This is a genomic window from Flavobacterium amniphilum, assembly GCF_023634845.1.
In the GTDB taxonomy this organism is placed as follows: Bacteria; Bacteroidota; Bacteroidia; order Flavobacteriales; family Flavobacteriaceae; genus Flavobacterium; species Flavobacterium amniphilum.
In genome coordinates this window covers 57,672-115,342 of the sequence record NZ_JAMLJL010000009.1, presented here as the reverse complement: position 1 = coordinate 115,342, position 57,671 = coordinate 57,672, and the positions used below count along the sequence as shown (strand labels likewise).

Genomic DNA, 57,671 nt, shown 5'->3' with positions numbered 1-57,671 from the left:
AAGAGCGTGCAATTTGGTTAGCATGCTCTTTTTGGTTTATAAGAATTCCTGAAATTATTCCATAGATGGCCCTTCGCTACCGCGCGAATCCCTTCGCGTGGTTCAATAATTTAAATTTTCTGCTAAAACCGGACATTATTGCCTTCGCTACCGCGCGAATCCCTTCGCGTGGCTTCAATAATTCAAACTTTTCATTTATTTTCTGCTAAAACCGGACATTATTGCGTACCACTAAATAAACTACTGTTCCGGCAAAAAGCAAGCTTATAAAATACCCTGTCCAAGCATTCCTGCTTTCATATCCGTCAGCTAACTGATCAATCAGTTTTCCCTTAAATCCTTTTAAAACCCAAAAGAAAAAACCGCCTGTCCAAATACAAGTCAGTTTTACTGCAAAAGGTTCTTTAGCCATTTTTATTTTTTTTCCTGTGCAACAATACTTTTAATAACAACTTAACCAGAATAATGCAAAAGAAAAAAATAACTGCCTCGCTACCGCGCGAATCCCTTCGCGTGGCTTCAATAATTCAAACTTTTCATTTATTTTCTGCTAAAACCGGACATTATTGCGTACCACTAAATAAACTACTGTTCCGGCAAAAAGCAAGCTTATAAAATACCCGGTCTAGGCATTCCTGCTTTCATGTTCTTCTGCAAACTGATGAGTCAGTTTTCCCTTAAATCCTTTTAAAATCCAGAAGAAAAAACCGCCTGTCCAAATACAAGTGAGCTTTACTGCAAAAGGTTCTTTAGCCATTTTTATTTTTTTTACTCTGTAACAAATCTGATGGCGCGGAGTTACTTCGTCAGTTCGCTGCGCTCGAGTGTAATCCGTGCCAAAACAAATCTAATGAAAAAGGATAAACAATCCCAAAACTGTCTTAATTCATCTTCAACCCTTCCTCTTTCCGTTCAATATACCACCTCTATAAGTTAGGGTTGACCCATACTTAACCCATACTTAACCCATACCAAAGCCATACCAAAGCCATACCAAAGCCATACCAAAGCCATACTAAAGCCATACTAAAGCCATACTAAAGCCATACTAAAGCCATACTAAAGCCATATCAAAGTAGTATCAAAGTAAGGGTTGACCCGTACTTGACCCGTATCAAAGTGCTATATAAGTGTTGTGTAAGTATGATGCAAGTATAATCAGATGGTCAGATCATTTGATTGTTCGATTATTAGACTTCCAGGAGATTTAAGCCCCATCCCAACGAACTTTCAAACATTCAACATACTAACTTTATAAACTTCTTTCATTCTTTCAACTCATAACTCATAACTCATAATTCTTTAACTTTATAACATTCCAACTTTATAACATCACAACATGACACTATCCATCGAAACCCCGGCCCTGCTGTTCTCTGCCACTTCGCTCATTTTACTGGCGTACACCAACCGCTTTCTCACCATTGCCCAAATCATCCGTAGTCTCAAAAAGAACTACCAGGAAGCACACAACAAGTCCATCCTTCTGGAAATCCACAACCTCAACAAAAGGCTTACTCTCATTCGCTTCATGCAGCTCATGGGCGTTTTATGCCTGTTCCTGTCGGTATTCGCCATGCTGCTCATGTTCATCAACCTGCAAAACATCGCCATTTACCTCTTTGGGCTCAGCATGTTCTGCCTGCTGATTTCATTGGCCATCTCCTTCTGGGAAATAAGCATCTCCGTCAACGCTTTAAGAGTCCACTTAAGTGACCTCGAAGAATACACTAAGAACGATTGATTGTTTGCTTAGATAATTGGATTGTCCGATTATTCAATTATTGGAATTTCCCTCCCGTCAAAGACATACGATAGCCCCAACTCCGACCTCATAGCATAATCCGTAAAAAACAACGAAGGATATAGCGGCAACAACCCGCGTAGCCGAGGAGGCACGACGAGCGGTTCGGGTTGTGGAGCGGAATCCTGAGGTAGTTTTTAGGATTGTGATATGCAGTCTTGATCTTTTGTTTCTTTTGCATCAAGGCAAAAGAAAAGAAAGTAGCCGTATCCCGTTGCAAACGGGATGTAGGTAAAAAAACAAAAACGAATTAAACCATTTCCCACAACTCAAGTCTTACTATCAAATCAAAAAAATAAAACCATGAAAAAGTATCTCGCCTCTCTACTGGTTGTCTTTGGAACAACAGTAACCTTAGCCCAGGACAATGACGCACCTGAATATTCAGGAGATGACTTCAGCCTTGAAGGAGCCGTTGCCCTGTTCAAAAAAGCCAATACACTGGAACAATTTGAGGAAGCCCTCAATAATGAAAACAACGACGTTAACAATTTAGACCTCAACAACGACGGTGACATCGATTACATCACGGTGGAGGACGTCATTGAAAACGACAAACACATCATAGTACTCACGGCTCTTCTGGGTGATAACGACAAGCAGGATATAGCCACCATTGCCATTGAAAAGACAGGTAAAGAGGAAGCCCAACTCCAAATCATCGGTGATGAGGACCTATACCCCGATAACACCATCGCCGAACCTTTCGACACTAATGACACTATGGATAAAACCCAAAAAGGCCCTGCCATGCCCGAAATCATGACTACACGCATTGTTGTAAATGTATGGGGATGGCCTACCGTTCGTTTTATCTACGCTCCAGGCTACAGGGTATGGGTGTCCCCGGTTCGCTGGAGAGTATACCCACGCTGGTGGAGACCTTGGAGACCCATGCGTCACACCATCTTCGTTAGCCGTTGCCATGTACACAAAGTATACGTTCACCGCACTCCTGTCCGTAGGGTAACTGTTCACAAAACCTATGGCCCACGCAGACATTCATCCACTATGGTTGTAAAAGGTAAAAGAGGGACTACCGTTGTACACAAAGGAAGAAGAGGAAATGTAAAAGCCGTAAGAGTCAGAAGAAGATAAATCGATTGTCAGATTATTAGACCTTTTAGATTTTTTAGATTTTTTAGATTTTTTAGATTTTTTAGAACCTTAAATCCTTTAATTCTGTCAATTAACTATCTCTAACGGAGGCTGAGGCTCTCGAAGCCACAATCTTTTAATCTAACTTTACAAACCTTCAAACTGATTACTAGTTATTCTTTATTGTTCTAACTCAATTTTTAAGTAGAGGCCACTAAGGACTAATCACTAGTCACTAATCACTCATCACTATGAACAAGTCGTCCCTTTGGTCATTGCGCCTGGGTTTTTCAAATGAACAATCCGCCGCTATAGAAAACATGGGTTTGGAAAAATTCCTGGCCCAGTCTTTCAGTACTCCTGTTGACAATAGCATTCCTTCGTTTCTGGAGGAAAGCCCAAAGTCAATCAAGGAATTAAAAGGCATGCGCAAGAACCTCAAAGAATCAGATCCTGAAGCGGCAAAGAAACTCCTCAACCAGGAGATTAAGGTTTCAGTGACCATGAAGTCCTGGTGGCTTGAGAAGATGAGTGGTGAGCAATTTCCCTTACGAGAGAAGATGACCTGCTTCTGGCACAACCATTATGTATCTACGTTCCAGAAAGTGAAAGTCAACCATTGGGTATTCCAACACAATCAGTTATTACGGAAGAACGCCTTTGGTAATTTCAGGGAGTTAACCAAAGAAGTAATTAAAACAAACGCCATGGTGCGCTACCTGGACAATGTCGATAACAGAAGTAACAAAATCAATGAGAACCTCAGCCGGGAATTACTTGAACTGTTCACGCTGGGCATTGGCAATTACACCGAAGCTGATATCCAAAACGGTGCAAAAGCACTGGCCGGTTTAGGTATTGGGGAAGACAATGCCATGTACCGCCCTGTTTTCGAGAACAATGAAACTATTACCTACCTCGGCCAAAACGGTAAGTTCAAAGCCGATGACCTGGTAGACATTATTTTCAAACAGAAGAACGTTCCTTATTTCCTTACGCGTAAAATCCTGCAGTGGTTCATCTATGACAATCCGCCAAAGGAATTGGTTACCTACTATGGTGATTATTTCCGTCAGGTAGACTTCGAAATCAAACCTTTACTGACAAAAATCTTCACCGAAGAATATGCTAAAGACAATGCCGGCTCTAAAATCAAAAACCCACTGGAATACAGCTTGCATCTTATCGCTGAACTCAATATCAAATTGCCCAACTATCAGGTACTGTCCTTTTTCCTGAAAGAACAGGGCATGGATTTGTTCAACCAGCCCAATGTAAAGGGCTGGGAAGGAGGTAAGGCATGGCTCACGTCCCAAATCTACCTGCAGCGCAACAATGTATCCGACTTGTTCTGCAACGGTAAAACCATCAACCGCAGAATCCTGAAGGGTGATGCTGAAGCTAATAATGCCATGGTACAAAATATCCCCATCCAACTTGACTGGAAAGGTAAAACCAACAAGGAGATCATTAAAAACCTCACGGACAGGCTGCTTTTTGAAGTAGACGACAACACACAGAAGGATTTTGAAACCATTCTGAAATATGACTTCAATCCCGATGAAGCGAATGCCAATCAGGCTGTATTAAGACTTTTCAATGCCATTACCAAAACACCCGAATTCCAGTTAATCTAAAACATACCGCCATGAACAGAAGAAGTTTTTTATCGTTAACAGGAACCCTCACAGGAGGTGCTTTGCTCCTCCCCGATTTCCTGTTGGCTTACGGCTCACAGTCGAATCTTGTCATTGGGGAACAATGCTTGGTTTTTATCCAACTCAACGGTGGCAACGACGGACTTAATACGCTTGTGCCCATAGAAGATGCTGCCTATTTTTATAACCGTCCAAAGATTGCCTTGTCCAAAGATGAGGTCATCGGCAAGAACAAAGGCATGGCTTTTCATCCGGCCTTAAAAAGCTTTGCACAGATACAACAAAACGGGCATTTAACGGTCATACAAAATGTAGGCTACCCGGAACCGAACCGCTCCCACTTCAGAAGCCAGGAAATCTGGCAAACGGCATCGGCTTCTAACCAATATACCAACAATGGCTGGTTAGGCCGCTATTTGGATTTCCAATGCAATGAACACAACCCTACCGCCGGTATTAACATTGACAACATTGATAACTTAGCCCTCAAAGGAGAAGAACCCAATGCCATAACGGTTAAAGACCCTAACCGATTCAAGGTAAAACAGTCTGACGATGACCGGATCAAACTCTCTGACAATCCCCAACTGGATTTTGTCCGTAAAATAGCCGGCTCGGTTACAGAAGGTGCTGAAGAAATACAAAAGGCTTTATCCCAATCCAAACAGGAATTGTCGTACCCTAAAACAGGATTGTCCAAAAACCTGGAATGGATTGCCCGCTTAATCAAAGGGAACCTGAACTCAAAGGTATATTACACTTCGCTTGGTGGTTTTGATACCCATGACAACCAATTGGCCATCCATAAAAACAAACTCACCGAACTGAATGATGCCGTATTTTCCTTTTACTCCGATTTAAAAACAGCCAATGCACTCCAAAATGTAACCATTGTCATATTCTCAGAATTCGGAAGAAGGGTCAAAGACAACGGCAACGGTACTGATCACGGTACTGCAGCTCCGATGTTCATTATTGGCGGTAACGGTACTGGCAAAATCATCGGTAACAATCCGGACCTGAACAATCTGGATAGCGGAGACTTACGATTCGAAACCGATTTCCGTAGCGTTTACGCCAGTTTACTTCAGGATAAACTGCAATTTGATTACCGGAAAATAGGCATTACAAACCAGCCGTTGAAAGGCCTGTTTTAAAAAAACTGCCATAATTTGCCTTAAAACTCATAACTATAGACTATATTTGCCGGCTTTTTAAAAATGAAAAAATGACAAATAATAGTATGTTAAAAGGAGTTTTCCTTGTGGGATTAGGTGCAACGAGTTATGGTATGTTAGCTACTTTTGTAAAGCTGGCATATGGGGAAAATTTCACTACTGCTGAGGTAACTTCATCACAATTTATATTAGGGATTTTAGGCATGTTGATCATCAACGGCCTACAGAAATTCAAAAAGAAAGAAGCGGTTGTAAAAGCTACTCCCAAAAACATTTTCCATTTAATGTTAGCCGGTACTTCTTTGGGAATGACCAGTGTTTTTTATTACCTGGCCGTAAAATACATTCCGGTTTCAATCGGTATCGTATTATTAATGCAAACCGTTTGGATGGGTGTATTATTGGAATGGTTCCTGGATAAGAAAGCACCTTCCATGCAGAAAATCATTTCGGTATTGATTGTATTGGTTGGTACGGCTTTGGCTACTAATTTATTGAACAGTTCTATTGAATTGGATTGGAGAGGTGTCATGTGGGGACTATTGGCAGCTTCATCATTCACGACAACCATGTTTACCGCTAACCGTATTGCATTGGGCATTTCATCGGCACAACGCAGTTTATATATGCTTTTGGGTGGTGCCGTTATTGTGTTCGGTTTTTCAATCGCTACACAGGTAACGCCTTTCAACATGGAAATCTTCAGCAAATGGGGAATTATTCTGGCTTTATTTGGCACAATCATTCCTCCTATTTTGATGAACGCCGGTTTCCCTTACACAGGCATCGGATTGGGAAGTATCGTCTCTTCACTGGAATTACCGGTTTCGGTAATGATGGCATTCATGATCTTGAATGAAACGGTTATTTTCTCACAATGGGTAGGTATCTTTTTAATTATCCTTGCCATTATCATCATGAATATTCAGTTCAGAAAAAGATAATAAATCTTCTTTATACAATTTTTTTTAGGTAAATTCGTAAGAAATATCTTCCCTTATGAGTTTACCTTTGCATTTATATGGAATGGCTCTGCTTTACATTATAGCAGGTTTTAACCATTTCAGAAGTCCGAAAGTCTACCTCAAAATAATCCCTCCTTATTTTTCAAACCCTAAGGCAATAAACACCATCAGCGGTCTTGCCGAAATTATTTTAGGGGTCGGGCTATGCATTCCCTCTCTGTCAAAATACGCAGCCTGGGGAATAATCATATTACTCATAGCCATTTTTCCGGCTAATCTATACATGTTCCAAAACGACAAAGCCAGCCTGGGAGTTCCAAAATGGCTTCGGCTAATACGGCTGCCTTTACAGGTAGCTCTTATCTTTTGGGCCTATTTATATACCTGATAACCACTAAACTTTTTAATATGAAAAATTTATTAGCAGAATTTTTTGGAACCTTCTGGTTAGTATTTTGTGGATGCGGAAGCGCATTATTCGCAGCAGGAATCCCTGACCTCGGAATTGGTTTCGCCGGCGTATCACTCGCTTTCGGTTTAACAGTATTAACCATGGCTTACGCAGTTGGCCATATTTCCGGAGGACATTTCAATCCGGCCGTTTCATTAGGTCTTTGGGCAGGCGGAAGATTCGACGCAAAAGACTTACTGCCATACATTGTCGCTCAATGTATTGGTGCAATAGCAGCTGCCGGTATTTTATATCTGATTTTATCAGGAAAAGAAGGTTTCGCAATCGACAACACAAAAGCCGGCGCATTTGCCTCAAACGGGTATGGTACCTTTTCACCCGATGGTTACTCACTTGTTTCTGCCTTTATCACCGAATTTGTACTGACATTATTTTTCCTTCTTATTATTTTAGGCTCAACTGACCGCTTCGCAAATGCTAAATTTGCCGGTGTGGCCATTGGTTTGGGACTAACCCTGATCCATTTGGTAAGTATCCCGATCACTAATACTTCCGTAAATCCGGCCCGCTCTTTATCACAGGCTATTTTTGCCGGAGGGGAACCACTAATGCAGGTTTGGCTGTTCTGGGTAGCTCCCATAACAGGAGCTATAGTGGCAGGCTTTATCTACAAAACCACATTCGAAACAAAAGCGGAATAAATAAAAGTATACAGCAAAGCGATGGATTCCATCGCTTTGTTTATTTTTGAACCATGAGCTTATTCCCCGAAGAAAATATCATATTCAACCTGCCTGATGCAGAGATTGTATATTATCCTGCATTTCTGGACTTGGCTGTTGCCAATGATTTGTTCCAAAAAATACTGCAGGAAACACCTTGGCAGCAGGATGACATAACGGTTTTTGGCAAAACACATCCGCAACCACGTCTTACCTGTTTATACGGTAACGAAGGAAAGCCCTATGGTTATTCAAATATTGTGATGCAACCCCATCAATGGACACCCACCATTATGTACATCAAAGAAGAGGTGGAAAAAATCATCCCGGATAATTTCACTACAGTATTAGCTAATTTATACCGCAACGGTCAGGACAGCAACGGATGGCATTCGGACAATGAAAAGGAACTGGGCAGAAATCCTGTCATTGCTTCGGTAAGTTTAGGCGCCGAAAGGATGTTCCAACTCAAACACAACACATTGGAAACCAAACAAAATATTACTTTAGAACACGGAAGTCTGCTGATAATGAAAGGAACAACCCAGCATTTCTGGAAACATCAAATCCCTAAAACAAAATCAAATGTTGGCCCCAGAATCAATCTGACTTTTAGGATAATCAAATAGTTTTTTTAGTACATTTGGGAAAACGACCCAAATTATGATTAACGAAATTATCAATTATTTCCAAACCATACCTTCATCGCACCGCAGCGCAATATTGATTGGCGGTATTGCTTTATTCTGGTTTATTGAAAGTGGTATTCCACTATTTAAATTCAAATACCATAAATGGAACCATGCACTCATTAACTTCTTTTTTACAGCCACGACTATTGTAATCAATTTCTCATTGGCTATTTTACTGTTTAAAAGTGCCGAATGGGCTGCAGATCATCAATTCGGACTGATTTACTGGCTGCATCTTGATAATTTGTGGCTACAGGCTATTATCGGATTATTATTTATGGACCTGATTGGTGCCTACACAGCACATTTGGTACAGCATAAAACCAAACCGTTATGGCGTTATCATTTAATTCACCATACCGATACCTGGATCGATACAACAACTGCTAACCGTCATCATCCGGGCGAAAGTGTTATCCGTTTTATCTTTACTGTATTGGCAATTTTAATTGTGGGCGCACCTATATGGCTTTTCTTTTTATACCAATCGCTTTCAGTATTCTTATCCCAGTTTAACCATGCCAATATGAGAATGCCCAAAAAACTGGACAAATGGATCAGCTACCTGATTGTATCACCTGATATGCATAAAATACACCATCATTACCAACTTCCGTATACCGACAGCAATTATGGAAACATTTTCTCAATATGGGATCGTTTATTCGGTACGTTTATGGTAATGCCGAGAGAAAAATTAATCTATGGTGTTGATACTCACATGAAACAGGAAGAAAATAACAAGTTAAGCAATTTATTAAGAATTCCCTTTCAGAAATATCGTAATCCGGAAGCATAAAAATTTTTTTTCCTGATCATTTTTTAGTAATATTGGTATAAGTATTGCACAGGTTTATTTGAATTAACGTTTTATAAATGAGAAAAAGTAAAATAGCTGATTTAGACAGAGAAACTTTAGAAAGACTAGTCAGTGTGGCACAGGAAGAACGAAAACCCTTTGAAGTAATTAAGGAAGAATTTGGTATTACTGAAAACGAGGTAACTGAGTTGATGCGGAAACGCTTACCCAAAGACAAATTTGAACTTTGGAAAAAGAAGGTCACGGCTTCAAAACCAAAACCAAAACAAGTCAACATTGATGACTTTGATGAAGACCTGGATGGAAAATATTATTTAAAGAATAAATTTGATTAAATGTTAAACTCCTGCTAAAATCAGGAGTTTTTTTGTAACAAAAAACAAAAAACAACTACAAATACTCAATTAACAATCATAAAGATGAAAAAGATACTTATTGTAGCTTCATTTGCTTTCTTTGCAATAAGCTCTATGACAGCACAAAGCAAAGCAAAAAACAATGCTACCGCTGAAGTTCAGGTAAATATTGATTTAAACAAAATCAATGATGATAAACTAATGGTAACCGTAACACCTACAAAAGTAAGTGAAAACGAGATTACATTTAATATCCCTAAAACAGTTCCGGGAACTTATTCAACCGATAATTACGGAAAATACATTGAAAACCTGAAAGCTTACGACGCTAAAGGGAATGCTTTGGAAGTAGCTAAATTGGACGACAACACTTGGCGTATCAGTAAAGCTAAAAAATTAAGCAAAGTAACTTACTGGGTTAACGACACTTACGACCAGGAAACACAAGGTGGTCTTGGCGGTAAAGATGTGTTTTCACCGGCCGGAACAAATATTGACCCTAATTGCTTCATGATTAATACGCACGGTTTCGTAGGGTATTTCTCAGATAAAAAAGAGGTTCCTTATACCCTTAATATATCACACTCAGGTGAATTATTCGGTGCGACTGCTTTAGTTGATACAGATGCAAGTAATACAACAGACACATTCAAAGCATCGCGTTATGCCGAATTGGTTGACCACCCAATCATGTATACCAAACCGGATTACACTACTTTTAAAGTAGAAGATATGGACATCATCATCAGTGTATATTCTCCAAACGGGAAATTCAAAGCTGCTGACATCACTCCGAACATGGAAAAAATGATGAAAGCACAAAAGAAATTCCTTGGTCCGATCAACAACACCAAGAAGTATGCAGTTCTTATTTACCTTTCTGACGTACAAAAAAATGATGCCAAAGGTTTTGGAGCTTTAGAACACACTACTTCAACAACTGTAGTAATGCCTGAAATGATGCCGGCAGAACAAATGGATGAGCAATTGAAAGATATCGTTTCACATGAATTCTTTCACATCGTAACACCTCTTGGTATCCATGCTAATGAAATTCACTATTTCGATTTCAATGCACCTAAAATGTCAAAACACTTATGGATGTATGAAGGAGTTACTGAATATTTTGCCAACTTATTCCAGGTTAATCAAGGCTTAATCACTGAAGATCAGTTTTTCGACAGAATGTCTGATAAAATAAGAACGGCTTCTACCATGAACGATACTATGCCATTCACGCAAATGAGTGCAAATGTTTTGGAACAACCTTACAAAGACCAATATTTAAATGTATACCAAAAGGGTGCCTTAATCGGAATGTGTGTTGACATGATTATCCGTGAGGAAAGCAATGGTCAAAGAGGTATTTTGGACTTAATGCAGAAATTGAACAACGAATACGGCATCAAAAAACCATTCAACGATGAAGAGTTGTTTGCAAAAATCGTTTCGTTGACGTATCCTAAAGTCGGTGAGTTCTTCAAAACGTATGTTGAAGGACCAACACCAATTCCTTATGACCAGTTCTTCAAAAGAATGGGTGTAACTTCAGCTAAAACAAAAGTTCCAGGAAATCCATTCTACAAAGCACAGGCTCCTTACATTACAGTAAACCCGCAAACTAAAGAAATCGTGGTAATCCCTGGAATTGAACTTCCTGACTTCTACCCTAATTTAGGAATAAAACCTGGTGACATCATCACAACAGTAAATGGCAAAGCTTACAATCTTGACAACATTTACGATATGATTATGGAAAGTCAAAACTGGAAAGAAGACGACGCTATCGCCATCAAAATCAAACGTGACGGAAAAGAACAGGAATTAAAAGGAAAAGTAAAACTTCCTTATGAAGAAATGGAAGGTTACAAATCAACCGATGATTCTAAAAAGACACTACGTGATGCTTGGTTAAAAGGATAAGTCATTTGCAAAAGCTTTCTTTTAAAAGAAAGAAATAACCATATAAATCCTCAGTTTAAAATTTAAATTGAGGATTTTTTTATTATTTTGCGCCAAATTTAAAAACTATGCACAAATTATTAATTGCCGTACTATCGCTGACACTTTTGGTTTCATGTGGAGAGGAGAAAACAGAAGGAAATCTTGAAATTACCGGAATCATCAAAGGCTTTAAAAAAGGAAAACTATATATTCAAAAAGTTGAAGACACAACATTGGTAACTTTAGACACAATCGTTTTAAACGGTACTTCAAACTTTGAAAGTCACCTCAACCTTGAATCTCCGGAGATGCTTTATTTATTTGTAGACCGCGGTGTAACAAATTCGGTTGATAACAACCTTCTTTTCTTTGCTGAACCCGGAAAAATCAATATTGAAACTGATTTGGATTTCTTCTTATCCAATGCTAAAATCACAGGATCAAAAAACCATGAGTTATATGATCAGTATAAAGGCATTATTTCGAAATTTAATGACCAACAGTTATTATTATTGAAAGAGCAACTGATGGGAACAAAAGGAAATAAAAACTATTCGGCTGAAGAAAACCAAAAGAAACAGGATGCTTTATTGAAGAAAAGATATTTGTATGCCGGAAATTTTGCACTTACAAATGCCAATAAAGAAGTCGCTCCTTATATTGTTTTAAGTGATATTTATGACATGCAGCCAAAGTTTCTGGATACAATTTACAAGTCCATGACTCCTGAAGTTGCCAAATCTAAATATGGTAAAAAATTCACCGAATACTTAAAAGAAGTAAAAAAAGTAAAAGACACAACTCAATAGATACTAAACAAAAATCCCGCCTGATTCAGACGGGATTTTTTATTTCAAACAAGAAATTTCTTTTAAATAAAAGAATTGCAACTTAAATTATGGACAATATTGAGTTCCACTTACCCAAAGTGTACATACAAGTACACCGCTGGCATTATAATCCCACTCACAACATCTTCTAAGTGGTCTTGCCCCAATAATTGTTTTTTGTTCAGCCGTGCTTAGTTCCTGCGCACCTGACAGATTTGAAAGATTTTTAATCATTTTTTTGGTTTTTTGGTTAATAAAAATTTTCTTACATAAAATTAACTAAACCACTGAAAATCAGTTACGGTTTTTCCTCAAAAAAACTTAAAAATAAAAAAACCCGTCACTTGACGGGTTTCATCTATAATAACAAATCTTTACTTCACAGGAATATTACCTAAGATTTCCAATAAAAATTTCCAGAATTTTTGTGAGGATTTAATCGAAGCTCTTTCATCCGGGCTATGTGCACCATGAATCGTTGGTCCGAAAGAAATCATATCCATTCCAGGGTAATTGGTTCCAAGAATTCCACATTCTAAACCGGCGTGACAGGCAACAACTTTTGGTTTTTCATTGTTTTGCTTCTCATAGATACCCACTAAAACGTCTAATATCTCAGACTTCACATTGGGTGTCCAACCCGGGTAAGATCCGCTGAAAGTCACTTCACATCCAAACAATTCATAAGCAGAACGTAAAGCATTAGCCAAATCAAATTTGGAAGACTCAACTGACGATCGTGTTAAATTCTGAATTGAAATCTCACCATCTTTTACAATTACTCTTGCAATGTTATTTGATGTTTCCACTAAATCGTCCATATCGGCACTCATTCTGTAAACACCATTGTGAGCTGCATAAATTGAACGTAACAAACCTTCCTGAACTCCTAAATCCATTACTTTAACCGGTAAATCCGATTTTTCAATCGTAATTTGAAGGTTTGGTTCCATTGTTTTGAATTCGGCCTTGATATCACCAATGATTTCCTGCATGTCAAACACAAAAGCTTCATCATACATCCCGGCAATAATCACTTTGGCAACACTTTCCCTCGGAATGGCATTACGTAAACTACCACCTGAAATTTCGGCAATCTGTAAACCGAAATTCTCAAAACCGTCAAATAACAAACGGTTCATTATTTTATTGGCATTACCCAGCCCTTTGTGGATATCCATTCCGGAGTGACCTCCGCTCAATCCTTTTACGGTAATAACATACCCTACCGATCCTTCCGGTGTTTCTTCCTCGTTATATTCTCGGACAGCGGTTACATCAACACCGCCGGCACATCCGATATCAATTTCATCATCTTCTTCAGTATCCAGATTTAAAAGAATTTCCCCTTTCAGAATCCCTCCTTTTAAATTTAATGCACCAGTCATCCCTGTTTCTTCATCGATAGTGAACAAAGCATCAATAGCAGGATGCGGAATATCTTTACTTTCCAAAATAGCCATAATTGCAGCTACTCCTAAACCGTTATCAGCTCCTAGAGTTGTTCCTTTGGCACGAACCCAGTCACCGTCAACATACATATCAATTCCTTGTTTGTCAAAATCGAAAACCGTATCATTGTTTTTTTGGTGAACCATATCCAAATGCCCTTGCATTACGATGGTTTTACGGTTTTCCATTCCTGGAGTTGCCGGTTTACGGATAATTACATTTCTGATTTCATCTTCAAAAGTCTCTAAACCCAAACTTTCACCGAAATTTTTCATGAACTCGATCACTCGCTCTTCTTTTTTAGAAGGGCGTGGAACTGCATTTAAATCGGCAAACTTGTTCCAAAGCACTTTTGGCTCTAAATTTCTTATTTCCTGACTCATTTTAGTTAGTTTAATTCATTCCCTCTGCCTTTTAAGCTTAGGTCTGGTTACAAAGCTTCAAAGTTACAAAGTTTAACCACTTATTCTATTATCAGGAATGTTTATATTTACCTTTTAAAAACATTTTTTGTGAACCGAAAGTACCTTTTACCCATTTTACTGATTGTCCAGTTCATCGGACTAAAATTACTGGCTTTCTTTCCTGAATTTATCGAAACCTTTTACAGCAACGGACTTTATCAATACATATCTCATTTTTCAAGAACGGTATTCGGGTGGATACCTTTTTCGGTTGGTGATATACTCTACGGAATTCTGATACTTTGGATTATTTTCTGGCTAAAAAAACATTGGAAAATAACGTCAATGAAAGAAAAAACATTTTTGGCTTTAAATCTTTTATCTGTTGTATATTTTTTATTTCATTTTTTATGGGCCTTGAACTACTATCGTTTACCGCTTTTCGAAAAAATGGATTTAAAAACAGAATATTCACATGAACAATTACTCACTTTTACTAAAAAACTAATTTTAAAAACGAACGAAATACAATTTCAAATCACTCAGGACACGGCACAAAAAGTTGTGACTCCTTTTTCACGTCAGGAGATTTTTAAAAATTCAATTATTGGTTATCAAAGTTTAGGAAAAAAGCATCCTTACTTCAAATACGAAATACCAAGTCAAAAGGAATCATTAATGAGTTACCCGTTAACCTATATGGGGTTTGGTGGCTATCTGAATCCGTTTACCAATGAAGCACAGGTTAACAATAAAATCCCAATGTATAATTTCCCGGTAACCACCTGTCATGAAATGGCACATCAGTTAGGCTACGGAAGTGAAAGCGAATGCAACTTCATTGGTTTTTTAGCGGCTATACAAAACGAAGAATTATATTTTAAATATTCGGGTTATACCTTTGCTTTACGCTATTGTTTAGTTAATATCGGTTTGAAAAACGAAGCTGAGTTTGAAGATTTACTTGCAACCATCAACCCGGGCGTTTTGAAGAACTTCAAGGAGAGTGAAGAATACCGAAAAAAATACAAAACTTTTATAGATGATACTTTTGAAGTCATCTATGACAATTTTCTAAAAATGAACCAGCAGAAAGACGGCATGGAAAGCTACAGCAAATTTGTGGATTTGCTGATCAACTACTACGAAAAAGAAGCCTTATAAATTAGCGGGGATTCTATTTCATTTCCGTTACTATAACCGTAAAAGCGGCCTCACCAATATTGGTTGTTTTATGTTTTACGGCTGGAAGAGAAACAGCTTCCCCTGCTTTTACTTCAACTGTAGCCGGTTCTTTCCCTTTTACTTCTGCTTTCATTTTTACATCGGTTACTGCATAAACGGAATGCGCCTTATGAGAATGCCAGTCGGCAACTGCTCCCGGCGCAAAGGTTACTTGGGTAACAGTCATCTTATCGCTCTCGGCTAACACTTTGGCAGTTACCCCCGGCCATGGCTCTTTCATTTCCTGTGCATTGACTGCATTAAAAAATACTGACAGCATAAAAACCAACAGTATCATCTGAATTGATTTTTTCATTTGTATTTAATTTGAAGTTTTGCCTACTCTGTAACGTTTTCGGCTTCCCATAATAACAGCTTGGGTTTAGCTCAGGGAAATTCAGTTCATTATGTAAAAAGTACTTTAAAATTACGAAAAATATGTCTAAAATCCTTTTAATAATAAAGAAAGAGGACGGAATATTTACCATTCCGTCCTCCAGACAAACAAAAATTAAAACCGAGAAAATTTTTCTTCCAATTTCCTCAACCACTTTTCTCTTTTCTGATGATCAACCATTTTGACTCTGTTATAACTGATCCATTTCCTGTTTTTGTAACCTAATTTCCAAAATGTCCCCCTTATAAGCGCCCTTTGGATGGCATTCCCGAAAAACCAACGGTAAATAAAGCCCGGAGTATTCATGGTTGTGATAACAGTGACTCCCTTAATATTTTCCAAAAGAGGTCTCATCCGTGTATTACTTGAATTAGCATAATCATAAGCCAGTCCCGGAAATATGACTTTATCCACAAATCCTTTCATCAAAGCAGGCATTAATTCCCACCATATTGGAAAAATAAAAATAAGATGATCAGCATTTTTTAATCTTTCCTGATAACCAATAACCTGATTATCTACCGGCTTTTTATCCCGGAATGCCTTTAAATCCTGAGCAGTCATAACAGGATTAAATCCTTCTTTATCCAAGTGGATTAAATCGATGGAATGAGCAGCAAGCCTGAGTCCGTTTTGTACTGCATTCAGCAGGGAATTGCAGTAGCTCCCTTCATAAGGGTGGTTAAAAACAATTAAAACGTTCATATATTTGGGGTTTAACGGGTTAATTTGAATGAATCTTTTCCAGATAACTATTTATCTGGTTAAGAATCTCATCATATTGATTTACATTTCCGGTATTGAAAATGAATTTATCAGGCCTTATAATCACAAAATCAACTTTATGCCGGTTCATCCATCCGATAAAAAATTCAGATTGAATCCTATTGAAAAATTTAGAAGGATTTGAATCTACACCGATAAATTTCAGGAGACTGAATGAACTATACGGAATCATCTTTGAATCAGCCCGATATAAAACCACCCAATTAAAACCACAAACTTCATCAAAATAAAGCTCTCCATTCACACTAATGACTTTCGGTTGCGGGATTCTTTTCCCAACCAAAGAATGTTTAAGTTTTGAAAAATTATCGATTTCGATACCATAGAGGTGCTTGTTAATCAAAGCATCAATGGGTTTATTGGGCAACACATTAAACATCTTAAGCAAACCGTTTCTGAAAGGTGACAAAACCGGATTGGAGTACTGGATAAATCCGCCCAGAATAGCTGCCAGTTTAATGATTTTTTTAACTTGTGGTGCGCGTTCAGCTTGGTATGAATCCAATAAATTCTCAGTTGATGAATTATTATTACGGCAAGCGAGAGCCAGTTTCCAAGATAAATTTTTAGCATCTTTTATACCGGAACACATACCCTGGCCTAAAAAAGGTGGCATTTGATGGGCTGCATCACCGGCAAGGAAAATATTTCCGGAACGCCAACTGTTTGCCAATAATGTATAAAACGTATATTTTTTCTTCCGTATAATTTCAAAATCATCGATTGGAAAAAGAGCATTCAATTTCGGAATCATTTTAACAGCAAGCATTTCATCGGAAAGGTTACTGTCTTTTTCTGAAACCATAAATTCCCAACGGAAGTGTTTATCAACACCGTTTACATAAGTGATAGGCTGTTTCGGATCACAAAACTGTTTGTGGTCTTCTGAGAAAATTTCATCACCATGGTAATTTGTGTCAATTACAAACCATTCTTTTTTAAAACCAAAATCATATACTGAAATATTTAATTTTTTCCGTATTGGGCTTTTACCACCGTCACAGGCAATCAAAAATTTCGATTTAACCCTTACTTCTTCATTCTTGTTATTCTTAAGTACTAAAGAAACACGGTCTGAAGTCTGCGATAATTTGATCCAAGATGTTTCCTTCATAAAAGTTACATTGGAGTATTTAGCAAATCCATTCCGCAAATGTTTCTCGATCCCAGGTTGCAAAATCCAATTACAATCCGGAATATTTTCGGAAACACTCGAGTCCGGCTGAAATTGAAAAAGTGTTTTATCCCTTTTTGAAACCAAAGCATAATTTTCGAATGGTTTAATCGCATCTTCCAACATACTTCCATACAATCCCAATTCCTGAAAAATACGTATTACATCTTCGTCTATATGGACAGCCCTTGGATATTCTACAATATCAGGTTCGATATCAAAAACCAGAACCTTCAAGTTATATTTCCCTAAATAATTAGCAAATGTGGCCCCGGTAGGACCACAACCTGCTATTATTACATCATATATTTCTTCCATTGAAATTATAATTTTTCAACCAATAAAGAAGTTGCTGTTAAACCCGGTCCGAAAGCCATAGCCACAACTTTTGTTCCGGATGGAATAGTCGGATCATTAATAATTTCATTAAAAATATGCGGAATGGTTGCCGAAGACATATTTCCCTGACGACGCAAGACTTCATATGACCAACAAGCCTGTTCTTTAAAAATTCCGATTTCATCTACCACATAATCGATGATTTTTGGGCCGCCCGGATGAATTGCAAAATGCATTTTATACTTTTCCTCTTCCAGGTTTACACCAGCTTTTTCACAAAGTATGGTCAGGAATGATTTAATGTTTTTGCGGATAAAAACCGGTACACGCTTTGACAGAGTCATCAGGAAATTATATTCTCCAAGATCCCAAGACATATCCTCAAGAGAATCCGGTATGATTACTTCGTGCGAAGCCAGAATACGCAAGCCTTTTTTCTCCTGAATATTCTCATCCTGCATAAAAGTTTCCTCTTCATACAAAGAATAACCAATGAAACCGTCAGCAAAAAGAGAACAAATCATGGTGTTGGCGTTAGAAAATTCAGTCAGGTTTAAATGCGCAGACAGAAGTTCTGTATGAATTACATCCACTCTTCCATTTGTTGCACTGGCACTAACAAGACTACTTGCCGTACGGATGGCCGGAAAAGCGCCATAACAACCCATCTGATACGAATGAGTAACTTGGGTTGTCTCCCAATTTCTTGTAATAACAGCTTCCTGGGCTACACTTGGAGAAGCATAACCTGAACACGTTACGTGAACCAAATTTTCCGGATTTGTTTTGTTTTTAGCGTAGAATTCATCAAAAACACGAGTCATTTTTTCTTTAAACCATACCATTCGGTCACCAATTTTTGGCCCATATAAGTCACCCGGTTTAGTAATAAAACTTTTAGGTAATTTATACTCCGATGGCAAAGTCAGATGCATTTTGTTTTCGATAAACTCATCAACTTCTTCAAAAATTAAAATCTGTCTTTTATTGATATTTTCGGGGGAAACTGAATACTTGTCAACCTGATCTGAAATAAATTCAATACTTATTGACACATCATCTAGTTCGTCATCTCCAGTTACAGCTAAAGTAGGTTGGTTTTGAAAGTGATAATACAAAAACTTTGTGTATTGGTTCAGCTTTTTCTGGTCAGTTAGCTTGCCAACTAAAATGGGGTGAAAATTTGAAAGAATGACATTTTTTTTCATTTTTTATAAAAGTTTAGATTTGACGCAAATTTTAGCCAAATTCCTTTTATAAAAATTAACATTTGTTAATTAAATTCTTACAATAAATCTATTAACTGTTTAGCAACATTTTTTTTACTTTCAAAATGTCATTTCATGGTTTTCCTTGCCCTTATCCTACTCAGCGATACAGTGGTAATTCCTAAGTATGAAGCAATATACTGTAACGGAACACGCTGCAGGATATGTGATTTATTTTTGATTAAATTCAGGTAGCGTTCCTCAGGTTTTTCCTGTATATACGAAAGAAAATGATGTATATAATTGATGAACCTATCCGAAGTAAATTCAACAAATAATTCTTTGAAGGCAGGGTTTTCATCCAAAATGGTTCTCCAGTTTTCTTTTTTAATAACCAACAACCTGCACTCCTCAATGGTTTCTATACTGAAAGCACTTGGTGTGTTTTTAAAATAACTCTCAAAAGAAGAAACAAATTCATTTTCGAAAAAAAATTGAATCGTTATTTCCTTCCCATTGTAGTTATTAGATAAACGTATACATCCTTTGACTATAAAATACAACGTATTCGACACATCACCTTCATTTAAAAGTGTATGCTTTGCCGGTAAATATTCCTCATACCAGAAATTCTGGTATTTTTCAACAATATTTTTAAGTTTTGGAAAGGCTTTGAATAAATTAGTCAACATTTCGTTTCATTTAAATTAATCACAAAATCAGTTAACATGGTTTTTATATTTGGGCAGAATCAAAATCCTTTCATCAATCAGACTTAAATCCAAAAGATAATCAGTTCGTTATCTCTTCTGCAAGATACGAACATAAACAAAAACGAAAAAACAAATTGTAAGTAATTTCTTTAAATTTGATTATACTTCATCCGAAGTAAAAGTCGTAAAACTTTTCTTTTTATAAGGACGGATGATTAACCTTCCTTCTCGGTCGAAACGAATATAATTGTAAACCCAGTTCAAGAAAACAACTGCCTTATTTTTAAACCCGATTAACGAAAACAAATGTACAAACATCCAGACAAACCAAGCAAAAACCCCATTGAAATGATATTTTGGCAAATCGACTACCGCTTTATTACGGCCAATAGTTGCCATTGATCCCTTATCATTGTACTGGAAAGGTGTCATTGGTAAATTCTGAATGAATTTGATTAAGTTATCTCCTAACAAATCACCTTGCTGTAATGCCGGCTGAGCCATCATGGGATGACCTTGCGGATAAGCTTCTGAAACCATTGAAGCGATGTCACCAATTGCAAAAATGTTATCATACCCTTTGACCTGATTGAATTCGTTTACACGGATACGTTCAACTTTTTCAACCAAAGCCTCAGAATTTAAACCATGAACTGCTGCACCCTGAACTCCGGCAGTCCAAATCACGGTTGCCGTTTCAAAACTTAATTCTGAATTTGTTGTAATGGTTCTTCCGTCATAATTAGTTACCCTCACGTTTTTCCAGATTTTTACACCAAGGCTTTCCAGAAATGATTCGGAAGCGTTTGATGACTCAACACTCATTGTATTAAGTATCCGGTCACCACTCTGAATGAGGTTAATCTGCATTTTCTTTATATCAAGATCCGGATAATCTTTCTGAAGAATAGCTTTTTTCATTTCTGCCAAAGCACCGGCAAGTTCAACACCTGTTGGTCCTCCACCTACAAGCACAAAATTCATCAAAGCATTTCTATCCGCTTCCTCCTTGGTTAGAACGGCCTGTTCAAAATTCTCAAGAATTAGACTTCGTATATTCAGTGATTGCGGAATAGTTTTCATCGACATCGAATTCCGTTCAATTTCCTTATTCCCGAAATAATTCGTTTTGGAACCCGTGGCAATCACTAAAAAATCATAATGTAAATCGCCAATTTCAGAAAGTATTTTCTGATTTTGGGTATCTATTTCCTTCACACTTGTCAAACGGAAATAAAAATCATTACAGCCTTGGATTACTTTACGGATCGGGTACGCAATTGATCCCGCTTCCAAACCGCCTGTTGCTACTTGGTACAGCAAAGGCTGAAAAGTGTGGTAATTATGTTTATCCAGTAAAACAACCTGAAGATTTTTATTTTTAAGTTTTTTAGCCAGGGAAATTCCGGCAAAACCACCACCAATAATGACGACTCTTTTTTTATCCGATTGAGGTATATTCATTCTGTAGAATTTCAATATCCCAAAGATACAAAGTTTGGCAGGAATTTAAAAAGTCGTTTAACAACTAAAAAAACACATTTTCCATACACTGTTAAAAATAGTATATCCTTTTATTTTTTTTAATTTGTAACAGATTCCGGCAAAACACTACTAATTGTAATATGAGTAATGCACTAGAGCAATCATTTGTCACGCAACTAAAAGAAAATCAGAACATTGTTCACAAGATTTGTCGGCTATATACTCAAAATGAAGACGAGCACAATGATTTGTTTCAGGAAATCACTATTCAATTATGGAAGGCTTTTCCTAAATTCAGGGGTGACAGTAAATTTTCCACTTGGGCTTACCGCGTAGCATTAAATACCGCCATCACTTTATACCGTAAAAACACCAAATCAGTCAATACCATTGAGTTTGAAACGGGAAGGCATTTTGTACTGCAGGAAGATTACAATTACGAAGAAGAAGAGCACATCAAGCTTTTATACAAAGCTGTCCAACAATTAAACGACATTGAAAAAGCATTGGTTTTTATGTATCTGGAAGATAAAGACTATGTTGAGATTGCTGAAACTTTAGGGATCAGTGAAGTAAATGCACGTGTAAAAATGAACAGAATCAAAACAAAATTAAAACAAATTATTAATCCGTAACGATATAAGATATAGAATGGAAGAGCTGGATTTATTAAAAAAATCATGGAATAAAAAGGAGAATTTCCCTGAAGTAACAGAGGAGAAAATCTATGGTATGTTGCATAAAAACTCATCTTCAACCATAAAATGGATATTCCTGATCAGCATTATTGAGTTTTTATTTGGCTTACTTTTGAACGTAGGAATGCAGTTTACCAAAAGTCATGAAGACACGATTGATTTATTGAAGAAAGCCGGGGTTTTTACATTTTACCAAATTGGCTCCGGAATCATATGGGTAGTAGCATTATACTTTATTTACAGATTTTATACTATTTATAAAAAAGTATCAACTACGGATAGTGTAAAAAAATTGATGGAAACTATCATCAATGCCCGAAAAACAGTACGAAACTATATTATTTTTAATTTATCGGCGGGAGCTGTATTTTTATTTACGGTTTACTCATTTGTTTTAAATCAGATGTTGGAATCAATCTCAATAGAGCAACATAAAGAAATAACTACTGGCTTTTATTTAGGCGCTTTTGCAGCAATGATAATCGTGACAGCTGTATTCATCGGGTTATTTTGGCTATTCTACAGATTGATTTACGGATTCCTTTTAAAACGTTTAAAGAAGAACTATAACGAACTCGAAAAAATTGATTATTAAAAACATAAACAAAAAACCTGCTTTTAGCAGGTTTTTTTTAATCTATATTCCATTTCCGGTATCGGTCCAATTCTTCCTGTTCCTGAATTTCTTCAATTGAAAGTACTTTTAAGAAAGAGGGATGTTGCTCAATTGCATATTCAATTTTCTCAACAATTTCCTCGATTGACTCATTGTCATAATCAATTTGCAATGGTTCCTTGATTATAAAAGACTGCAAAATTCCTTTTTTCTTTGGTCTTAACCCTTTTTTATCAAAAGAGCGTCTGAAACCATCTATCACAATCGGAACCACAATAGGCTTATGGTTTTTAATAATGTGTGCTGTTCCCTTTCTTACAGGTTTAAACGACTTTGTTGTACCTTGTGGAAAAGTAATTACCCATCCGTCATCCAACGCAACACCAATATTTTCCGTATCATTCATGTTGACTTCCTTCTGCTCATGCTTTTGCAAATCTTTTCCGTCTGAACGCCATGTTCTTTCGACAGTAATAGCACCAACATATGCTAATATTCTTGGCAACAAACCGGCCCTCATGGTTTCTTTGGCTGCCACATAATAAATATTCAATTTAGGTTTCCACAAATACCCAACATTTTTGATATTATCTTCACGGCCTTTCAAGCTTGCGTTGAATACATGGAACATGGCAACAACATCGGCGAAATAAGTTTGATGATTTGAAATAAACAACACATTTGTATCCGGTAAAGCACGAATAATCTCTGAACCGTCAATATGCAACGAGTTAAAACCACGGTATCTCCGGTGTGTCAATGTTCCGAAAACTAAAATTAACCATCGTTTTATAAAAAGTATATGTCCGAAAGGATTTCTTTTAAACAATCCCATAAGTGTAATTTTTTAAGGCTGCGAATTTATAAAAAAATATTTTTATATGATTTTTTTAAAAATCTCTTTTAGTTCGCTCATCATCATCGCCGTAGCACCCCAGACTAAATGTTCATTAATTTGAAAGGCAGGCACACTAATATTTGAGGCGTATGAGGTAGACATGTTTACATTAACCACCAGACTATCATCCAGAAAATCCCCCAAAGGCAGTTCAATGATTCCTGACACTTCTTCAGGATTCAGATTAAAGGAAAGTTCTTTTTCGGAAAAACCCAAAAAAGGCGAAACCAAGTAGTTACTGGGGGGTATATATACTTCACTGAATGCTTTGACAAGGCTGATCATATCTGACGGAATTCCAATTTCTTCATGTGTTTCACGTAAAGCAGTTTGCGACAAATCTGCATCAAATACTTCAACTTTTCCACCGGGAAAAGCAATTTGTGAAGCATGTATGCCCGGATATGAATTTCTGACAATAAGTGCCAGATGTGTTTCTTTTTTTTTAGGATACAAAAGCATTAAAACCGCAGCCCTTTTTGGCACCAAATCGGCAAAAGAATGAGTCCGCAAAAATTCAATTCTTTCAGGAGGGATCATTTTTGCGTGTGCATCAGACGCCGGAAGCGATTCTTTTGTTATTTTTGGCACATATTTTAAAAATTCTGAAAACTCCATTTTTTAGCTAAGTTTTAACAACAGTTATCTAATCCGTTTTAAACGGACCGAAACATAAAGATAGCCCAAAAAAACGAATTTAACAATTTATAAAGCCTGTTTCTCATGTATAGTAAAGAAGAAAGCCTTCGGATCAAAAAAGAATTTTGGACACAATTTGCCGAAGCATATCCCCGTAAATGGCTGTTATACAACACTAAAATTAAAGATGTTACCTTCAAATTTTATGTTGACAATAAAAAAGCACAGGTATTATTCGATATTGAACCAAAAGATGAAGAAAAGCGTAAAATATATTTTGAAAAAATAGAATCGCTTAAAACTATTTTGCTGGAAGATTTTCTTGAAGATGCCATTCTTGAGCGCAATTTTTACCTTGAAAACGGAAAAATCATAAGCCGGATCTGGGTTGAATTAACAGGTATCAGCCTTAACAACAAAGCTACATGGGAAACGATATATGATTTCTTTTATGAAAAAATGGATGCTTTCGAACGTTTCTTTTACGAAAACGAAGACTACATCAAAGATCTTGAAATTAATACATAAAAAAATGCCTTAGTTGGGGGACCAAGGCATTTTTAAAAATCAAATAAAAAACAAACTAATAAACTAATCTTATTTTTTCATAAATAGGTTCGTATAAAATTTCTTTCCATCTGCGTTTGTGCGGATTGCAATACCGAAGTGTGTAAAATCCCCTTCGATATTTGCTTTGTGTCCTGCGCTGTTTAACCAAGCGCTAAAAACACCTTGTGGAGTTGAATAGTTATAAGCTAAATTTTCACTTACGTTAACTGCTCCTAAATTTCTAACCAATGCTTCATATCTGTCTTGGAAATAATCATGTGAAATTCCTCCTTTAGAAATCATGTAGTTATCATGCTCTTCTGATTTAGCTGATATATAATCCACTTTATCAAGACGGTTTTTACCGATACTTACTCTATAATCATTTATGATATTCATCAATTCCAACTCTTCTTGTGAGTATGTGAATGTTACATTTACAGGTGTATTGTCATTTTGATCTGAGGCAATTTCTTCCTTTGAGCAAGAAACTAATGAAATTGACAATAAAGCTAACAGTAAGATTGGGGACAAAAGTTTTTTAATCATAATTTAATGTTTTTTAGAATGTGTTACTTTTTTGATTGTCAAATGATTACCACCTCATATTGACATGACAACATTACAAATAAAATCGATAAACTACAAAATAAAATCGATGAAATGCGCAAAAAAAAATCTTTTGAAAAAAAATTCTTACATAAAATAAATTATTTCAAATATTTGATTTATAGATACTTATGAAAAAATCATTTTTTTTTGTAACAATTTAATATGATCCGTATCCAAAAGAAAAAACTAAAAACAACAATTATGAAAAAGACACTTTTATTTGCGATCGTATTATTATTCAGTGCATTTAGTCATGCACAAAACCAATCATTTGAAGTTAAGATAACAGGAAAAGGAAAACCGGTTATTTTAATCCCGGGTTATTCATGTTCAGGTGACGTTTGGAATGAAACCGTAGAACATCTGAAAAAAAATTATGAACTTCATGTTATAACAATTGCCGGTTTTGGTGGTGTGAAACCAATTGAAAACGATGAAATCCTAAAAACAGTACGAAACGAAATCATCAGCTACGTAAAAGTTAAAAATTTAAAGAAGCCAATGTTAATCGGACATAGTTTAGGAGCATTCATGACTTTATGGATACAAAGCACAGAGCCTGACTTATTTGGTAAAAGTATCTGTGTTGACGGTTTGCCATTTATTTCTGCAATCGGAAAACCTGAAACTACTGCAGAATCCTTAAAAAACAACCCACAATATAACAAAGAAGCAACTATAGCTAATTTCAAAGCTATTCCTTCTGAGAACTACGTTAAAAACAACACTAAAGCCATGATGTACCAGGTAAGCGACAGCATCCACGCGAAACAAATAGCTGAATGGAGTTTTAAAAGTGACAGAACAACTCTTGGAAGTACAATAATCGAAATGTCAACAACCGATTTAAGACAGGAAATTGCAAAAATTAAAGTTCCGATATTAGTTTTGGCCAGTCTTTGGGGAAATAAAGAAGCCAGCGAAAAAGAATACGGAACACAATATGCCTTATTGAAAAACAAAACCATCAAGGTTGCCAATGCAAAACACTTCATTATGTATGACACTCCCGAATGGTTTTATAATGAAATTGACTTATTTTTAAACTCTAAATCATAATCAGAATTGTGAGTTCTACAGAAAATCAATTTAAAGACATCTACTCCAAATATTCCCAAAAAGTACACCGATTGTGTTTGGGATATACCGGAGACGCAATGCAAGCAGATGATTTACTCCAGGAAGTATTCATCAAAGTTTGGGAAAATCTCGAAAAATTCAGGGGAGAATCGCAAATGAGCACCTGGATTTACAGAATTGCAGTTAACACCTGCCTATTACATTTACGCTCCAATAAAAAACAAACGAAAGTGAATGTTGAAGACTTAAGCTCAAAAATAAGTGATGAAACCAACGAAATGGAAGCTCAGGTTCAACTTCTATACAAATGCATCAGTGAACTAAATGAAACAGACAGACTCATCATCACATTATTATTGGAAGAAGTTCCTTATCCCGAAATAGCAGAAGTGACTTCAATTTCAGAAGGAAATCTAAGGGTAAAAATTCACCGCATCAAACAACAATTAAGTACAATTTATTCAAAATATGAAAGACTTTGATAATTTAAAAGATTTATGGAAAACACAGGCAGATGTAAAACTACCTGATGTTTCCGAAATACTGAAAAAAGTAAAAAGAGAAAAACTCACCTATACCAATAAAATCCTTTTTCAGGTGGCAATTTTAATCGCAACCATATTTGCACTAATCTGGATTGGTTCATTAATAGATTTTAAGATGATGACAACTTATATTGGTTTAGGCATCATGTTGTTGTGTGTTGCAGGATTTTCAGCAATAAGGTTATATCAGATGATAACCTTAAAGAAAATTGATTTGACCGAGAAACCATCAGTTACCCTGAACAAATTGGAAAACTATTATAATTTCCAACAGCTTGTAGGAGCCAAAATCACTCCGGCTTACTTCATTTTACTAAACATGGCTTTTGTTTTCTATTTTATAGAAGTTATGCAACCGATGTCTACGAGTTTAAAAACAATTTGTCTGACGGTTTATATTGCTTGGATGTCTTTTGCTTACTTTTATTTAGGCAAAAAACAGAAGAAAAAAGAAAATGACAGAATCAACTCCATCATTGATTCCATAAAAGAAATGGAAAGCAATTATGAGAAATAAAAAAAGGTCTTCGTATGAAGACCTTTTTTTATTGTAACCAATACGGTTTATCTTAATCATTTTCAGATTGTACCTTTCAAACAATAACCATACAAAAAAGAAAAGGTCTTCATACGAAGACCTTTTCTGGAGCCGATGGAGGGACTCGAACCCACGACCTGCTGATTACAAATCAGCTGCTCTAGCCAGCTGAGCTACACCGGCAAAGTGTATTATACAGTATTTTTAAAATTTGAGCCGATGGAGGGACTCGAACCCACGACCTGCTGATTACAAATCAGCTGCTCTAGCCAGCTGAGCTACACCGGCGACTCATTTCGGGTGCAAATATAATGGAGTTTTTTAAACTTCCAAAGACTTACACCCTAAATTTTATCTGTTTTTTCTACTATAATACGTTGATTTTTTCAACTAATTGGTTAGCAGCATTTTCTAAATCTTTATTTACTTGCTTTAAGTGAGCCTTTCTGTTCTCAACTTTTTTATCATTTACTTTTTTGATCAATCCGTCAAATGTAACGATAGCTTCTTCGATAATTCCGTTTGTAGCTTCAGTTGGTCTACCAGTTGTAGTCATTTCATATAAATAAACTGCTTCAATGATGTCACCAATTACATAGTTGATGTCTTTTTTTAAGTTTTTTACACTTGCCATAGTTTCCTATTTAATTTTTTTTTTGCAAAGGTATCATTTATCTTGATATTTCCTACTAAGAAATAAATATTTCCAACAACTCCGAACTACCAATTAATTGATAATCAGTTAAAAATGCAGGAATCAAAATAGTATCTCCTTTTTGAAATTGATATGTTTGTTGTTTTACTTTGATTTCCAATTTTCCTTCTGTGCACATATATACAACAAAAGAATCAGTATTCTTTGTTATAACCATCTGTCCTTCCAACGGTATAATATTGGTTGTAAAATAAGGACAATCAACTGCCAAATTACTCTTGTTGATTTCGGAAATATATTCTTTCTTCGCATCAACTACGCCATAATTAATTGCTTCCAAAGCTAAATCGACATGAAGCTCACGTAAATTTCCATTAGCATCCTTACGGTCAAAATCGTAAATTCTATACGTAATATCTGAGGTTTGCTGAATTTCAGCTATCACAATTCCGGCACCGATGGCATGAATGGTTCCTGTTTCCAACAAAAAAACATCACCTTGCTTTACCGGAATTTCTTCCAAAATAGAAGTCAGCGTTTTATCTTCCAAATGCTGTAAATACTTTTGCGGTGTTGCTTTTTCTTTAAAACCGACAATCAACCGCGATCCTTCATCGGCCTGCATAACATACCACATTTCCGTTTTACCGAAAGAATTATGGCGTTTTTGGGCTAATTCGTCATTCGGATGCAATTGAATGGATAAATCTTCTTTAGCATCTAAAAATTTAAACAATAACGGAAATTGCTTCCCGAACTGAAGATATACCTTCTCTCCCAATAATTCAACCGGATATGCAGCAATTAAATCCTGAAGTGACTTATCTTTCCAGTATCCGTTTGCGATTTGGCTTACATCACCTGAAACGGTTGACAACTCCCAACTTTCACCGGTGGTGTCATTAGGAATATTTTTATTCAAAACCGATTGTAATTTGGTTCCTCCCCAAATACGGTCTTTAAAAATTGGTTTAAAAATTAAAGGATACAATTCCAACTCCATTACATCAAACTTTTTACTTTTTCTACGGTAAGTTCCAAATGATTTTCAGCATTACTGTCTTCAAAAACCATTTGCACCACACCATTCAAATCTACTATATAAGTAACTCTTCCCGGTATTAATCCCAAAAAATTATTTTTAACGCCAAATATCTTTCTTAATTTTTTATCAGCATCAGAAAGCAAAATAAAAGGTAAATCATATTTATGGATAAATTTCCGGTGTGAGGCAGCTCCATCGGCACTGATTCCAATTACTTCTGCTCCAATTTCCTTAAATTCCTCATAATGATCCCTAAGAAAACAAGCTTGTTTTGTACAGCCCGGCGTATCATCTTTCGGATAAAAATAAATAACCAACACCTTTTTCCCGATTAAAGATTCAATTCTGAATTCGTCACCGTTTTGGTCTTTAGCCACAAAAAGAGGCAAGTTGTCCCCTACTTTCAAACTTTCCTGCATTATTCTCCTTTAAAAGTTACAAAATTACGTGGCGTTTCATACAAAGTAACTTCTAAATCATTACCAGCAGCAATTCTATTCCTGATTTTATTCCAGATAACCACCACAATATTCTCTGCAGTGGGATTAAGATTTTCAAATTCAGGAACATCCAAATTTAGATTTTTATGATCAAATTTTGACTCTACTTCTTCAAAAATAATATCAGCCAGATCTTTAATATCGATAACATATCCTGTTTCAGGATTTATTTTACCAGTCACACTCACAATCAGTTCATAATTATGGCCGTGAAAATTAGGATTATTACACTTCCCGAAAACGCTTTGATTTTGTTCATCAGACCAATCTTTACGATACAAACGGTGTGCTGCATTAAAATGTGCTTTTCTGCTAACGGTTACCCTCATAATTTATGATCTTCAAGAAAATGATAAAATTCATCGAATATAATTTTGAACCAAACTGTATAAATTTCAGGTTTTTGTTCCATATCATTCTTTACATCCTCAATAGCCATCCATTTCCAACTTTCAACTTCATCATTATTGATTTTAGGTTCATCATTATAATAACCAATCATTACATGATCCAGTTCATGCTCAGTCAAACCATTATCAAAAGGCGCTTTATAAATAAAATGAAAAAGTTCTTTCAACTCAGCCGTAAATCCCATTTCTTCAAATAAACGACGGGTCCCGGCCTGAATATTACTTTCTCCTTCCCTTTGGTGACTACAGCATGTATTAGTCCATAACAACGGAGAATGATATTTATGCTGCGCTCTCTGCTGCAGCATCAGTTCATTTTTATCATTCAATATAAAAACCGAAAAAGCACGGTGTAGCAATGCTTTTTCATGTGCCTCCAGTTTTGGCATCAGACCAATTTGCTGATCATCTTCATTCACTAATATTACCTTCTCTTCTGTCATAAACTTTTTATTGCTTGGTAAAAATACGAAAACTATACCAAATAAAGGTTAACCATATTTGGTTACAATCCCTAAAACCATCCGTAAACTCCACATAAACGCCCTTAAAAAACAAATTGATTTTTCTTACTTTTTGTATTTTTTATATAAATTGCCCTCAACAAAAAGACATTCAAACAACTAAAAAACAAGAAGTTATGAAAAAATTAATTTTAATTGCTTTTACTGCATTTACATTGTTTTCGTGCAGCGATGATGAAAGATCCGGAGCACAAAGAAAAGTCGAATACAAAATACAGGGAAATTATTCAGGTTTACTTAGTACGAACCGCCCTGATATGTACGGGGAACCTACAGATTCACAAGTTGTCGAACAACTTCCATGGTATGAAATCATTGAATATGATACTAACGTAGCTTCAGCCACGATGAAAGTTGAAGGAACCGGTGGCCTACCCGGCGAAAAAATCACGGTTGAAACCTATATGGGTGGAAATCTGGAATCCATCAATTACGGAACAGCAGATTCTGATGGTGTGATTTCACTTATCACTACGGAAGCAGAATTTTAAAACCACGAAAAAGAGCGCTATATGCGCTCTTTTTTTATTCTGATTTAGACAACTATTATTTTGTCAGATACATTTTTCTTCTTGAATACAACTCATAAAATTGATCATCTTTCAAATCATCAATAAACAAGATACTTTCTCCCGTAGATTTCATCTCTGGACCTAAAGCTTTGTTTACATTAGGGAATTTACTGAATGAGAAAACCGGTTGTTTTATTGCATATCCGTTTAATTGCGGATTAAAAGTAAAATCAGTTACTTTATTTTCTCCCAACATCACTTTAGTGGCATAGTTTACATAAGGCTCACCATAGGCTTTTGCAATAAAAGGAACCGTACGTGATGCTCTCGGATTTGCTTCGATGATATAAACCGTATCATCTTTAATGGCAAACTGGATATTAATCAATCCGACTGTTTTTAAGGCCAAAGCAATATTCTTGGTATGATCCTTAATTTGCTGCATTACAAACTCCCCCAAATTGAAAGGAGGCAAAGTTGCATTACTATCTCCAGAATGCACTCCACATGGCTCAATATGCTCCATGATTCCGATGATGTATACATTTTCACCGTCACAAATCGCATCAGCTTCTGCTTCAATGGCACCATCCAGGTAGTGATCCAATAATAATTTATTATTCGGGATATGTTTCAGGATTTCAATTACATGCTCTTCCAATTCCTGTTTGTTAATCACAATTTTCATTCCCTGACCTCCTAATACATAAGAAGGACGGACTAACAATGGAAAATCAAGATCATCAGCTAATTTAACTGCCTGTTCTGCATTTTCTGCTACTCCGAATTTAGGGAAAGGAATATTCAATTCTGTCAATAATTCCGAAAACCGTCCTCTATCCTCAGCCAAATCCAAAGCATCAAAGCTTGTTCCGATAATTTTGATACCGTATTTCGATAATTTTTCTGCCAGTTTCAACGCTGTCTGACCACCCAACTGAACGATTACTCCTTCAGGCTTTTCATGTTGGATGATATCATAGATATGTTCCCAGAAAACTGGTTCAAAATATAATTTATCAGCTGTGTCAAAATCGGTTGAAACCGTTTCAGGATTACAGTTGATCATGATAGTCTCATAACCACACTCTCTTGCAGCCAAAACACCGTGTACACAAGAATAATCGAACTCGATTCCCTGACCGATACGGTTCGGTCCTGAACCTAAAACCACAATTTTCTTCTTATCCGAAACTATACTTTCGTTGTGAACGTATTTTGTCCCATCAGCTTTTTCGATTTCAGCTTCAAAAGTTGAATAATAGTATGGAGTTTGCGCTTTAAATTCGGCCGCACAGGTATCAACCAGTTTATAAACCCTTTTAACCCCTTGATTATCACGCAATGTATGTACCTGACTCTCCAAACAACCCAACATGTGTGCAATCTGTCTGTCACCGTACCCTTTTTGTTTCGCTTCCAATAATAAATCCTTTGGAAGTGTATCAATTGTATATTTTGATATTTCTTTTTCGATTAAATACAATTCCTCATACTGCTTCAGGAACCACATATCGATTTTAGTAATCTCATGGATTCTTGACAGCGGAATTCCCATAGCAATGGCATCATAAATCACAAACACACGGTCCCAACTTGCATAAGTAAGTTTTTCGATAATCTGTTCGTAATTTTTGTATCCTTTACCATCAGCGCCTAAACCATTACGTTTAATTTCCAATGATTGAGTTGCTTTATGCAATGCTTCCTGGAACGACCTTCCAATTCCCATTACCTCACCTACCGATTTCATCTGTAATCCTAAAGTACGGTCTGAACCTTCAAATTTATCAAAGTTCCAACGTGGTATTTTTACGATTACATAATCCAACGTTGGCTCAAACAAAGCCGAAGTCGATTTTGTAATTTGGTTTTGCAATTCATCCAAGTTATACCCTAAAGCCAATTTCGTTGCAATTTTAGCAATTGGATAACCCGTAGCTTTTGATGCTAAGGCAGATGAACGTGAAACACGAGGGTTTATTTCAATAGCCACGATATCCTCTTTATCATCCGGAGATACTGCAAATTGAACATTACAACCTCCGGCAAAGTTTCCGATACTGCGCATCATATGAATAGCCATATCACGCATTTTCTGGAAAGTGGTATCTGATAATGTCATCGCAGGTGCTACTGTGATACTGTCTCCTGTATGGATTCCCATTGGGTCCATATTCTCGATCGTACAAATGATTACTACATTATCGTTTTTATCACGAAGTAATTCCAATTCGTACTCTTTCCAACCTAAAAGTGCTTTATCGATTAACACTTCGTGGATTGGTGAAGCTTCTAAACCACGGGTTAACAATTCATCAAAATCTTCTTTTTTATGCACAAAAGCTGCTCCGGTTCCTCCTAATGTAAATGAAGGACGGATTACCAATGGAAAACCGAATTCCTGTGCAATTTCTTTTCCTTTTAAGAATGAATTAGCCGTTTTAGCCGGTGCATACGGAATATTAATCTCAGTTAATAATTTTTTGAATTGATCACGATCTTCTGTGATATTGATCGCATTGATATCCACACCAATCAATTTCACATCAAAATCCTGCCAGATTCCTTTTTCTTCAGCTTCAAGACATAAGTTCAAAGCTGTTTGTCCACCCATGGTAGGCAGTACCGCATCGATTTGCGGATGTGCTTTCAGGATTTCAATGATTGATTTTGTAGTTAACGGTTTTAAGTAAACATGATCCGCCATGGAAGGATCAGTCATGATGGTTGCCGGGTTGGAATTGATTAGAATTACTTCGATCCCTTCCTCACGCAATGAACGTGCTGATTGTGAACCTGCGTAGTCGAATTCACAGGCTTGACCAATAATGATGGGTCCTGACCCAATAATTAAAACCGATTTGATTGAAGTGTCTTTAGGCATTGTATTGTGTTGTTGTTTATTGTTTAGCCCCGATAGGAACGGCATCCTTTTTAAATTTCAAAATTTAAAAAGATACAGTGGATAGCGGGAAATAGCTCCTAATAATATCAGTAATGTATGAACTTTTTAAAAAAAAGGCGTTACTGATAAAAGTAACGCCTTAATATTTGATTGATAGTCAATCATTATTTTTTATGTCTTGGTTCGCAAGAAACAGTTAATTTGTGTCTTCCTTTGGCACGACGACGAGCAAGGACTTTTCTTCCATTCGCAGAAGCCATTCTGTCCATAAAACCGTGCTTATTTCTTCTTTTTCTTTTCGATGGTTGAAATGTTCTTTTACTCATAACTTTGTATCTTTAAAATCTTGTATAAATATCTAATTGTTTGGGCTTTCTCAAAACCGAGTGCAAATATACAACGATTTTTTTTTCTTGCAAGGGGTTTTGCAAAAAATAATTTCAATTATCTTAAAGTTTATAATTTGGTTTTCAAAGGCTATGCATAATCACAGGTTTTCATTGGTGTTAGCTTTTTGTAAACTAGGTTGGTAATCGCGATTTCTTTTTTATATTTGCATCTCATTATTAAAAACATATTTATGTTTCATAAAAATATCAAACTAATTATAGCCGGATTACTTTTTGTTACCGGAGTTTGGCAATTTACTGAAGGAAATATTGGAAATGGTATTTTCATTACTTTACTGACTATCATCCCGGTATTTTTATACTTTAGAAATGAGTTTATTTTACTGGCTTTCCTTAGATTAAGAAACCAGGATTTCGAAGGCGCAAAAAAATGGTTGGATAAAATTAAAAATCCTGAAGCTGCATTAATTCAAAAGCAACAAGGTTATTATAATTACCTAAACGGTTTAATGGTTTCCCAAACCAATTTAAACCAAGCTGAAAAATTCTTCAAAAAAGCAATCAGTTTAGGCTTATCGATGGATCAGGATTTAGCATTGGCAAAATTAAATTTGGCAGGAATTGCCATGAGCCGCCGCAGAAAACTTGAAGCCACAACTCTATTGAATGAAGCGAAAAAGTTGGACAAACACAACATGCTGAAAGATCAAATTACAATGATGAAAGAGCAATTGAAGAAAATTTAATTACTTTTTTTATCGAAAAATAAAAAAAACCGTACAATAAGTACGGTTTTTTCCGTTTAAGAATGTAATTAGTCGATTAATTAATATGTTTGTCGAGAAAATTATTAACTTTATTATCAACGGTTTAGTTTTGCAATAGGATATTAGATGATGAAAAAACTCTACTTCGTAATAACAATATTATTTTTTTCAATTTCATCCTTCGGACAGGATGATGTGGAGGCTATAGGCTTTTCAGAAGCTTTAAAAGCACATTTGAAAAAATACAATGTACAGAGTGACATTGCATATAACAATAACGACAAACAAAAAGGGCAAATACTTTTTGACTCTTTAGTGGCACACCATCTTGTGGGCACACAATTTGAAGACTATACCTTAAAAAGCTTTGAAAAAAGAAAAATCAAACTGAGCAGCTTTAAAAAACCTGTTTTCATCTTAACATATGCCTCTTGGTGTATCCCAAGCAAAGGAGAAATACCGGCCTTGAACAAACTGGCTCAAAAATATGCCAAAGACGTTCAGTTTGTGATTTTATTCTGGGATAAAAAGTACCAGGTAAAAAAGATTGCACGCAAATTCAACCACAATATCACAGTTTGTTATGCACACGAAAGCTACAAAAATGACGCTTTGATAGTAGCACACTTAAAACACACTCTGGGATTCCCTACCTCTTATTTCTTAGACAAAGATTTAAAAGTGGTAAACATAAAAAGAGGTGGCGCACAACCCGACAAAAAAAGCAGCTATGTCAAAGCCTATACCATGAATTACAACACTTTCAGGGAAGGATTAGGCAGTTTACTGATTGACAAAAATATCACTCAGGAACAACTGACTACAAATTAAGCCTTAGAGAACAGCATTTTACCTGCTACAAAAAGAAGCACAACTGCAAAAATTTTCTTTAGCATTTTCTGATCAATGCTAATCGCCATTTTACTTCCAAAATAACCACCAACCACAAAAAACAAAGCAATAATTGCCGCATACCGCCAATCTATATAACCTTCTTTATAATAGTTATATACTGCCGCTGCAGTAACCGGCACCACCAAAACAGTCAGACTTGTTCCCTGCGCCTGGTGTTGGTTAAATCCTAAAAGATAAATCAAAAGCGGAACCATCACAATGCCTCCGCCAACACCCACTAAACCGCTGAGCATTCCGGCAATGACACCAATCAATGCCAGCAACAATATAGTATCTAAAGCCATTTTCTTCATTTTTATTTCACTTCGGGAATTTCAATTTCGTAAACCTTCTTTGCAGGATTATCTAATTTTTTATCGCGTAACCAAGGATTATGATATTTCAGTGTTTTATAATTTATACCCTGTAATTTAGAAAATTTAGCCAAATCACCCACTGAACTGTCAACAAGAATTTTCCGGGTTAACTGCTTTTTATAAAGCTCTTCCTGTGGAATTACAAAATTATATTTAGCCGGATTTTTCATAATTTCCTTTAAAGCGAGGATTCTAAAAACATAACGCGATGTTTCTTCATTCAAAAGTAAATCATAATAATTATTCACACCCTGAAAATCAATTTGTGCCTGTAAACCGTTAATTCCACCATTGTAAGAGGCAGCGGCCATTGTCCATGAACCGAATATCTCTTTGGCAGCAATTAAATAACGGCAAGCTGCTTCGGTTGATTTTTCAAGATGGTAACGTTCATCAACGGTTTCCGATACTTCCAAACCCTTCTCTTTTGCGGTTTGTGGCATGAATTGCCAAACTCCGCGTGCTCCAGCCGGAGAAACTGCATTAGTCAAAGAACTTTCAATAACGGCCAAATATTTAAAATCATCCGGAACATTGTATTTAGCCAAAATAGGCTCAATAACCGGAAAAGCTTTATTAGCACGCTTCATAATCAGAATGGTAGAACCGTGCATAAACTCATTAACCACTAATTCCCTATCCATCCGCTCTTTAACATCAGGAATATTCAATGGTGTTTCTTCTCCCGCAAAATCAATCTTTTCGGGAAATTTAGTATTCATTTTTGCATTGATGAACAATACCGAAACAGCAATTCCAATGCATGCAATTATAATCTTCTTCATGATCTTTCTTTAATTTTCTTTTAAAATAATTTCCGGCAAATTAGTATTTAACCAACGGTATTTGGTTATAATCATAATATGTGTGCCGGCATTAATATTAATAAATCCTTTTATATTTTTAGATGGAAAGACCTCATCTTTGTCTCCGTGTATATGAATCACTTCCGGATCGATTTCAACCCGTTCCCAATTGACAATCTGCTCAATGGCCCAATCCAGATATTCTTTCTCACGGCGCGTCATCAATACTTTGTACAATTCAAGACGCTGTTTCACAATCCCGGCGCCAAAAGCATATTTTGCCAAAGCTTCCACATTTTTCGCCAGACTCGTTGGCAACAATTTATAAGCCTTGGTTGTTTTGGCGATTTTCATCCTGCGTGGTAATTCGGTGTTACTTTTCACACTTGATATAATAATTACTTTCTTAGGATTGAGAAATTGCTTCATTTCCTGCACCAAAACACCTCCGAAGGACACGCCAACCAATACTGCATCATCGTACTTCACTTCTTTTGCCATACGTTGGGCATATTGCTTTAACGTTTCATGCTTTTCCGGCATAAACCATTCAAGCAAATGAACTTCAAAGATATCTTCAGGTAATTTAATTTTTTCGAAAATCAATGAACTTGCCGCCATGCCCGGCATAAAATATACATGAATTTTAGACATAAAAAGTGACTTATAAGTAGATTTTACCGAAATTTGTATAAAAGTAATTATTTCCAGACGTATTTCCTGACTTCATTATAAAATTACCATTTTTTTTAATATTTACAATTCATCCAATCCCTCAATATATCAGATATGGAAATCAAAGACAATTCTTTTTCGAGACAGTTTGAAATCACAACTACCGAAGGCATATTGACCGTTGAGTATTCGTTGCAGGAACGAAAAATATTCCTTACCCGCATCAACACTCCTGAAAACTTTGACAACGAAGAACTCATTGACAACATCATCATAAATATTTTATCGATGGTTGAGGAAAAGAAATGGAGAGTTGTCCCTATTTATCCCAGAATAGCCAGTTTTTTTAGAAAAAATCCAAGTTACAAAAATTTACTCCCTCCCGGAATACGAATTTAACATACCGTAAATTGCTGTTTCTAAAATATTTGTATTTTTACCGGCATGAGCCCTGAAGAAACAAATCACAATATCCTCGAATTTTTTGAAGAAATCGAAAAATACTACGGCTGTAAAACAGAACTTACCGAGGGAATCTGCACTTCTTCCGGTGACTTTAATGCTAATTTCACAACCTGGAATTTATTTGAATTTGATTTAGTCCGTTCAGCCTATAGAAATACCGGTGCACGGTTCATGATGGAAGGCAGTGGTATGTATTATGAAATTGATGCCGGCTCGATTGTCTCCCTTACCCAGCCGGGAAGAAATAAATTTGAATTCATTGAGAAGTTAGGAGACAACGTATACCGCATTACCAAACTCCGTTTTCATTACAAATATTGATAAATTATTAAATAAAAAACTGGATTTGAACATAAGCTCAAATCCGGTTTTAATCTTTTGTCTAGATTTTATTTTAAACCAACACATTTAAAAATTCCATTCTCACACTACCGTCTTCATCTATTTTGGTCAAATTTACGTGATGCAATGTATTAACCAATTCGGGGTTCCAAGGCGTTTTTACCTTTACATAGTTTTCTGTAAACCCGTGAATATAACCTTCTTTATTTTCTCCTTCGAATAAAACTGTTCTATCTGAACCAATCTGACTTTCATAAAAGGCACGTCGTTTTTTTACAGATAATCCGCGAAGCATTTTACTGCGTTTTGCCCTTATATTAGCCGGCACTACTCCATCCATTGCAGCTGCTTCAGTATTATCTCTTTCCGAATACGTGAATACGTGCAAGTAAGAGATCTCCAATTCATTCAGAAAATTATAGGTTTCCAAAAACAATTCATCGGTTTCACCCGGAAAACCAACTATCACGTCCACACCAATACACGCATGAGGCATAACCTGACGTATTTTGGCCACACGGTCAGCATACAACTCACGCAGGTAACGGCGCTTCATTTTCTTCAAAATGATGTTGCTCCCGGATTGTAACGGAATATGAAAATGTGGAACAAATGTGCGGCTTTGGGATACGAAGTCAATCGTTTCATTCTTCAATAAATTAGGCTCTATGGAAGAAATACGCAAACGCTCGATTCCTTCAACTTTATCCAAAGCCTGAACCAATTCATAGAAAGTATGTTCGTGTTTTTTATTTCCGAATTCTCCTTTACCATAGTCCCCGATATTAACACCGGTCAAAACAATTTCTTTTATTCCTCTTTCTGAAATTTCTTTGGCGTTCTTCATTACGTTTTCCATCGTATCACTACGTGAAATACCTCTGGCCAAAGGAATCGTACAGTACGTACATTTATAATCACATCCATCCTGCACTTTTAAAAATGCTCTGGTTCTATCACCGATGGAATAACTTCCCACGTAAAAATCAGCTTCTTCGATTTCGCAGGAATGTACTTCTCCCATATCATTTTTGGAAAGATCATTGATATAGTCGGTGATTTTGAATTTTTCAGTCGCACCCAAAACCAAATCCACCCCATCAACTGCAGCTAATTCTTCCGGTTTCAATTGAGCATAACAACCTACAGCAGCCACAAAAGCTTTATCATTCAGCTTCATGGCCTTTTTCACAATTTGCTTAAATTGTTTATCCGCGTTTTCTGTTACTGAACAAGTGTTGATCACATAAATATCAGCAACTTCCTCAAAATCAACGCGGTCAAAACCTTCTTCTTTAAAATTTCTGGCAATAGTGGATGTTTCCGAAAAGTTTAACTTACATCCAAGCGTATAAAAAGCGACTTTTTTCTTGTTTTCCATAAAATAGCTCAATCAATGAAATCGTTGTCAAAAAATTGAGGGTGCAAATTTAATCAGAATTATTGGTTTGTAAAAATTATTAACCATTTACCATTCAATTATTTAAAATTCTTCGGAGCCAACATGTTTTCAGGATTCAGAATTTCGTCCAGCTGTTCTTTTGACAGAATATTGTGTTCCAAAACCAGATTATAGACACTTTTCCCTGTTTCCAAAGCTTCTTTAGCAATTTTAGTACTGTTTTTATAGCCAATATGCGGATTTAAAGCTGTTACTATTCCAATACTATGCAACACCATATCCCTGCAATGTTCTTCATTAGCTGTAATGCCCACAATACATTTTTCCCTTAGTGTATCCATCGCATTACTCATTAACTGCATCGATTCCAAAATAGCATAGATAAGAACCGGCTCCATTACGTTCAATTGCAATTGCCCTGCTTCGGCAGCCATAGTAACGGTTAAATCATTACCAATTACCCTGAAACAAACCTGATTCATCACTTCCGGAATTACCGGATTAACTTTTCCAGGCATTATTGAAGAACCGGGTTGCATAGGCGGCAGATTAATTTCATTCAATCCACAACGTGGCCCGGAAGAAAGCAAACGCAAATCATTACAAATCTTTGACATCTTGATTGCCATTCGCTTTAAGGCAGATGAATAAATAACATATGATCCCGTATCAGGTGTTGCTTCAATTAAGTTTGGAGCCGAAACAATGGAAAGCCCAGTCACTTTTGCTAAATTTTCGGCACAAAGTTTAGCATATCCCGGTGCTGCATTTAACCCTGTACCGATTGCCGTAGCGCCCATATTGGTTTCTAAAAAAAGATTTGAATTTTGGGTAAGCCTTTCAATTTCTTCCTCCAAAGTCGCAGCAAAAGCCTCAAATTCCTGACCTAAAGTCATCGGAACCGCATCTTGCAACTGCGTGCGTCCCATTTTCAAAACATGCTTAAACTCTTCTCCTTTATTTCTAAAAGCCTGAATCAAAAGCTTTAAATGGGCAATCATATTGACATTAGAATGAATCGCACCAATTTTTATTGCAGTTGGATAAGCATCGTTTGTGGATTGCGATAAATTGACATGGTCATTAGGCGAACAATATTGATATTCTCCTTTTTCATAACCCATAATTTCCAGCGCACGGTTAGCCAATACTTCATTGATATTCATATTAGTAGAAGTACCAGCCCCACCCTGAATCATATCTACCGGGAATTCCTGATCAAATTTCCCTTCAATTACTTCTTTTGATGCCTGTACAATTGCACTTTTTATTTTCTCATCCAACAATCCCAATTCAAAATTAGTCTCTGCTGCTGCCCATTTTACATATGCCAAGCCTTTAATAAATTCGGGGAACTGGTAAAGTTTAACACCAGATATATGAAAGTTCTCAATTGCTCTTTGGGTTTGAACTCCATAGTAAGCATTTTCAGGAACTTGTAAATCCCCAAGCAAATCGTTTTCTATTCTATACATTGTCTCTATTTTAAAGGAATAAATTTATATAAAAAACCACGACTACATTTGCAGTCGTGGTGTTATAATTTTATTAAAACATTCAAACAGCTAAAATTACTACCTGAATCAAATTGCATTTTGTTCTTAAAAGTCTCTCTTATTTTTTACACTGATTGTATTCTTTAACAATCGTAATCAGGTTTTCAACTACTTTTAAATCAAAAGCACCATCGTTAATTTCTTTTGATAATGCCGGACATGAATTCAGATATTCAGAAAGTTCCTTGCTCAATTTTTGATTTTCCCTGGCATCAATCATTTGTCCCGATGGATTTGATTTCAATTTCAGTACAAAACGGTTATCTTCAATAGGATCAACTAAAACAGTATTCTCTTTTTCAGTAAACAAAACTTTATAAAAATATGCATTATTAAAACCTAACGACATGGCATTAGACAGTTTTTTCATTGAGTCTCCTTTAACTTTCATGCCTTCATAAGTCACTTCATTTCCGGAATTATCCATGACAACAAATTTGATATTATCCTTTGCCGCGAAAGTTTTCACTCTTTCCGATCCTTTTTCGTTCAAATATTTAACTGAAACATATTTCCCATAATTATCGATAGCATCGACAACCTCTGTGTTTCCGGTTTGATTGATATCCAGTTTTTCAAATTGAACGGTTACATATCCTTGATATTTAATCCCTTTTTCATCAATAACATATCCTTTTACCCTATAATGATTCCTACTTCTTTCTTTTGCAAGATTTACTTTTTCCTGATGGATTTGTTGGTTATAGGATTCTGCCTGGTGTCTCAAAGTATACCCCCTAAAAACCAGCTCCTCGATTAACTCTTTATAAAACATACTGTTATCAACTGAAGAATATCTTTTTTCAGCTTGATAGGTAAAGGTTTTTGAATTGAAAAGTTCTACCTCAACATCATTATTCATATTTCCGGTAACACTGGCACTTGCCACTAAAATATTATCCAAATCATACACCTGAACAAGCGGTTTTGGTCCCATTGAAGAATAACCGGAAGTAGCTGAAGTAATTCTCCCCACAATGGATGTTCCGGTATTTCCTCCAAAATTAACTGTACCATCCTTACTAACTGAAGGATTATATCTGCTAACAACATCTTTCTTTTCTTCCCTGTCTTTTAAAAGTGCAATTTTTGCCTGTGTTGCCTTATCACCAATACTTTCTCTTGGCGTATTAAAAAACTCATCTATTTTTGCCGGATTAAAACCATTAACATCAAACAATTGATATTTTGCGCTTAACAAGTGAAATGTAATTTTTGAAGAACTCAACGAAGTGATAAGAACTTCATATGGAATTTCAGATTTTTTGGTATTATCCGCATTTGAAACGACCAACCATTGATTAATAATTGTCTGGCCTTCCATTAACGTTTTATATTCAACAGTTAACTTTTTAGTTCCCTGCAAATCAGAGAGCACATACATATCCCGCACTTTATCATCATAAATTGCGACTTCTTTTTCATCAATAAGTATTCTGTCTTTTTTTGTTTTTAATTTTTGGGCAAAACCCAACAATGGGATCAAAAGGAATACTAAAATTTTAAATTTCATTTTGCAAGTTTTAAGTTTGTTACAGCCAATTTAATTATTTTTTTATTCCTTTCTGAATTTTTTGGTTTCTTCAAAGACATGTTCCAAAATTTTGGCATCTTCTTCGGTAAATTCAACCTGTCTGCGGGCCATTACTATTTTAGCGGTCTGAAAAGCCTTGTTAGTCATATAAGTTGTAAATCCGGAAGCACCGCCCCAAGAAAAACTTGGTACAAAATTACGTGGAAAACCCGATCCGAAAATATTAGCCGAAACCCCAACAACCGTACCGGTATTGAACATGGTATTGATTCCGCACTTACTGTGATCACCCATCATCAAACCGCAAAATTGCAATCCGGTCTTAGCAAAACCTTCAGTTTCATAACTCCACAATTTAACTTCTTCATAATTATTTTTTAAGTTGGAATTATTACTGTCGGCTCCAATATTACACCATTCCCCCAATACTGAATTTCCTAAAAAACCATCATGACCTTTATTGGAATATCCGAACAATACTGAATTATTAACCTCTCCACCAATTACGGAATGTGGCCCAACAGTAGTTGCTCCATAAACCTTAGTTGCCAATTTAACTCTTCCGTTATCACAAAGAGCAAAAGGACCGCGGATTACTGATCCTTCCATTATTTCGGCATTTTTACCAATGTAAATCGGTCCGGTAGAAGCATTTAAAGTAACAAACTCAAGTTTTGCACCTTCTTCAATGAAAATGTTTTCAGGCGCAATTACATTTACCGATTTTGGTATGGTTTGCGAATGACGGCCTTCCGTAATCAATTCATAATCTTCACGCAAAGCAGCATCATTCTTCGAAAATATATCCCAAGTGTGCTCGATACGGAGACATTCTTCAGAAAATTCAAGAATTTCAAAAGTATCAAAATCAACTTCCTGATTTTCTTTACTGTAAAACGCCACAACCTCATCATTATAAAATATTGCCTGATTTTCTTCGAGATTCCGGATCATTTCAACCAAAATTTCATTTGGAAGAAAAGAAGCATTGATCATAATATTTTCTTCCATTTCCACCATCGGATACTTATCCATCAAGTACTCCTCTGTTAATGTTGTAGTGGTATAACCAAGGTGTTTTTCCCATTTTTCCCGTATGGTCAGAATTCCTACCCGGATATCTGCAACAGGTCTTGTAAAAGTAAACGGAAGTAAGGCATTACGAACGGTTCCGTCAAATAATATGTAGTTCATTTCTTATCTCTATTGAATTTCTGTGACGCTAAGTTACAAAGTTTGCAACTAAAACCACCAACACAAAATAAAAAAAGCCTTTCCGTATGGAAAGGCTTCATATATCTCAGAATTCCTGAATTATTTTTGGAATTTTGCGTATTTGTTTTTGAATTTATCGATACGACCAGCTGTATCAACCAATTTAGATTTACCTGTATAGAACGGGTGAGATGTTCTAGAGATCTCCATTTTGAACACTGGATATTCAACTCCTTCGTGAACGATTGTTTCTTTAGTTTCTACTGTAGATTTAGTAATGAAAACATCGTCATTTGACATGTCTTTGAATGCTACTAATCTGTAATTTTCCGGGTGAATTCCTTTTTTCATGATAAATCTTTGTTATGTTTTGCTGCTTTAGATCTTGATGCTTCTTACTTAAAAAAGGTATCGATTTACGGCAACTTTTATTTTATTTCTATTTATTTTAGGGTGCAAATTTACAATTATTTTTTTAATTCCAAACAATATGTAACATTTTTTGATTTCAATCACTAATAACCATAACTTTAATAATTAGTATATTTGTAAACCAATTTAACAAAACACATGAACAAAATCATTAAGGAAAACGGCATACAATTCGGTATCATTATTGGAATCATCTCAATCCTCTTACCGGCTGCAACCTACATAAGTGATAAACCATTATATAAAAATGTATATATAGGACTACTTTCTTACTCTATTTATTGGGTAATAAGAATTTATCAGGCAAAAAAAACCAAAACCGAATTACAAAGTCAAACTGTTACACTGAAAGAAATTTTTACAACTTTATTAATTTCAACAACTATAGGAATAATTATTTCTACCCTTTTTAATTATCTTTTCTACAACTTTTTTGCAATTGATCTCATGCATGAGACAAATGAATTCATGAATTTAAAACAGCTGGAAATACAGAAAGTTTTCAATAAAGGAGGATTTGATAAACGGAAAATAATGGAACTCAATAACTTTTCTCTTGAAATTTTATTAAAGAATGGTGTTGTTTCTATTTTAATAAGTTCAATTTTTAATTTAATTTTGGCAGCTATTTTCAAATCAAAAACATCAAATCAATTATAGTGGATATTTCCGTAATCATTCCTTTACTAAACGAACAAGAATCGTTACCTGAATTAAGTACTTGGATAACCAAGGTCATGACTGCAAACAATTTCAGCTATGAAGTTATTTTCATAGATGACGGAAGCAGCGACAATTCATGGGAAATCATTGAAAATTTATCCAAAGAAAATTCAAGTTTCAAAGGAATACGTTTTTTAAGCAATTACGGAAAATCACAGGCACTACATGCTGGTTTTGCCAAAGCACAGGGAGATGTTATCATTACCATGGACGCAGATCTACAGGATAGTCCGGATGAAATCCCTGAACTTTACAATATGATTACCAAAGACGGACTTGATCTGGTTTCAGGCTGGAAAAAAAAGCGTTATGACAGTGTTGTTGCTAAAAACCTTCCTTCCAAACTATTCAACTGGGCGGCCCGGAAAACATCCGGAGTTCATTTGAATGATTTCAATTGCGGATTAAAAGCCTATCAAAATAAAGTTGTCAAAAACATTGAAGTTTCGGGTGAAATGCACCGCTACATACCGGTTTTGGCGAAAAATGCAGGTTTTAAAAAAATAGGCGAAAAAGTCGTAATCCATCAGGCGCGTAAATACGGTGAATCAAAATTCGGAATGAACCGTTTTATCAATGGATTTTTAGACTTAATCACCATCTGGTTTTTATCCAAATTTGGTAAGAGGCCTATGCACTTATTCGGCTTATTGGGAACCATCATGTTTATGATTGGTTTTATATCCGCCGGATACATCGGAATCATGAAACTCTGGAAATTATATTTTACGAATCAGGAAACCATTTTGGTAACTGAAAACCCTTGGTTCTACATTTCCCTGACCACCATGATTATCGGAACACAATTATTCCTGGCCGGATTTTTGGGCGAAATAATTCTTCGCACCAAAAACAATGAAGAACGTTATAAAATTTCAGAAAAAGTTAATCTGTAAAAAATATTTTTAATTCTAAAATTAAAGAAAATGCATATCGAAAAGGCAATTTTAGATAAGGTAAATGTCTGGCTGACCCCGACATTTGACAAAGAAACACAAGAAACCATCATTGAAATGATGACCTCTTCCCCAAAAGAACTGGAAGAGTCATTTTATAAAAACCTTGAATTCGGAACAGGTGGAATGCGTGGTGTAATGGGCGTTGGAACCAACCGTATCAACAAATACACCTTAGGCAAAAACACACAGGGTTTATCCAATTATTTAAAAAAGTGTTTCCCGGACGAGCAAATCAAAGTTGCAATTGCCTATGATTGCCGCCATAACAGCGACACATTAGCCAAAGTAGTTGCCGATGTATTTTCAGCTAATGGAATTAAAGTATATCTTTTTTCTGAAATGCGCCCTACTCCTGAATTATCATTCACGGTCAGACATTTAAACTGCCATACAGGAATTGTTTTAACAGCTTCACACAATCCACCGGAATACAACGGATACAAAGTATACTGGCAGGATGGCGGCCAGATTGTTCCGCCACAGGATGCTGAAGTGATTGCAGAAATAGAAAGTCTGGAATACAGCAATATCAACTTCAATGCAGATGAAAATTTAATCGAATACATTGACACTGCCATTGATGAAGCTTTCAGGGATTCGACAATTAAAAATGCTAGTTTCGACACTTCTGCTGATGCCAGAAAAAAATTAAAAATCGTTTACACCTCACTTCACGGAACTTCCATCAAAGCCATTCCCGGCGTTTTGGAAAAAGCAGGTTATACTGATGTGAATATTGTTGCCGAGCAGGCACAACCCGACGGGAATTTCCCTACGGTTGCTTCTCCAAACCCTGAAGAACCGGAAGCATTGGCCATGGCTATGGAATTAGCCGATAAGATCAATGCAGATATTGTTGTGGGAACCGACCCCGATTCAGATCGTTTGGGAGTTGCCGTTCGCAATACGGAAGGCAAGATGATTTTACTGAATGGCAACCAAACCATGGTAGTCATGACCGCTTTCCTATTGGAACAATGGAAAAAACAAAACAAACTAAGCGGAAACGAATTCATCGGTTCTACCATCGTTTCAACGCCTATGATGCTGGAATTAGCCTCTGCTTATGATGTAGAATGCAAAGTAGGATTAACAGGATTCAAATGGATTGCCAAATTCATTAAGGATTTCCCTAATCAGACCTATATTGGCGGTGGCGAGGAAAGTTTCGGATTTATGGTGGGTGATGCCGTACGCGATAAAGATGCGGTTGCCGCTATTTTATTAGTCTGTGAAATTGCCGCCCAAGCGAAAGAAAAAAGCAGCTCATTATACCAGGAATTACTACAAATGTATGTCGATTTCGGGTTTTACAAAGAACATTTGATTTCAATTACCAAAAAAGGAATTGATGGAGCAAACGAAATCAAACAAATGATGATTGACTTACGTCAAAATCCATTAAAGGAAATCAACGGCGAACGTGTGGTTTGTGTGGAAGATTACCAATCATCTAAAGGAAAAGATTTCATGAACGGTGAAGAATTCGATATTACGATACCAAAATCAAACGTATTGATTTATTATTTGGAAGACGGAAGTAAAATTTGTGCACGACCTAGCGGTACCGAGCCTAAAATAAAATTCTATTTCAGCGTGAACTGTACTATTGACAGTATTGCAGATGTTCCCGAAGCTGAAAAACAATTGGATACAAAAATCAAAAACATTATTGCTGAAATGCAATTGAACTAATGGATAATAATCTCAAAAAATTAATCCCTTTTGCCTTAGTTTACAAAAAGGACATTATACTGAATATTGTATACAATATCTTTTATGCCTTTTTCTCTACTTTGCTGATGGTATCTATGATTCCAACCTTAAATGTAATTTTCGGTTTGAACAAAAAAATAACGGTTGAACCTAAATTCAACGGAATTGGAGGAATCAAAACATATCTTGAAGATTATCTGAACTTTAAAGTGACAGAACTAACTGCCAACAATAGTTTTGAAGTTGCCATACTCTTCGTTATATCAATCATTATTGCAACTGCATTCTTAAAAAACATAACCAACTACTTCGCTTCTTATCACGTAACAAGACTGCGCAACGGAGTATTAAAAGATATCAGGGAAAAATTATATGAAGTAATTATTCATTTGCCTGTTTCTTATTATTCCGAAAAAAGAAAAGGTGATGTAATGTCAAGAATGCTAGGAGACGTAAACGAAGTGAAAAACTCATTCTTTCAGGTATTGGAACTCGTAGTAAGGGAACCTTTGACCATATTATTCTCCATTATCACCATGTTTTTCATCAGTGCAAAACTGACACTTTTTGTGTTTTTATTCATCCCGGTTTCAGGAATCATCATCTCAAGAGTTGGAAAAACATTAAAAGCGAAATCTACAAAAGCACAGGAACAAAACGGAATACAAATTTCCATTTTAGACGAAACATTAAGCGGTTTAAAAGTTGTAAAAGGATTTAATGCCGAAGACAAATTCATTTCAAAATTCAATGCTTCCCTTCAGCGCCTTTTGAGACTTTCAAACAGCATTGGAAACAAAAACAATTTAGCTTCTCCATTAAGTGAATTTCTGGGAATTGTAACCATAGCAATTTTGTTATGGTACGGAGGCCAATTGGTAATTGTTGACAAATCATTGGCACCAACAACTTTCATCGCATATATAGCTCTTGCTTATACCATTTTAACACCGGCCAAAGCCATCTCCAAAGCTTCCTATCAGGTAAGAGGAGGATTAGCAGCAGCCGAAAGAGTTTTTAGTATTTTAGAAGAAGAAAACACAATACAAAACAAACCTGACGCAATCGTAAAAGATACTTTTGACCGTAACATTAAGCTAGAAAACATCAATTTTGCTTATCAGGAAGAAAATGTCCTGACCAATTTCTCGATTGAAATCCCGAAAGGAAAAACCATAGCGTTAGTTGGCCAGTCAGGTTCCGGAAAAAGTACAATTGCTAATTTACTGACACGTTTTTACGATGTAAATGAAGGTAAAATAACCATTGACGGAATTGACATTAAGGACATGGACATGCACTCACTCCGTTCTTTAATGGGATTAGTAACCCAGGATTCCATTTTGTTCAATGATTCGATTAAAAACAATTTACTGATTGGCAAACCTAATGCAACTGATAATAAAATTATTGAAGCTCTAAAAGTTGCAAATGCCTATGAATTTGTAAAAGATTTACCTGAAGGAATTGAAACCAATATTGGTGATTCCGGAAGTAAACTTTCAGGTGGACAAAAGCAACGTTTATCAATTGCCCGTGCTGTATTAAAAAATCCTCCGATTATGATTTTGGATGAAGCAACATCAGCATTGGATACCGAAAGTGAAAAATTTGTTCAGGTTGCTTTGGAAAACATGATGCAAAACCGCACTTCCATAGTGATTGCACACCGTTTATCCACAATTCAAAAAGCAGACAACATTATCGTAATGCAAAAAGGAGAAATTGTTGAACAGGGAACACATGATGAATTATTAGCTAAAGAAGGTACGTATTCGAAACTTGTCATGATGCAGTCTTTCGAATAGTTTGCAATTTCGTGTTGAAGATTTAAAACAGATTTGAATTAAAATTTGTATCTTCAAATCAGAATGTACACCGAAAACCCTAATATTCATCTTACCGACAATCCGGACACTATCGTTTGGAAATACCTTGATTTATCTAAATTCCTGGATATTTTATTATCGGGAAAGATGTTTATGTCACGGTCGGATAAGTTTGAAGATCAGTACGAGGGTACTTTCAGTGAACCAACTTATGAGGAAATCCGTAAAATTGCCGAAAACAATCCTGAATTTCTGGCTTATTACAAATCACACCGAGAAAAAGTTGTAGTAAGCAGTTGGCATACCAATGAATATGAAAGTTTTGCCATGTGGCAGATTTTCACCAAAAACAATGAAGGCCTGGCCATACAGTCAACCATCGGAAGATTGAAAAAAGCTTTGGAACCTGAAAAAAATTTCAATCAATACATCGGTGAGGTAAATTACATCGATTATAAAAAAGAATATATTCCTTTTGAAGATGATTTCTTTCCATTCCTGTTCAAACGGAAAAGCTTTCAATACGAAAGAGAAGTAAGGGTCATCACCGATGTCTCGGCACATCAGATAACCATTAATGAAGGCTTAAAAATCAACGTAGATATTAACCGTCTTATTGAGAAAATTTACATCCACCCGAAAAGCGAAAACTGGTATAAAAAACTGGTAATTGAATTGGTTGAAAAACTGGGCTTTGGATTTGAAATTGAAAAATCAGATCTGGAAAGCGATATTCTTATTTAAATTCCTGGGAAAGCTCATCATCCCATTTAAAAGTGTTCAATATCCAACCATTTTTGTTTTTATAGAAAACATATATCAAACGAATAGCCTGATTTTCAAATCGCAAAATATACGTTTCCCTGATTGCAAAATCACTGATTTTCTCTTCTTTGATTTTTGAAACGCCTTCAACTTTACCAAATCTTGACTGTAACAGTTCCATAAATTGAACTGTTTTATCTTCAAGACTTGTCATTTCATTATCAGGCAAAGGCCAATAAGGCTTTAATTCTTTAAAAAAAACAGGAAATTTACCTTCTTTAAAAAGGTTGGTTGCTTTCTTTGAAAATTCAGAGATCTCTTTAGGAGATTGAAAGAATTTTTTCTGGGCATGAGATGATGTGAAACCTAATAACAAAATCAGGAACACAATCTTTTTTATGTTCTCCCTTAACTCTTTCATCTATTGTTCAATTGGCGAATAATCTTCAACTTTCCATTCATCAGCATTCAGATTCACATAATGGTAATGCATCTTGTCCTTCTTATCGAATGCGCCATTTTTATTAATATCTTCGATTGTTCTGAAATATAGTCTGTTTAGGGAATCAATTACATTCCAATCAATCAACTCTTGTAATTCACCTGAAAGTTTCTGGAAACGAAAACCACTGAAATCACTTATATATAATGACTTAATATCATTTGCATCAATTTTACCGTCACGGTTTGTATCTGAATCTACAAGAGAATAAACCAATATTTGTCTTTTGGTTTTACTGGCAATAGTATTTAAAAATGTAGCCGTCTGAATTTGTACATTCTTATCTGTCAATGGACGTAAAGAAGTAGAATCAATATGCTGGAATTTGATATTCTGGAAATAACCTGTCAATTCAAAACTGTTATAATTCGACAAAGCATAACTCCCTACGTTAGTTTTAACCGATCCATAGCTACCCCTTTCATAAGCAACCTGAACATCACCGATTGCATGTAACAAATATTTGGTACCTTCCATGTGAATAGGCAAATCAGCTACCTTAATCTGAGAAGAATCTTTCTTAACCTCCTGAACTTTAGAATCTTCGTAAATCACTTTTGGTTTCTCTTCTTCCTTACAACTTGCCATTAACGAAAGTATGGGCAATATATATAACAGCTTTCTCATTTTCCGACTGATTTTGTATCAAATATACTACTTTTTGAATTACAATTTGGCGCTGATTTTAAAACTAAAAACGCGTGAGGTAAGATAATTAGGCACTCCATACTGTGATTTTGTATACACATCCCTTACCCAGGTATTTGTAATAGCATTCTGGTTATTAAACATATTAAAAATCTCCAGTCCCACTGACAAATCCTTGAATTTATTCAACCAACTTGAAACATCTTTAGCTCTGGCCCTATCTGTAAATACATATGAAAAACCAACATCAGCACGACGGTAATCCCTTAATCTTAATTGGTAATCATACGGATCTGCATAAGATGGTGAACCACCTGGCAGTCCCGTGTTGTAAACCAAATTCAGATACACTTTACATGCCGGAATATTAGGCACATAATCCTGAAAAAGAATTCCGAACTTCAATCTTTGGTCTGTTGGCCTTGCAATAAAACCTTTATTATCAATGTTTTCTTCCGTTTGCATATATCCAAAACTCAACCAGGATTCTGTTCCGGGAACAAATTCACCATTTAAACGTAAATCCAGACCCTGAGCGTATGCAGTTGCATTGTTTTCTGCTGCATAACGGATACGGACATTATCCAATGTATACGGATTTACATCTGTAAGCGACTTATAATACGCTTCGGAAACCAATTTAAAAGGCCTTTCCCACATTTTAAAACTGTAGTCATTACCCAGAACAATATGCACCGATTGTTGTGCCTTCACATCAGGCTGGACCACACCTTGTTTATCACGCAATTCCCTGTAAAAAGGAGGCTGATGATATAATCCACCTGACAAACGGAACAACATGTCCATATCCCAATCCGGTTTGATAGCAAATTGCGCCCTCGGACTGACAGTCATCTGGCTTTTACCTGAAATATCCTCACCACTAACCTGCCACTGATGTGCACGTACTCCTATATTCGTAAAAATCTCGTGTTTATTCCAAAATGAACGTCTGTTCCATTGTGCATAACCCGAAATTCTGTCAATGTTAGTAAAATTAATTGCCCTTACATTACTGTATGGTGCCAATGGTCCAGTATACGGATTATATGGCTGATCATTTACCGGAAAATCCAATATAGGATCGTTTAGTGAAAATCCTGCCGAATCCACTACCTCCCATTCCCTAATCCTGTCACGGATACTTTCCCTTGTATATTTTAATCCCCAGTCAATTTGATTCTGGTTTTTCTTGTGTGTTCCTTTTACTTCGGCATTAAAAATCAAAGCATCCAAATCATTTCGGGCATGTGTTAACTGTGAACCAATTCCTCTTGTAAATTCAACTTCTCCGAAATCATCATCCCCCATATCACCGTTAACTTCTCCTAATCGGTACTGTCCAAAAATATCAAAATACTCCTGTTCCTGTGTATGATAAGCCGAACCTATCAATTTTAGCGTAAAGTTTTCACTTTTTTCAAAAACACCTTTATAAGCTCCAAAAAAAGTAGTGTATCTGTCCTTTTCCTGACCTTCATAATAAACCAGTAAAGCAATTGGCTCACTGATTGTACCAAAATTTGTCTGACGAACTTTTGGTCTGTAATCGTATTTATTTTGAGAGATATTGCCAAGGAAACCGTGTTGCCATTTACTATTGGGCGTATAGGTAATATACGACTGTACATCAACAAAACGTGGTCTGAAATCTACTTCCGTCTGCTGGCTTTTAACCAACATACTGTTATCACGGTAACGGATTCCGGTAATATGGGTCCATTTTTGATCTTTAGAAGCATTTTCAACAGCCAGATTTACACCTAAATAACTAGCATCCAATGAAACACCAAATTTTGTTGGCCTACGGTAGGTTATATCCAAAACAGAAGATAATTTATCCCCAAATTTTGATTGAAATCCACCTGCCGAAAAATCGATATTCTGAACCAAATCCGTATTGGCAAAACTCAACCCTTCCTGTTGCCCGGAACGGATTAAAAAAGGACGGTACACTTCTACTTCATTGACATACACCAAATTTTCATCATAATTACCACCACGTACTGCATATTGTGTACTCAACTCATTATTAAAATTAACTCCCGGTAATAATTTTAAAATATTTTCAACACCAGGATTAGCCCCAGGTATTTTTCTTACGGTTCTTGGCGAAATAGTTGTCACTCCTTCGACCCTTTTTTTTCTGTTTTTATCAACGAACACCTCTCCTATAGTCTCAGCTGAATTTTTCATCACAACGTTGAATTCATAATCTTCATTCTTCCTTAATTCCATAGCAACAACTGCCGGTTTAAGTGAAACGTGTGAAAATTTCAAATTTGATTTTACATTCGGTTCAACAACCAAGACATAAAATCCGTTTTCGTTAGTTATTGTTTTTTTATCCTGAAAAGAGATATTAACTCCTTCTACAGGTTTATTATCTTCATCAAAAACAATTCCTTTTATTCTGGCTGTCTGCGCAAAAAAAGTTATCGAAAAAAAGAAAAAAAGCAGTGAAAAATTAGTTTTCAAAATTTATGATTTTGTTTTAAAAAAGTGTGATTCAAATTTAGCGGTATTACCCATATTATCTTTGACTTCTATCAAAAAGTCATTTCTTCCGTCTGCAAATATATCATCGGAAAAATTATGTATCAATCTATTTAATTTTGTTTCATATTCCATTAAAATCCATTTCCCGTTCAAATAGGCATTGTATTCCTTAATACCGGACAACTCATCCGATATTGATATTTTCAGATTATTTTGCAAATCAAGCGTATCGCCTTCCTTGAAATTCGGGTTGTATATTTTTGGCATCATTTCATCTTTCCCAAGAAAAAATTTACCCAATTTCTTAGTTTTTATCAGAAAGATATTTTCTTTTTTGAAAGTTGAATTGTATTCCGTTTTATTCCCGTCTAAGTTTGCTATAAACATTTTTTCACGTTCTTCCGCCGGAATTTTGGAAACATCAAACGTTATCTGGAACGGATTATTGACAGCAACTGTCTCGTCATGCAAAAGTAACTCATTGTTTTTAACTTCAAATTTTAAATAAAAATCTTCGTAAAATGTATTTTCGGGAAAAAACACCGAAATATCATCTTTTGCATAACTATTATCATTTTGGGCTTTCAGTAAATAAGGTGTTTTGACTTCATCATCAAATTGGGTAACCGGAAGCTTTCCATACGAAATAGGTACATTGATAATACTTTTATTTCCGTGAAAATCTTCGAGAACAATTTTATAATAAAGTGTGAAATTATTGGCCAACTCAATAATTCCGCTATTCTTCATCATTTTAATAATGCTCACCGGATAAAGAAATCCCACAAAAAGTTTCTGAAAACGCTGTTTGGTTAGTTTGTATCTCGGATAATCAATAAAACAATTGATATGCTTCATTTCATCAAAAGAGAACGAATCAAACTTGAACTCATAATAAGGTATTCCGTTTAAATAAGCATCAACCCTGAAAATTCCGTTTTTCCCATAATTATAATCGGAAATATCATGTGCGCTCAATCCAAAACCGATAGAGCCGTTTGCTGTTACCTTTCCGGCTAAATACGTACCGTCTTTTTGTAGTGTCAACGGAATATTTACCGGTTTTTCAGATCCATTCACATTTGTTTTATCACTTATCGGATAAACCAAAAGACCACTGATAATGGGAGCTTTCGTATCTTTTACTTTTTCATCATATCCAAAAAAAAACGGATTGATCGCAAATTCTGTTTTTGTATCACGGACTTCAAAATGCAGGTGTGGCCCGGATGAACCTCCCGTATTTCCTGAATAACCGATAAGTTCACCTTTTTTTACCGGTAAAATATCGGCTCCCGGTCTGATTTCAATCGAATAACTTTTTTGGGCATACTGTGTTTCATAAACTAATTTATGAACTGCGGGCGCAAGTGACTGTAAATGCGCATAAACTGTTGTAAACCCATTCGGGTGGTCAATATAAATGCATTTTCCGTAACCGTATGTCGAAATATTTACCCTCGAAATAAAGCCGTCTGCAGTGGCATAAACCGGAAAACCTTCTTTTTGTTGTGTCCTGAAATCAATTCCGGTATGAAAATGATTCGGTCTTAATTCCCCGAAAGAACCGGCAATACTCAGCGGTATGTCCAACGGTGATCCGAAATAATCTCTGGGATACTGGTCTTGGCTGAAAATTGGGGTTAAAAAGAATAAAAAGAAAACTAAAATCCGCATAAAAAACATTTGTGCTAATATAACGATTTTGTTTAATAAAAAATTACGCACAACACTAATTGATAATACTTTAAATATGAGATTGTTACAAAATAAAATTAACAAAAATCATTTTTTTTGGCTAAGCTATTGGTATAATTCAACAGGAATACTAACTTTGTAAAGTACGTAATGAATTTTTTATTGCAATGAGTGACATTGGAGGAATTGTTGATTCTCTTGAAGTTAAGTTTCAAAAACTTACCAAAAAGCTGGAAAGTCTACAGCAAACTAATGAAGGTTTGTTGATAAAGCTTAGCCATTCTGAGAAAATAATGCAAAGCCAAAGTCAGGAAATTAAAGAATTAAAAGCAAATTCCGACTCAATAAAAATCACAAATTCATTACTTGGTAGTGACGAATATAAACGAGATACAAAGCTTAAAATAAATTCATTAATAAGAGAAATAGACTATTGTATAGCCCAACTTTCTGATTAGAAAGCATAATGAGTGAAAAACTAAAAATTAAAATATCGATTGCAGACCGTATTTATCCGTTAACGGTAGATCCAAGTCAGGAAGAAGGATTGAGAAGTGCTTCTAAAAAGATAGACGCAATGATAAAACAGTTTGAACAAAATTATGCAGTCCGCGACAAACAAGATGTTTTAGCGATGTGTGCCTTACAATTTGCAGCTCAGGTTGAACAAAAACAAATAGACAAAACATCTATTGAAGAAACAACAAAGTTAAAACTGGAGCGCCTAAATGACTTATTAAGCGAGTATTTAGACAAATAAACGTTCTTTACATATACTAACAATACTACCTACATTAGTAATTATTTGATAAACTCAACACTAACATTTTAAAATGAGTAAATCTTCGGTACTATAGCAAGCCTTTCAGTAGGAAGCTTGAACACTGAGTTAACTCAAAACTTGTACATACGAGTTTATACATTTCTTCTAATGTAGGTTTTTTTTATATATAAACACAAACAAACTATGGACATTTTGACAATAATAATTGCAGCCGTTGTAGGGATAGCAGGTGGTTTTGGGATCGCAAAATTCATTGAAAAAAGCAATGTTTCCAACTTAATCAAAAATGCTAAAAAAGAAGCTGCTTCAATTTTAAAAGATGCAAATCTTGAGGCCGAAAACA

General features: G+C 35.8%; 62 protein-coding genes and 2 tRNA genes (1 of these 64 only partly in view). 31 read left to right on the top strand and 33 right to left on the bottom strand.

Annotated features, from left to right (window positions below; genetic code table 11):
* Positions 1-205 precede the first annotated feature (205 nt).
* Positions 206-412 carry a hypothetical protein gene (locus NAT51_RS11855; RefSeq protein WP_250599140.1) on the bottom strand — a complete coding sequence of 69 codons (207 nt, stop codon included), beginning with the start codon at positions 410-412 and terminating at the stop codon, positions 206-208.
* Positions 413-625: 213 nt separating this feature from the next.
* Complete coding sequence (locus NAT51_RS19690; protein ID WP_262921813.1) at positions 626-757, bottom strand: hypothetical protein; 132 nt, start codon at positions 755-757, stop codon at positions 626-628.
* Positions 758-1,339: 582 nt separating this feature from the next.
* On the opposite strand from NAT51_RS19690, the gene NAT51_RS11850 reads away from it, so the two are divergent.
* The 11 genes from NAT51_RS11850 to NAT51_RS11795 all read left to right on the top strand — a co-directional run bounded on the left by NAT51_RS11850 (position 1,340) and on the right by NAT51_RS11795 (position 12,458).
* Positions 1,340-1,744: a DUF2721 domain-containing protein gene (locus NAT51_RS11850; protein WP_250599139.1), complete on the top strand. Its 405-nt coding sequence runs from the start codon at positions 1,340-1,342 to the stop codon at positions 1,742-1,744.
* Between the two features lie 363 nt (positions 1,745-2,107).
* A complete protein-coding gene (locus tag NAT51_RS11845) occupies positions 2,108-2,902 on the top strand; it encodes a hypothetical protein (RefSeq protein ID WP_250599138.1) in 795 nt (264 codons plus the stop codon).
* Between the two features lie 251 nt (positions 2,903-3,153).
* Complete coding sequence (locus NAT51_RS11840) at positions 3,154-4,539, top strand: DUF1800 domain-containing protein (RefSeq protein ID WP_250599137.1); 1,386 nt, start codon at positions 3,154-3,156, stop codon at positions 4,537-4,539.
* A gap of 11 nt (positions 4,540-4,550) precedes the next feature.
* Positions 4,551-5,717 carry a DUF1501 domain-containing protein gene (locus tag NAT51_RS11835; protein WP_250599136.1) on the top strand — a complete coding sequence of 389 codons (1,167 nt, stop codon included), beginning with the start codon at positions 4,551-4,553 and terminating at the stop codon, positions 5,715-5,717.
* Between the two features lie 71 nt (positions 5,718-5,788).
* Positions 5,789-6,682, top strand: a complete 894-nt coding sequence (locus tag NAT51_RS11830; protein WP_250599135.1) for an EamA family transporter — start codon at positions 5,789-5,791, stop codon at positions 6,680-6,682.
* 429 nt (positions 6,683-7,111) lie between these two features.
* Positions 7,112-7,816, top strand: coding sequence for an aquaporin Z (aqpZ, locus tag NAT51_RS11820; protein WP_250599133.1), 705 nt, complete (start codon positions 7,112-7,114; stop codon positions 7,814-7,816).
* A gap of 53 nt (positions 7,817-7,869) precedes the next feature.
* The gene (locus NAT51_RS11815; RefSeq protein WP_250599132.1) at positions 7,870-8,466 is read left to right on the top strand and encodes an alpha-ketoglutarate-dependent dioxygenase AlkB family protein; all 597 of its coding nucleotides are present in this window, start codon (positions 7,870-7,872) and stop codon (positions 8,464-8,466) included.
* Positions 8,467-8,503: 37 nt separating this feature from the next.
* Positions 8,504-9,328: a sterol desaturase family protein gene (locus tag NAT51_RS11810; RefSeq protein ID WP_250599198.1), complete on the top strand. Its 825-nt coding sequence runs from the start codon at positions 8,504-8,506 to the stop codon at positions 9,326-9,328.
* A gap of 77 nt (positions 9,329-9,405) precedes the next feature.
* Complete coding sequence (locus NAT51_RS11805; protein ID WP_250599131.1) at positions 9,406-9,684, top strand: TIGR03643 family protein; 279 nt, start codon at positions 9,406-9,408, stop codon at positions 9,682-9,684.
* A gap of 84 nt (positions 9,685-9,768) precedes the next feature.
* Complete coding sequence (locus tag NAT51_RS11800) at positions 9,769-11,628, top strand: M61 family metallopeptidase (protein ID WP_250599130.1); 1,860 nt, start codon at positions 9,769-9,771, stop codon at positions 11,626-11,628.
* A gap of 107 nt (positions 11,629-11,735) precedes the next feature.
* Positions 11,736-12,458, top strand: a complete 723-nt coding sequence (locus tag NAT51_RS11795; protein WP_250599129.1) for a DUF4369 domain-containing protein — start codon at positions 11,736-11,738, stop codon at positions 12,456-12,458.
* Positions 12,459-12,853: 395 nt separating this feature from the next.
* Here NAT51_RS11795 and NAT51_RS11790 read toward each other — a convergent pair whose 3' ends face one another.
* Positions 12,854-14,314: an aminoacyl-histidine dipeptidase gene (locus NAT51_RS11790; protein WP_250599128.1), complete on the bottom strand. Its 1,461-nt coding sequence runs from the start codon at positions 14,312-14,314 to the stop codon at positions 12,854-12,856.
* A gap of 129 nt (positions 14,315-14,443) precedes the next feature.
* Here NAT51_RS11790 and NAT51_RS11785 point away from each other — a divergent pair, with 129 nt between their 5' ends.
* On the top strand, positions 14,444-15,499 hold the full coding sequence (locus NAT51_RS11785) for a DUF3810 domain-containing protein (RefSeq protein ID WP_250599127.1): 1,056 nt from the start codon (positions 14,444-14,446) through the stop codon (positions 15,497-15,499).
* A 13-nt stretch (positions 15,500-15,512) separates the two neighbouring features.
* Here the strand turns inward: NAT51_RS11785 and NAT51_RS11780 are convergent, their stop codons facing one another.
* From NAT51_RS11780 to NAT51_RS11755, 6 genes are all read right to left on the bottom strand, one after another.
* A complete protein-coding gene (locus tag NAT51_RS11780) occupies positions 15,513-15,875 on the bottom strand; it encodes a cupin domain-containing protein (RefSeq protein WP_250599126.1) in 363 nt (120 codons plus the stop codon).
* Between the two features lie 195 nt (positions 15,876-16,070).
* Positions 16,071-16,661: an NAD(P)H-dependent oxidoreductase gene (locus NAT51_RS11775; protein ID WP_250599125.1), complete on the bottom strand. Its 591-nt coding sequence runs from the start codon at positions 16,659-16,661 to the stop codon at positions 16,071-16,073.
* Between the two features lie 19 nt (positions 16,662-16,680).
* Positions 16,681-18,234, bottom strand: a complete 1,554-nt coding sequence (locus NAT51_RS11770) for an FAD-dependent monooxygenase (RefSeq protein WP_250599124.1) — start codon at positions 18,232-18,234, stop codon at positions 16,681-16,683.
* Positions 18,235-18,239: 5 nt separating this feature from the next.
* Positions 18,240-19,463, bottom strand: coding sequence for a 3-oxoacyl-[acyl-carrier-protein] synthase III C-terminal domain-containing protein (locus NAT51_RS11765; RefSeq protein WP_250599123.1), 1,224 nt, complete (start codon positions 19,461-19,463; stop codon positions 18,240-18,242).
* A 128-nt stretch (positions 19,464-19,591) separates the two neighbouring features.
* The gene (locus NAT51_RS11760) at positions 19,592-20,155 is read right to left on the bottom strand and encodes a Crp/Fnr family transcriptional regulator (RefSeq protein WP_250599122.1); all 564 of its coding nucleotides are present in this window, start codon (positions 20,153-20,155) and stop codon (positions 19,592-19,594) included.
* A gap of 180 nt (positions 20,156-20,335) precedes the next feature.
* Positions 20,336-21,640 (bottom strand): NAD(P)/FAD-dependent oxidoreductase, encoded by a 1,305-nt coding sequence (locus NAT51_RS11755; protein WP_250599121.1) that lies wholly within the window; start codon positions 21,638-21,640, stop codon positions 20,336-20,338.
* 161 nt (positions 21,641-21,801) lie between these two features.
* Here NAT51_RS11755 and NAT51_RS11750 point away from each other — a divergent pair, with 161 nt between their 5' ends.
* Positions 21,802-22,296, top strand: coding sequence for an RNA polymerase sigma factor (locus NAT51_RS11750; protein WP_250599120.1), 495 nt, complete (start codon positions 21,802-21,804; stop codon positions 22,294-22,296).
* A gap of 16 nt (positions 22,297-22,312) precedes the next feature.
* Positions 22,313-22,954: a hypothetical protein gene (locus NAT51_RS11745; protein ID WP_250599119.1), complete on the top strand. Its 642-nt coding sequence runs from the start codon at positions 22,313-22,315 to the stop codon at positions 22,952-22,954.
* Positions 22,955-22,991: 37 nt separating this feature from the next.
* Here the strand turns inward: NAT51_RS11745 and NAT51_RS11740 are convergent, their stop codons facing one another.
* Positions 22,992-23,810 carry a lysophospholipid acyltransferase family protein gene (locus tag NAT51_RS11740; RefSeq protein WP_250599118.1) on the bottom strand — a complete coding sequence of 273 codons (819 nt, stop codon included), beginning with the start codon at positions 23,808-23,810 and terminating at the stop codon, positions 22,992-22,994.
* Positions 23,811-23,852: 42 nt separating this feature from the next.
* Positions 23,853-24,491 (bottom strand): NUDIX hydrolase, encoded by a 639-nt coding sequence (locus tag NAT51_RS11735; RefSeq protein WP_250599117.1) that lies wholly within the window; start codon positions 24,489-24,491, stop codon positions 23,853-23,855.
* A gap of 105 nt (positions 24,492-24,596) precedes the next feature.
* Between NAT51_RS11735 and NAT51_RS11730 the strand changes: the two genes are divergently transcribed.
* On the top strand, positions 24,597-25,040 hold the full coding sequence (locus NAT51_RS11730; protein ID WP_250599116.1) for a DUF4268 domain-containing protein: 444 nt from the start codon (positions 24,597-24,599) through the stop codon (positions 25,038-25,040).
* Between the two features lie 69 nt (positions 25,041-25,109).
* On the opposite strand, the gene NAT51_RS11725 is transcribed toward NAT51_RS11730, so the two are convergent.
* Positions 25,110-25,610 (bottom strand): CAP domain-containing protein, encoded by a 501-nt coding sequence (locus NAT51_RS11725; RefSeq protein WP_250599115.1) that lies wholly within the window; start codon positions 25,608-25,610, stop codon positions 25,110-25,112.
* Between the two features lie 264 nt (positions 25,611-25,874).
* Here NAT51_RS11725 and NAT51_RS11720 point away from each other — a divergent pair, with 264 nt between their 5' ends.
* The 3 genes from NAT51_RS11720 to NAT51_RS11710 are packed head-to-tail and all read left to right on the top strand — an operon-like array spanning position 25,875 to position 27,815.
* On the top strand, positions 25,875-26,732 hold the full coding sequence (locus NAT51_RS11720; protein WP_250599114.1) for an alpha/beta fold hydrolase: 858 nt from the start codon (positions 25,875-25,877) through the stop codon (positions 26,730-26,732).
* An 8-nt stretch (positions 26,733-26,740) separates the two neighbouring features.
* Positions 26,741-27,235, top strand: a complete 495-nt coding sequence (locus tag NAT51_RS11715; RefSeq protein ID WP_250599113.1) for an RNA polymerase sigma factor — start codon at positions 26,741-26,743, stop codon at positions 27,233-27,235.
* Positions 27,222-27,815, top strand: coding sequence for a hypothetical protein (locus NAT51_RS11710; protein ID WP_250599112.1), 594 nt, complete (start codon positions 27,222-27,224; stop codon positions 27,813-27,815). Before NAT51_RS11715 ends, NAT51_RS11710 begins: the two co-directional genes overlap by 14 nt.
* A 127-nt stretch (positions 27,816-27,942) precedes the next feature.
* Here the strand turns inward: NAT51_RS11710 and NAT51_RS11705 are convergent.
* The 7 genes from NAT51_RS11705 to idi form a co-directional block, all read right to left on the bottom strand.
* Positions 27,943-28,019: transfer RNA gene (locus NAT51_RS11705), tRNA-Thr, on the bottom strand.
* A gap of 31 nt (positions 28,020-28,050) precedes the next feature.
* Positions 28,051-28,124 (bottom strand) — tRNA-Thr (locus NAT51_RS11700).
* Positions 28,125-28,203: 79 nt separating this feature from the next.
* A complete protein-coding gene (locus tag NAT51_RS11695) occupies positions 28,204-28,470 on the bottom strand; it encodes a hypothetical protein (RefSeq protein ID WP_250599111.1) in 267 nt (88 codons plus the stop codon).
* A gap of 55 nt (positions 28,471-28,525) precedes the next feature.
* Positions 28,526-29,494, bottom strand: a complete 969-nt coding sequence (locus NAT51_RS11690) for a type I phosphomannose isomerase catalytic subunit (RefSeq protein ID WP_250599110.1) — start codon at positions 29,492-29,494, stop codon at positions 28,526-28,528.
* On the bottom strand, positions 29,494-29,955 hold the full coding sequence (locus NAT51_RS11685) for a peroxiredoxin (protein ID WP_250599109.1): 462 nt from the start codon (positions 29,953-29,955) through the stop codon (positions 29,494-29,496). The genes NAT51_RS11690 and NAT51_RS11685 overlap by 1 nt, the downstream gene beginning before the upstream one ends.
* Positions 29,955-30,365: a 6-pyruvoyl trahydropterin synthase family protein gene (locus tag NAT51_RS11680; RefSeq protein ID WP_250599108.1), complete on the bottom strand. Its 411-nt coding sequence runs from the start codon at positions 30,363-30,365 to the stop codon at positions 29,955-29,957. The genes NAT51_RS11685 and NAT51_RS11680 overlap by 1 nt, the downstream gene beginning before the upstream one ends.
* A complete protein-coding gene (gene idi / locus NAT51_RS11675; protein ID WP_250599107.1) occupies positions 30,362-30,889 on the bottom strand; it encodes an isopentenyl-diphosphate Delta-isomerase in 528 nt (175 codons plus the stop codon). The genes NAT51_RS11680 and idi overlap by 4 nt, the downstream gene beginning before the upstream one ends.
* Before the next feature lie 197 nt (positions 30,890-31,086).
* On the opposite strand from idi, the gene NAT51_RS11670 reads away from it, so the two are divergent.
* Positions 31,087-31,461: a hypothetical protein gene (locus NAT51_RS11670; protein ID WP_250599106.1), complete on the top strand. Its 375-nt coding sequence runs from the start codon at positions 31,087-31,089 to the stop codon at positions 31,459-31,461.
* 55 nt (positions 31,462-31,516) lie between these two features.
* Here NAT51_RS11670 and carB read toward each other — a convergent pair whose 3' ends face one another.
* Both carB and rpmH read right to left on the bottom strand, forming a co-directional pair.
* Positions 31,517-34,369, bottom strand: coding sequence for a carbamoyl-phosphate synthase large subunit (gene carB / locus NAT51_RS11665; RefSeq protein WP_250599105.1), 2,853 nt, complete (start codon positions 34,367-34,369; stop codon positions 31,517-31,519).
* Positions 34,370-34,554: 185 nt separating this feature from the next.
* On the bottom strand, positions 34,555-34,716 hold the full coding sequence (rpmH, locus tag NAT51_RS11660) for a 50S ribosomal protein L34 (RefSeq protein WP_007136275.1): 162 nt from the start codon (positions 34,714-34,716) through the stop codon (positions 34,555-34,557).
* Positions 34,717-34,970: 254 nt separating this feature from the next.
* Here rpmH and NAT51_RS11655 point away from each other — a divergent pair, with 254 nt between their 5' ends.
* Both NAT51_RS11655 and NAT51_RS11650 read left to right on the top strand, forming a co-directional pair.
* A complete protein-coding gene (locus tag NAT51_RS11655; protein WP_250599104.1) occupies positions 34,971-35,486 on the top strand; it encodes a DUF2892 domain-containing protein in 516 nt (171 codons plus the stop codon).
* 147 nt (positions 35,487-35,633) lie between these two features.
* A complete protein-coding gene (locus NAT51_RS11650) occupies positions 35,634-36,338 on the top strand; it encodes a TlpA family protein disulfide reductase (protein WP_250599103.1) in 705 nt (234 codons plus the stop codon).
* Here NAT51_RS11650 and NAT51_RS11645 read toward each other — a convergent pair.
* The 3 genes from NAT51_RS11645 to NAT51_RS11635 are packed head-to-tail and all read right to left on the bottom strand — an operon-like array spanning position 36,335 to position 38,238.
* Positions 36,335-36,706, bottom strand: coding sequence for a sulfite exporter TauE/SafE family protein (locus tag NAT51_RS11645; RefSeq protein WP_250599102.1), 372 nt, complete (start codon positions 36,704-36,706; stop codon positions 36,335-36,337). The two genes, NAT51_RS11650 and NAT51_RS11645, sit on opposite strands and share 4 nt — an antisense overlap.
* A gap of 11 nt (positions 36,707-36,717) precedes the next feature.
* The gene (locus tag NAT51_RS11640) at positions 36,718-37,563 is read right to left on the bottom strand and encodes a lytic transglycosylase domain-containing protein (protein WP_250599101.1); all 846 of its coding nucleotides are present in this window, start codon (positions 37,561-37,563) and stop codon (positions 36,718-36,720) included.
* Between the two features lie 9 nt (positions 37,564-37,572).
* Positions 37,573-38,238: an alpha/beta hydrolase gene (locus tag NAT51_RS11635; RefSeq protein WP_250599100.1), complete on the bottom strand. Its 666-nt coding sequence runs from the start codon at positions 38,236-38,238 to the stop codon at positions 37,573-37,575.
* A gap of 135 nt (positions 38,239-38,373) precedes the next feature.
* Between NAT51_RS11635 and NAT51_RS11630 the strand changes: the two genes are divergently transcribed.
* Together NAT51_RS11630 and NAT51_RS11625 are read left to right on the top strand one after the other, a co-directional pair.
* Entirely contained in the window at positions 38,374-38,658 is a 285-nt protein-coding gene (locus NAT51_RS11630) for a GNAT family N-acetyltransferase (protein WP_250599099.1), read from the top strand.
* A gap of 45 nt (positions 38,659-38,703) precedes the next feature.
* Complete coding sequence (locus NAT51_RS11625; protein WP_250599098.1) at positions 38,704-39,045, top strand: hypothetical protein; 342 nt, start codon at positions 38,704-38,706, stop codon at positions 39,043-39,045.
* 73 nt (positions 39,046-39,118) lie between these two features.
* On the opposite strand, the gene mtaB is transcribed toward NAT51_RS11625, so the two are convergent.
* The 5 genes from mtaB to NAT51_RS11600 form a co-directional block, all read right to left on the bottom strand.
* On the bottom strand, positions 39,119-40,447 hold the full coding sequence (gene mtaB, locus NAT51_RS11620; protein ID WP_250599097.1) for a tRNA (N(6)-L-threonylcarbamoyladenosine(37)-C(2))-methylthiotransferase MtaB: 1,329 nt from the start codon (positions 40,445-40,447) through the stop codon (positions 39,119-39,121).
* Positions 40,448-40,545: 98 nt separating this feature from the next.
* The gene (gene aspA / locus NAT51_RS11615; RefSeq protein ID WP_250599096.1) at positions 40,546-41,943 is read right to left on the bottom strand and encodes an aspartate ammonia-lyase; all 1,398 of its coding nucleotides are present in this window, start codon (positions 41,941-41,943) and stop codon (positions 40,546-40,548) included.
* 139 nt (positions 41,944-42,082) lie between these two features.
* Positions 42,083-43,537, bottom strand: coding sequence for a hypothetical protein (locus NAT51_RS11610; protein WP_250599095.1), 1,455 nt, complete (start codon positions 43,535-43,537; stop codon positions 42,083-42,085).
* A gap of 42 nt (positions 43,538-43,579) precedes the next feature.
* Positions 43,580-44,752 carry a GlmU family protein gene (locus NAT51_RS11605; RefSeq protein WP_250599094.1) on the bottom strand — a complete coding sequence of 391 codons (1,173 nt, stop codon included), beginning with the start codon at positions 44,750-44,752 and terminating at the stop codon, positions 43,580-43,582.
* 120 nt (positions 44,753-44,872) lie between these two features.
* The gene (locus NAT51_RS11600) at positions 44,873-45,124 is read right to left on the bottom strand and encodes a type B 50S ribosomal protein L31 (RefSeq protein ID WP_250599093.1); all 252 of its coding nucleotides are present in this window, start codon (positions 45,122-45,124) and stop codon (positions 44,873-44,875) included.
* A gap of 219 nt (positions 45,125-45,343) precedes the next feature.
* Here NAT51_RS11600 and NAT51_RS11595 point away from each other — a divergent pair, with 219 nt between their 5' ends.
* The 5 genes from NAT51_RS11595 (at position 45,344) to NAT51_RS11575 (ending at position 51,176) form a co-directional block, all read left to right on the top strand.
* On the top strand, positions 45,344-45,865 hold the full coding sequence (locus NAT51_RS11595; protein WP_250599092.1) for a DUF4199 family protein: 522 nt from the start codon (positions 45,344-45,346) through the stop codon (positions 45,863-45,865).
* Positions 45,865-46,824, top strand: a complete 960-nt coding sequence (locus NAT51_RS11590; protein WP_250599091.1) for a glycosyltransferase family 2 protein — start codon at positions 45,865-45,867, stop codon at positions 46,822-46,824. The genes NAT51_RS11595 and NAT51_RS11590 overlap by 1 nt, the downstream gene beginning before the upstream one ends.
* Before the next feature lie 30 nt (positions 46,825-46,854).
* Positions 46,855-48,582 (top strand): phospho-sugar mutase, encoded by a 1,728-nt coding sequence (locus NAT51_RS11585; RefSeq protein ID WP_250599090.1) that lies wholly within the window; start codon positions 46,855-46,857, stop codon positions 48,580-48,582.
* Positions 48,582-50,411, top strand: a complete 1,830-nt coding sequence (locus tag NAT51_RS11580) for an ABC transporter ATP-binding protein (RefSeq protein ID WP_250599089.1) — start codon at positions 48,582-48,584, stop codon at positions 50,409-50,411. Before NAT51_RS11585 ends, NAT51_RS11580 begins: the two co-directional genes overlap by 1 nt.
* Positions 50,412-50,474: 63 nt before the next feature.
* Entirely contained in the window at positions 50,475-51,176 is a 702-nt protein-coding gene (locus NAT51_RS11575; protein ID WP_250599088.1) for a hypothetical protein, read from the top strand.
* Here the strand turns inward: NAT51_RS11575 and NAT51_RS11570 are convergent.
* Genes NAT51_RS11570 through NAT51_RS19750 form a run of 4 tightly spaced genes read right to left on the bottom strand, consistent with a single transcriptional unit; the run spans position 51,169 to position 56,523 of the window.
* Entirely contained in the window at positions 51,169-51,618 is a 450-nt protein-coding gene (locus tag NAT51_RS11570; protein ID WP_250599087.1) for a hypothetical protein, read from the bottom strand. The genes NAT51_RS11575 and NAT51_RS11570 overlap by 8 nt on opposite strands.
* Complete coding sequence (locus NAT51_RS11565; RefSeq protein WP_250599086.1) at positions 51,619-52,326, bottom strand: hypothetical protein; 708 nt, start codon at positions 52,324-52,326, stop codon at positions 51,619-51,621.
* A gap of 39 nt (positions 52,327-52,365) precedes the next feature.
* A complete protein-coding gene (locus NAT51_RS11560; protein WP_394799700.1) occupies positions 52,366-54,828 on the bottom strand; it encodes a TonB-dependent receptor in 2,463 nt (820 codons plus the stop codon).
* The gene (locus NAT51_RS19750; RefSeq protein WP_317245538.1) at positions 54,829-56,523 is read right to left on the bottom strand and encodes a M23 family metallopeptidase; all 1,695 of its coding nucleotides are present in this window, start codon (positions 56,521-56,523) and stop codon (positions 54,829-54,831) included. It lies immediately after the preceding gene.
* A 188-nt stretch (positions 56,524-56,711) separates the two neighbouring features.
* On the opposite strand from NAT51_RS19750, the gene NAT51_RS11550 reads away from it, so the two are divergent.
* The 3 genes from NAT51_RS11550 to rny all read left to right on the top strand — a co-directional run.
* Positions 56,712-57,002 carry a DUF3450 domain-containing protein gene (locus NAT51_RS11550; protein ID WP_250599084.1) on the top strand — a complete coding sequence of 97 codons (291 nt, stop codon included), beginning with the start codon at positions 56,712-56,714 and terminating at the stop codon, positions 57,000-57,002.
* Positions 57,003-57,010: 8 nt separating this feature from the next.
* Entirely contained in the window at positions 57,011-57,304 is a 294-nt protein-coding gene (locus NAT51_RS11545; RefSeq protein ID WP_250599083.1) for a cell division protein ZapA, read from the top strand.
* A 207-nt stretch (positions 57,305-57,511) separates the two neighbouring features.
* Positions 57,512-57,671, top strand: the 5' portion of a protein-coding gene (gene rny / locus NAT51_RS11540; protein ID WP_250599082.1) for a ribonuclease Y. 1,403 nt of this gene lie beyond the right edge of the window; the window shows 160 of its 1,563 coding nt (coding positions 1-160); its start codon is at positions 57,512-57,514; the stop codon falls past the right edge of the window.

Bases quoted from the DNA above. Each gene is read 5' to 3' on its own strand.
- NAT51_RS11855 (WP_250599140.1), bottom strand. From the start codon at position 412: ATGGCTAAAGAACCTTTTGCAGTAAAACTGACTTGTATTTGGACAGGC.
- NAT51_RS19690 (WP_262921813.1), bottom strand. From the start codon at position 757: ATGGCTAAAGAACCTTTTGCAGTAAAGCTCACTTGTATTTGGACAGGC.
- NAT51_RS11850 (WP_250599139.1), top strand. From the start codon at position 1,340: ATGACACTATCCATCGAAACCCCGGCCCTGCTGTTCTCTGCCACTTCG.
- NAT51_RS11845 (WP_250599138.1), top strand. From the start codon at position 2,108: ATGAAAAAGTATCTCGCCTCTCTACTGGTTGTCTTTGGAACAACAGTA.
- NAT51_RS11840 (WP_250599137.1), top strand. From the start codon at position 3,154: ATGAACAAGTCGTCCCTTTGGTCATTGCGCCTGGGTTTTTCAAATGAA.
- NAT51_RS11835 (WP_250599136.1), top strand. From the start codon at position 4,551: ATGAACAGAAGAAGTTTTTTATCGTTAACAGGAACCCTCACAGGAGGT.
- NAT51_RS11830 (WP_250599135.1), top strand. From the start codon at position 5,789: ATGACAAATAATAGTATGTTAAAAGGAGTTTTCCTTGTGGGATTAGGT.
- aqpZ (WP_250599133.1), top strand. From the start codon at position 7,112: ATGAAAAATTTATTAGCAGAATTTTTTGGAACCTTCTGGTTAGTATTT.
- NAT51_RS11815 (WP_250599132.1), top strand. From the start codon at position 7,870: ATGAGCTTATTCCCCGAAGAAAATATCATATTCAACCTGCCTGATGCA.
- NAT51_RS11805 (WP_250599131.1), top strand. From the start codon at position 9,406: ATGAGAAAAAGTAAAATAGCTGATTTAGACAGAGAAACTTTAGAAAGA.
- NAT51_RS11800 (WP_250599130.1), top strand. From the start codon at position 9,769: ATGAAAAAGATACTTATTGTAGCTTCATTTGCTTTCTTTGCAATAAGC.
- NAT51_RS11795 (WP_250599129.1), top strand. From the start codon at position 11,736: ATGCACAAATTATTAATTGCCGTACTATCGCTGACACTTTTGGTTTCA.
- NAT51_RS11790 (WP_250599128.1), bottom strand. From the start codon at position 14,314: ATGAGTCAGGAAATAAGAAATTTAGAGCCAAAAGTGCTTTGGAACAAG.
- NAT51_RS11780 (WP_250599126.1), bottom strand. From the start codon at position 15,875: ATGAAAAAATCAATTCAGATGATACTGTTGGTTTTTATGCTGTCAGTA.
- NAT51_RS11775 (WP_250599125.1), bottom strand. From the start codon at position 16,661: ATGAACGTTTTAATTGTTTTTAACCACCCTTATGAAGGGAGCTACTGC.
- NAT51_RS11770 (WP_250599124.1), bottom strand. From the start codon at position 18,234: ATGGAAGAAATATATGATGTAATAATAGCAGGTTGTGGTCCTACCGGG.
- NAT51_RS11765 (WP_250599123.1), bottom strand. From the start codon at position 19,463: ATGAAAAAAAATGTCATTCTTTCAAATTTTCACCCCATTTTAGTTGGC.
- NAT51_RS11760 (WP_250599122.1), bottom strand. From the start codon at position 20,155: ATGTTGACTAATTTATTCAAAGCCTTTCCAAAACTTAAAAATATTGTT.
- NAT51_RS11755 (WP_250599121.1), bottom strand. From the start codon at position 21,640: ATGAATATACCTCAATCGGATAAAAAAAGAGTCGTCATTATTGGTGGT.
- NAT51_RS11750 (WP_250599120.1), top strand. From the start codon at position 21,802: ATGAGTAATGCACTAGAGCAATCATTTGTCACGCAACTAAAAGAAAAT.
- NAT51_RS11745 (WP_250599119.1), top strand. From the start codon at position 22,313: ATGGAAGAGCTGGATTTATTAAAAAAATCATGGAATAAAAAGGAGAAT.
- NAT51_RS11740 (WP_250599118.1), bottom strand. From the start codon at position 23,810: ATGGGATTGTTTAAAAGAAATCCTTTCGGACATATACTTTTTATAAAA.
- NAT51_RS11735 (WP_250599117.1), bottom strand. From the start codon at position 24,491: ATGGAGTTTTCAGAATTTTTAAAATATGTGCCAAAAATAACAAAAGAA.
- NAT51_RS11730 (WP_250599116.1), top strand. From the start codon at position 24,597: ATGTATAGTAAAGAAGAAAGCCTTCGGATCAAAAAAGAATTTTGGACA.
- NAT51_RS11725 (WP_250599115.1), bottom strand. From the start codon at position 25,610: ATGATTAAAAAACTTTTGTCCCCAATCTTACTGTTAGCTTTATTGTCA.
- NAT51_RS11720 (WP_250599114.1), top strand. From the start codon at position 25,875: ATGAAAAAGACACTTTTATTTGCGATCGTATTATTATTCAGTGCATTT.
- NAT51_RS11710 (WP_250599112.1), top strand. From the start codon at position 27,222: ATGAAAGACTTTGATAATTTAAAAGATTTATGGAAAACACAGGCAGAT.
- NAT51_RS11695 (WP_250599111.1), bottom strand. From the start codon at position 28,470: ATGGCAAGTGTAAAAAACTTAAAAAAAGACATCAACTATGTAATTGGT.
- NAT51_RS11690 (WP_250599110.1), bottom strand. From the start codon at position 29,494: ATGGAGTTGGAATTGTATCCTTTAATTTTTAAACCAATTTTTAAAGAC.
- NAT51_RS11685 (WP_250599109.1), bottom strand. From the start codon at position 29,955: ATGCAGGAAAGTTTGAAAGTAGGGGACAACTTGCCTCTTTTTGTGGCT.
- NAT51_RS11680 (WP_250599108.1), bottom strand. From the start codon at position 30,365: ATGAGGGTAACCGTTAGCAGAAAAGCACATTTTAATGCAGCACACCGT.
- idi (WP_250599107.1), bottom strand. From the start codon at position 30,889: ATGACAGAAGAGAAGGTAATATTAGTGAATGAAGATGATCAGCAAATT.
- NAT51_RS11670 (WP_250599106.1), top strand. From the start codon at position 31,087: ATGAAAAAATTAATTTTAATTGCTTTTACTGCATTTACATTGTTTTCG.
- carB (WP_250599105.1), bottom strand. From the start codon at position 34,369: ATGCCTAAAGACACTTCAATCAAATCGGTTTTAATTATTGGGTCAGGA.
- rpmH (WP_007136275.1), bottom strand. From the start codon at position 34,716: ATGAGTAAAAGAACATTTCAACCATCGAAAAGAAAAAGAAGAAATAAG.
- NAT51_RS11655 (WP_250599104.1), top strand. From the start codon at position 34,971: ATGTTTCATAAAAATATCAAACTAATTATAGCCGGATTACTTTTTGTT.
- NAT51_RS11650 (WP_250599103.1), top strand. From the start codon at position 35,634: ATGATGAAAAAACTCTACTTCGTAATAACAATATTATTTTTTTCAATT.
- NAT51_RS11645 (WP_250599102.1), bottom strand. From the start codon at position 36,706: ATGGCTTTAGATACTATATTGTTGCTGGCATTGATTGGTGTCATTGCC.
- NAT51_RS11640 (WP_250599101.1), bottom strand. From the start codon at position 37,563: ATGAAGAAGATTATAATTGCATGCATTGGAATTGCTGTTTCGGTATTG.
- NAT51_RS11635 (WP_250599100.1), bottom strand. From the start codon at position 38,238: ATGTCTAAAATTCATGTATATTTTATGCCGGGCATGGCGGCAAGTTCA.
- NAT51_RS11630 (WP_250599099.1), top strand. From the start codon at position 38,374: ATGGAAATCAAAGACAATTCTTTTTCGAGACAGTTTGAAATCACAACT.
- NAT51_RS11625 (WP_250599098.1), top strand. From the start codon at position 38,704: ATGAGCCCTGAAGAAACAAATCACAATATCCTCGAATTTTTTGAAGAA.
- mtaB (WP_250599097.1), bottom strand. From the start codon at position 40,447: ATGGAAAACAAGAAAAAAGTCGCTTTTTATACGCTTGGATGTAAGTTA.
- aspA (WP_250599096.1), bottom strand. From the start codon at position 41,943: ATGTATAGAATAGAAAACGATTTGCTTGGGGATTTACAAGTTCCTGAA.
- NAT51_RS11610 (WP_250599095.1), bottom strand. From the start codon at position 43,537: ATGAAATTTAAAATTTTAGTATTCCTTTTGATCCCATTGTTGGGTTTT.
- NAT51_RS11605 (WP_250599094.1), bottom strand. From the start codon at position 44,752: ATGAACTACATATTATTTGACGGAACCGTTCGTAATGCCTTACTTCCG.
- NAT51_RS11600 (WP_250599093.1), bottom strand. From the start codon at position 45,124: ATGAAAAAAGGAATTCACCCGGAAAATTACAGATTAGTAGCATTCAAA.
- NAT51_RS11595 (WP_250599092.1), top strand. From the start codon at position 45,344: ATGAACAAAATCATTAAGGAAAACGGCATACAATTCGGTATCATTATT.
- NAT51_RS11585 (WP_250599090.1), top strand. From the start codon at position 46,855: ATGCATATCGAAAAGGCAATTTTAGATAAGGTAAATGTCTGGCTGACC.
- NAT51_RS11580 (WP_250599089.1), top strand. From the start codon at position 48,582: ATGGATAATAATCTCAAAAAATTAATCCCTTTTGCCTTAGTTTACAAA.
- NAT51_RS11575 (WP_250599088.1), top strand. From the start codon at position 50,475: ATGTACACCGAAAACCCTAATATTCATCTTACCGACAATCCGGACACT.
- NAT51_RS11570 (WP_250599087.1), bottom strand. From the start codon at position 51,618: ATGAAAGAGTTAAGGGAGAACATAAAAAAGATTGTGTTCCTGATTTTG.
- NAT51_RS11565 (WP_250599086.1), bottom strand. From the start codon at position 52,326: ATGAGAAAGCTGTTATATATATTGCCCATACTTTCGTTAATGGCAAGT.
- NAT51_RS19750 (WP_317245538.1), bottom strand. From the start codon at position 56,523: ATGCGGATTTTAGTTTTCTTTTTATTCTTTTTAACCCCAATTTTCAGC.
- NAT51_RS11550 (WP_250599084.1), top strand. From the start codon at position 56,712: ATGAGTGACATTGGAGGAATTGTTGATTCTCTTGAAGTTAAGTTTCAA.
- NAT51_RS11545 (WP_250599083.1), top strand. From the start codon at position 57,011: ATGAGTGAAAAACTAAAAATTAAAATATCGATTGCAGACCGTATTTAT.